This is a genomic window from Lentzea sp. NPDC055074, assembly GCF_053608005.1.
Genome location: NZ_JBSGUQ010000021.1, coordinates 1 through 55,967 on the forward strand (window position 1 = coordinate 1; position 55,967 = coordinate 55,967).

A 55,967-nucleotide genomic window follows, 5' to 3' on the forward strand; every position below is an offset into this window, starting at 1 on the left:
GTCCTTTTCTTTTTTCTACTCCCCCCTGGCCCCCCCCGCCCCGGCGGGGTGGGGGGGGCGGGGCGCGGCTGCGGGGGGGGGGGGGGCCCCCCCCCCGGCCCCCCCCCCCCACGTCCCGGTCAGCAGGTGGTGACCACCACGCAGACGGCCAACCTGGCCTCGATGCGGCTCGCGGCGAAGCTGGGCTTCACCGAGGTGGGGCGCTTCGAGGGATGGGGCGCCGAACAGTGGTCGGGTGTGTGGAGGCCCCAGCGCTGACCGGCGTTCCGCTTCAGGGGATCACTGGCGCCAGTAGGTGATGTTGCGGAAGCGGGCCTCCGCGCGGCCGCTGCCGTGGTGGTAGACGCCGTTCTTGAAGTACCGCGTCGCCGGTCCTTCGTCCTGGTGGGTCAATTTCAGGGCGCCGTTGTAATAGGTCTTCACGGTGCCCCGGCCGCCCGCGACGGCGGTGTGCTCGACACGAATCTTGAACCACTTGTTGTAAATGCCCGTCGCGACGACCTGGTTGCTGTCCTTGCGCAGGGTGCCGCCGTTGATGTTGGCGACGTTGAGCATCACGTCGGTGGCGCGGGTGCCGTCCGGGCGGCTGCCGCGCAGGATCTGCACGACGGTCGGGCCACTGACGCCGGCGGGGATGTAGATCTCGCCTTCCCAGGCGCGTGAGCCGCTCGAGTACTCCTGGTTGAAGCGGAGCTCGGTGCGCGGATCGGTCGGGCTGCCCTGGGTGTGGGGCTGGTCGTAGTCGTACACCCACATGGTGTGGACGCCGCCCTCGAACTTGTACCGCGCGCTGGTGGCGAGGTTGTAGGGCTTCTGGACGGTGTAGGTGTACGGCGCCGACACCCACTGCGCGGACGGCGGCTGAGCGAGGGCCTGAGCCGCCGGTGCCACGAGCAGGGGTGCGGTCAACGCGAGGGCGAGCATGGAGCGTCGCGTGTGGAGTGCAGGGGTTTCCACGGTGAATCCCTCCGACCTCGATAAGTGGTCTGTACCACTTTGGGGGTCGGAGGGACTCGGGATCAATAGTTGTTTCGAGTTCCGGAACAATGTTCAGATAGGCGAACTTTTCACATTCTTGAACTCACCGCTTCGTTTCGTACCTGGCCAGCAGAACGCCGCCGGGAAACGTGCGGGTCTCCGCCAGGTCGAGGTTCACCCAGCTGTCCAGAGCCGTGAAGAACGGCTTGCCGCCGCCCACGAGCACCGGGTGGGTGACGACCAGGTACTCGTCGATGAGTCCCGCCCGCATGGCCGCGGCGGCGAGCGTGGCGCCGGCGACGTCCATCGGGCCGCCGTCCTCCGCCTTGAGCCGGGTGATCTCGGTGACCGCGTCACCGGCGACCAGGCGGGCGTTCCAGTCGACCTCCTGGAGCGTCGAGGAGAACACGACCTTCGGCATGGCCCGCCAGCGTGCGGCGTACTCGACCGCCGCCGGGGTGGCGCCGGGCTGCTGGTCGGCGGTCGGCCAGTGGGAGCTCATCCCGTCCCACAGCCTGCGCCCGTACAGCGCGAGGCCCGTCGCCGCCACTCGGTCCGACCAGAACTGGAACAGCTCGTCGCTCGGCGTGCCCCAGCTCAGGTCGTCACCGGGCGCGGCGACGTAGCCGTCGAGGGACACGCTCATGCCGAAGGTCAGTTTTCGCACTGCGTCAGTGTGCCCGCAGTTCGTCGAAGGTCGGGAACTTCTGGGCGATGTCGCTGCCGGTGAAGTTGCCGATCCAGCCGTCGTCGTCGTGGAAGAACCGGACCGACACGTAGTCGGGCTCGGTGCCCATGTCGAACCAGTGCGTGGTGTTCGCGGGGACGCTCAGCAGGTCGCCCGCCGTGCAGAACACCGCGTACACCTTGTCGCCGATGTGCAGGTAGAAAACCCCTGCGCCACGGGCGAAGTAGCGGTCCTCGTCATCATCGTGCGTGTGCTCGGCGAGGAACCTGTTGCGGAACTCGACGGCCTTCGCGCGGTACTCGTCAGTGTCGGCCGGGGTCATCTCCATCGCGTCGACGTAGCCGTAGCTCTCCGTCTCGCTGACGCGGGCGATCTCCTTCTCGTACACCTGCAGCGCGTTCTCGGCCGTCACACCGTCCACAACGGACCAGCGGCTGAAGCGCACGCCGTGCTCCTTGAGCGCGGTGGCGATCTCCTCGGCGTCGGTGGTGCGGAGCAACGTCTCCTCGGGGCCGGTTTCCGGCCACACCGTCAACAGCGTCATGAGTGCCTCCCCGTAAAGATGTCTCGCGTCTCCACCTTGAAGCGCAGCAACCACTCCAGGCATTCCAGGCGGTGCCGGGCCTGCATCAGGTCGTCGCCCCACACGTACACGCCGTGCCGTGCGACGAGCAGCGCCGGGACCGACGGGTCAAAGCCCTTCTCGAAGGCGTCGCCCAGTTCGAGCATGTCCTGCGAGTTGCGGACGACCGGGATCACGACCTCTTCGTGGTCGTACCGGCCGAAGCCCTTGAGCATCTCCAGGTCCTTGAGGACCACGCCGTCGGGCCAGTGCTCCGCCGCCACGACGGTCGCCAGCGCGTGGACGTGCACGACGGCGCCCGCTCCGGCGACGTTCGCGATCCTGGCGTGCAGGGCCGCTTCGGCCGACGGGACCTTGTCGCTGTCCACGGCCTTGCCGTCGACGTCGATGACCACGCTGTCCCCGGCCGTGATCTCGCCCTTGTCGACGCCGCTGACCGTGACGGCGAGGCGGAGCGGATCACGTTGCAGGACAACGGAGAGGTTGCCACTCGTGCCGCGCATCCAGCCCATCTGCGCGTAGCGGACGCACTCCCTCGCGAGCTCTGCCGTCACGAAAGCTCCCAGACCGTCGGGTGGGGCGAGAAGTCGGCGTTGCCGTACGGCTCACCGGCGCGCGCGACGCCGACCGTCTTCCAGCCCGCCTCCTGCGCGGCGTGCAGCTCGGCCGGAACGTCGCTGTAGAAGGTGATGTCGTCGCTCTTCAGCGTCTCGGCGATCTTGTGGTACGACGCCGCTTCACGCTTCGGGCCGGCGTTGACCGTGTCGAAGTGGTGCTCCAGCAACGGGGTCAGGTCGCCGTCCGTCGTGTGCTGGAAGAACGCGACCTGGCCCGCGACCGAGCCGCTGGAGAAGATCGCGAGCTTCACGCCGTCGCCGTGCCACTTGCGGATCGCGGGGACGACGTCCGGGAAGAACTCCGCCACCAGGTCTCCCTGCGCGTAGCCCTGCTGCCAGATCAGGCCCTGCAACGTCTTGAGGGGCGTGACCTTCTGGTCTGCGTCCATCCAGTCGTGCAGCGCCTTGACAACGTCGTCGTGGCCCGCGAGCTCCTTGATCTGCTTCACGGCGTCGGCGACCACCGGGTCGTCACCGTGCTGCTCGATCCACGGACCGAGCCTGGGGCGGGCGTAGTCGTAGAGGACGACCAGCACCTGGTCCGTCGCGCTCAGCGTGCCCTCGATGTCGAGCACGACCCACTTGCTCACCGCTGTTCTCCCTCGTAGTACTTGTCGAGCTCGCCGGCGTTGTAGACGCCCCGGTCGGTCACCACCGTCGTGACGAAGCGCGGCGGCGTCACGTCGAACGCCGGGTAGTGCCCCTTCACCCTCGGCGTGGCACTCGGCCTGCCCAGCACCTGCAGCACTTCGGCACCGTCGCGGAACTCGATCTCCACGTGGTCCGTCGTGGGCGCTTGCAGATCGGGTGCCTGCACTTGGGCGTGGAACGGTACTCCGAACGCGTGCGCGGCCACGGCCAGACCCAGTGTGCCGATCTTGTTCACGACGTGCCCGTCCATGGTGACGCGATCGGCCGCCGTGACCAATGCGTCGACCTGACCGCTTTGCAGCACCGCGGCGCCCATGCCGTCCGTGATGAGCGTGGTGTCGACGCCCATCTCGATCAGCGTCTCCGCGGTGAGCCTGGCTCCCTGCAGGTACGGCCTGGTCTCGGTGCAGAAGAAGCGCAGCGTCTTGTTCTGGTTCTGGGCGGCCCTGACCGTCTCCGTCAGGTACAGGTCGGCCCAGCAGTGCGTCATCACCGTGGCGTTGTCCTGCAACAGGTTCGCCGTGTGCTCGCCCAGGGCCCGGCTCTTGGCGCGGTACCTGCGGTCGCCCTCGATCGCGCCGTCAAGGGCCCGCGTGATGTCCCGCGCGGCGTCCACGTGCTCCAGGACGACCTCGGTGGCCTTGCGCAGGGCGTTGTTGGTGCGCCTGGTGTTCTCGAGCATGTGGGCGGTCTGTTGCAGCTGTGCGCGGGCCTGCTCGAACGGGAGCGCTTCGAGGGTGCGGGCCTCGAGCACCATCGCCTGGAGAACCGCGAAGTACGGGCCCGAGGACTGGGTGACCATGTCCTCGATGGCCCGTCCGACGTCCTCGGCCGTGCGGCACAGCACCCAGTTCCGTTCGAACGGGAACTGCCGGCGGTCGAGGATCAGCACGCCTTCGTCGGTGAGCTTCACCGAGTCGGCGAGGACCGGCTGCATCAGCTGTACCCGGTGTAGGCGGGGCGCGCGCCGGTCAGGAAGTGCTCGCCGACCTCGCGGGCCTTGTAGACGACCGGGTCGTGCAGCGTGAGCGTGCGGGCGTTGCGCCAGAAGCGGTCGACGCCGTACTTGGCCGCCGTACCGCGTGCGCCGACCTGCTCGAAGATGCGGCTGGTGACCTCGTTGACGAGCTTGGTGCTGACGACCTTGGCCTCGGAGATCGTGACGGCGACCTCGCCGCGCTTGGCGGGCGTGAGGTGGCGGCCGAGCTCGGTGGCCTCGTGCAGCTGGCGGGCCGCCTCGTCCGCGAGCAGCCCGGCGGCCCTCGTCTGGGACACCATCTCGCCGTACGCCGCGACGATGTACGGGTCGTCGGTCGCGGTCTCGACGCCGCTGACGAACCACGGGCGGGTCTTCGTGCGGGTGTAGTCGGCGGCCTCGGCGAGCGCGCCCTCGGCGAGGGCGACGTAGAGCTGGGCGAGCACGAGCTGGAAGCCGATCGCGGCGAGGCTGATGCGCGGGTCCTCGTTGACCGGCTGGACGCCGAGGATCTCGGTCACCCGGACGTTCTCGAAGTTCACGCCACCGGACGCAGTGAGACGCTGACCGATGTTGTCCCAATCGTCCAAGTAGGTGATTCCGGTCGCTTTCCCGTCGAGCAGGAACGTGAGTTTCTCGCCGTTGTCGGTGCGGGTCGCGCTGACCACGAGGCGGTCGGCGACGGCGGCTCCGGTGGCGAACGTCTTGCGCCCGTTGAGCGTGTAGCCGGTCTCGGCGGGGGTGAGCTCGAGGGCCGCGTCGAGCGGGTTGCTGACGCCCGCCCAGAACTCGTCGGGGTGGACGCTGAACGGCGAGTCGAAGAGCCCGCTGCGCCAGATCTGCAGGTAGTGGTACCCGAGGAGGTGTCCGGTGTTGGCGTCGGCGGCACCGATGATCCGCCCGATCCGCTGCTGCTGAGTCCAGTCCCGGACGTTCAGCAGGCCGCTCTGGCGGAGCAGTTCCACCTCTTTGGTGGGTGGCTGGTTGGCCCGGTCCCTGTCCGCCGCGTCGGACCTGAGCGTCGCCGCCACCTCGTGCGCGACGTCCAGCCAGTTCGACATTCCTGCTCCTCTCGGTGGTACCCGCTCCAACCTACTTCTTCACACCACCGGGCTAACCACGATGTGAGAGAGACCAAGGCCTGGCAGACTGCGCGCGAACCTCGCTCTGGCGGGGGTCCAACATCTAGGGAGCATTCGGTATGGCGCAGGGCACCGTGAAGTGGTTCAACGGCGAGAAGGGCTTCGGATTCATCGCGCAGGACGGCGGCGGTCCGGACGTGTTCGTCCACTACTCGCAGATCTCCGGCTCGGGCTTCAAGTCGCTTGAGGAGCAGCAGCGCGTGGAGTTCGAGATCGGGCAGGGTCAGAAGGGGCCGCAGGCGCAGGACGTCCGCGCCATCTGATTTCAGCTCTTCCAGGAGCCCGTCCGGCCTTCGGGCCGGGCGGGCTTCTTTGTGCCCTGAACCGGCCTTGAACTGCGGTTCCCGAAATTGTCAGACCTGCCTGTCATCGTGGTCCCACCAGCTCGTTCGGAACCTCACGACGATCGGAAGGTCTCGCCCGCCATGCCTCGCCGCGCCTCGCTCCCCACCCGCCCGCCGCACCGACCGGCTTCGACGCTGCGCACCCGTCCGCCGGGGCGCAAGGGTGGCCGGTGATGGGGCGGCAGTGCGTCCGGCCGCGGGAGGACGGCCGCCGGTGCGCTGCTCGCGCCGCCGCGTGGGGCTCGCCTGATCCTGCCGCTCCCGTGGTGGACCCGGTGGCGTGCTGGGCGCACCTGACGGAGGGCGAGCGCGAGGTTCGCGTCGTGAACCTCGCTCGTGAGCTAGCTGCTGAGCTCGCTGGCGACGTGCGTGGAGGACGCCGGCGCACTCGCGCCGCCGTGTCCTCGCCGCGGAGGGGCCGGACGGGCCGGGACTCCAGTCCTTCGGCCGGAGACTCTCCGCCTCGGCTGCGCGCGGTTCCTTCGCTGCCCCGAGGCGGGGCAGCCACGCCCACTGCCCAAGACCGAGCCGCCGCACCACCAGCGAGTCCCACAGTCGACAACCAGAAGCCGTGCGCGCCACCCGTCACACCGCCCACCGCTCTCCCGGCCGAAGCTGCGCCCTCGTGGCCGCCCCAGCGCCCCGCCCTCCCCGGTCCCACCTCCCACAGCCTCCGCAAGTCCCTCAACAAGGCCGCCTTCCTCCTGGCGGCCAACACCGGCCGCCGTCCAGGCGCGGTCAACACCGAACTGAACGGCGTGATGGGCGTCGACAAGCGCGCCGAAGCCGGCAAGCGGCAGCTGCGTGAGGGCCTGCGATACGTGGGCGACCAACTACGAGCGGCACGCGGCGTGAACCTCGACAGCGATCCGCCGTTCTGAAGCCCGGCAGGAACGGGAAAGGCGCCGCAGCCCGTCGGCCACGACGCCCGTACTTCCCGCCGCGGGAACGGACGGGGAACACCCGCGGAGACCCCGCGAGCGAAGTGGCAACCGAGGGAGTCGAACCCTGCGCGGCTTGTGAAGGCGGCGCCCGAGTACCGGCCCTAACCCTTCGGCTGGGCGACGGCTGCCGTGGAGTTGTCCTGTTCAGGTAGAGCGACTTGCGGCCTGTGGGATACCCACTGTGTTAAACGTCCACGCGGCTGAAACGGTTTCATGTTTCACTCGGATGGGTGACTCTGGTCACCATGCGGTACCTCCCTGCCATCGCAGCCCTGCTGCTCCTTCCCCTGGTGCCCGCCACCGCGCAAGCGGCTCCGGCAGGCACGTTCTACGTCACCAGTGTCCGGACCGGCCTCAACGTCGCCCAGAGCGGCAGTGGACTGGCACTGCACCGCCCCAAGGGCAACGAGGACCGCCAGCAGTGGCGGCTGAGCGACGGGAGGTTCGAGAACACCGACTCGCCGGGTCAGTGCATCACCCGCCAGCTCACCATGGGTTCGTGCTCACTGGGGGATGCGGTTCACGAGCCCCGTCAGTTCGGTGATCAATGGGAGATCTTCTCCCTGAACGGCGAGACGCGGTGGTACCTGACGCCGGTCGTCTCCCCGACGGCGCCGATGCCGGCGGATCCGCGGCTCGACGAGATGACGTTCCTGACCGCGCACAACGCCTATGCGAACGGGGTCGACGGCGGGTTCGCGCCGCCGTTCATCAATCTCGCCAAGAACCAGACGCGCGGCATCGTGCAGCAGCTGAACGACGGCGTGCGGGGATTCATGCTCGACATCCACCAGACGCCCGACGGCGCGATCCTGTGCCACAACAGCTGCACTCTCGTGAGCAAGCCGGTGGCGCTCAACGTCGACGTGCAGCGCATCGTGGACTTCCTGCGCAACAACCGCAGCGAGATCATCACGGTCTTCCTGGAGGACTACGTCGACGCGAACACGTTGCGCGCCGAACTGCGCAAGGTGCAGGGGCTGGGCGACGTGCTGTACCGAGCGGAGGGCGTGCAGCAGAACGGGTGGCCGAAGCGCAGCGAGCTGGTGAGCGCCAACAAGCGGCTGCTCATCTTCACCGATCACGGCAAGGACGGGCGCGAGGACTCGGGCGTGCTCTACCAACGGGACTGGACCGTCGAGAACTACTGGTCGATGGGTTCGGGGCTCGGCAGTTCCGACTGGTCCTGCTACAGCCGATGGGATGAAAAACCTCTCACCGCGACCGGCAACTTCCAGCCTTTGTTCGTCATGAACCACTTCCGCGACGTTCCGTTCACCGGCACGGCGACGACGGACAACGGCAAGCTCGTGAACCGGGCGCAGCAGTTCTGCCAGCCCGCGGCCAGGAAGAAGCCGAACTTCCTGGCTGTCGATCTCTACCACCTCGGAAACGCGGCGCAGGCCGTGCAGCAGCTGAACGCATACGTATATAGGCCGTAGCCCAAATCGTGGGAGTTGTACGCTCCGCGCATGGCCTCGATCCTGTTCACGCGCGGAGCGCCCTCTCTCGACATCATCGACCAGGAAGGCCTGCGCGACGCCGCGCAGAAAGCCTTCACGGACGACCCCGGCGGCACCTTCGCGTACGGCACGAGCGTCGGCTACGTGCCCCTGCGCACCTGGCTCGCGGAGCAGCACGGCGTCGAGCCGGAGCAGGTGCTCGTCACCAACGGCTCGATGCAGGCCGACGCGTTCCTGTTCGAGCTGCTCGTCCAGGCGGGCGACGACGTGGTGGTCGAGGCTCCGACCTACGACCGCACGCTGCTGAACCTGCGTCAGCGCGGCGCCAAGATCCACGCCATCGAGCTGGAGACCGACGGCATCAACGTCGACGCGCTCGAGAAGCTGCTGGAGAGCGGTGTGCGCCCGAAGCTCGCGCACATCATCCCGAACTTCCACAACCCGGCCGGCTACACGCTGTCCGAGGCGAAGCGCGCGCGTCTGCTGGACCTCGCGGCCAAGTACGACTTCGTGCTGTTCGAGGACGACCCGTACGTCAAGGTGCGGTTCGAGGGCGAACCGCTGCCGACGATGCTCTCGCAGGACAAGAACGAGAAGGTCGTCTACGCGTCGTCGTTCTCGAAGACGATGGCGCCCGGCATCCGCTGCGGTTACCTGGTGGGCCCGAAGTCCGTCATCAAGTCCGTGCAGGACATCGCCACCACCACGTACATCTCGCCGAACATGGTGGCGCAGTCGATCGTGAACTCGTACTGCCGCTCCGGCCGTCTCGACGAGTCGGTCGTGAACGTCCGCACGGCGCTGCGTGCGCGCAGGGACGCCCTCGTGGCGGCACTGCAGCGTGAGCTGCCGGAGGCGGTCTTCACCGCGCCGCAGGGCGGCTACTTCATGTGGGTCGAGCTGCCGGGCGTGTCGATCGACAAGCTCGTGCCGGTCGCGAAGGAGCACGGCGTCGAGTTCGTGAAGGGCTCCGACTTCCTGCTGGAGGGCGGCGACAACGCCCTGCGCCTCGCGTTCTCGGGCGTCACGCCGGAGCAGATCGACGAGGGCATCACGCGTCTCGGCGCGGCGGTCCGCGCACTCTGATCGCCCCGAAAAGCGTCAGTTACTGCCAGAACTTCTGGCAGTAACTGACTTTTCGCGCTACCGTGGCGCCGTGGACACCTTGACCACGCGCGCCGCGAAGGACCTGCGCACCCGCCTCGCGATCCAGGAGGCGGCCATCGCCCTGTGTCTCGACCAGGGCCTCGCCGCCACGTCGACCAAGGCCATCGCCGATCGCGCGGGCGTCTCCGAACGCACTCTGTTCCGCACGTTCGGCACCAAGGCCGCGATCTTCTGGTACGACGCGTTCCTCAGCCGGGTCGTCCGAGCCCTCGTCCCGGATCCCGATCCCGTTGCGGCGCTGGGGAAAGCCGTCCGCACGGCCATCGACACGATCACGCCCGGGCAGTGGGCCCTGGAGCTCGGCCGGCGCGCGGTGATCGTCAGCGAACCCGACCTGATCGCGACCGGCACGCAGGAGCTGAACACCGGCGCCGCGCAGATCGCCACGATCCTGACGCCCCCGCTCGCCTCTCCCGAGCAGGCCTTCGACCTGCTGCTCTTCGCCCGTTTCGCGGTCGCGGGGATGGGCGCGGTCCCGATCCACGCGGACACGACACCCCTGGCCTGGGGCGCGGAACTGGAGCGGGTCGTGCACAAGGCCGCGCACGGCGCGTTGGAGCGGTCATGAAGCTGATCACGGACCCGAACACGCTGGCCGGCCTCAGCCACGACGAGGCCGAGTGGGCACCGGCGGGCACGCCGTACGCGGCGTTCCGTCCCGAGTCCACAGAGGACGTTCAGGAGGCCGTGAGGCACTGCGCCGCCAACAACATCCCGATCGTGCCGCGCGGTGCGGGCACGGGGTTGTCCGGTGGCGCCAACGCGGTCGACGGCTGCCTGGTCCTCGACCTCAGCCGCATGGACGAGGTCCTGGAGATCGACCGGGACAACCTGCTCGCCGTCGTGCGGCCGGGCGTCGTGAACGACGACCTGAAGAAAGCCGTTGCCGCGCAAGGGCTCTGGTACCCGCCGGACCCGGCCAGCTCGCCGTGGTCGACTATCGGCGGCAACGTCGCCACGAACGCCGGCGGTCTCTGCTGCCTCAAGTACGGCGTGACGCGCGACTACGTCCTCGGGCTGGAGGCCGTGATGGGCGGCCCGGTCGAGTACGGCACGGCGGTGCGGCTCGGCCGGCGCACCACCAAGGGCGTCGCGGGCTACGACCTGACCAGCCTGCTCGTCGGGTCCGAGGGCACGCTCGGTGTCGTCACCGAGGTCACCGTGCGCCTGCGGCCTTCCCCGCGCCCGTCCGGCACCGTCGTCGGCGCGTTCTCCAGCCTCGTCGCCGCAGGTCAGGCCGTCGCGCTGACCACCGCGCGCGGGTTGCAGCCCGCTGCTCTGGAGCTGATCGACCGGGCGTGCCTGCAGGCCGTCGAGGACTGGAAGCACCTCGGCATCGAGCCCGACACCGAGGCCATGCTCCTGGCCCGCGCCGAGACCCCGGACGACGCCGACGGCCTGGTCACGGCGTTCACCGAGGCGGGTGCCGTCTGGACGGAGCGGTCCACGGACTCGACCGAGGCCGAAGCCCTCTTCGCCGCCCGCCGCCTCACCTACCCCGCCCTGGAACGCCTGGGCCCGCTGCTCACCGAGGACGTGTGCGTGCCGCGGTCCGCGGTGCCCGCCATGCTCGCGCACATCGAGCGGATCGGCGTACGTCACGGCGTCCGGATCGCCACCATCGCGCACGCGGGCGACGGCAACCTGCACCCGTTGCTGATCACCCCTCCCGGTGACGACAACGCGCGGATCGCCGCGCAGAAGGCGTTCGAGGACATCATCGACCAGGCTCTGGGACTGGGCGGCACCGTCACCGGCGAACACGGCGTCGGCCTGCTCAAGCGCGACGGCATGATCCGCGAGCTCGGCCCGGACGCCCACGCCCTCCACCAGGCCGTCAAGCACACGTTCGACCCGTTGGACATCTTCAACCCGGGCAAGGCCTAAGGAGTCCGCATGCTGGTTCCCGTAGACGGTGGCACCCTGTTCGTCGAAGTCCACCACGGCGACACCGCGCCGGTCCTCGCGATCCACGGCGTCAGTGGCAGCCGCAAGCTCTGGAACTGGGTGGCCGCGCACAACCTCACGCTCGTCACCCCGGACCTGCGCGGCCGAGGTGACAGCTCGGGCCTGGAGGGCGGCACGATCCGGCAGCACGCCGACGACATGCTGCGCGTGCTCGACGCCCTGGAACTCTCCTCGGTGACCGTGAGCGGCATGTCGATGGGCGGTTACGTCGCCGTCGACCTGGCGGTGCGCCACCCGGACCGAGTGCGCGCGCTAGTGCTCGTGGACGGCGGCTTCCCCATGCCCGCCCACGCGCAGATGACCGAAGAGGTCCTCACGGCCGCCATGGCCCCTCAACTGACCGCACGCGAACGCACGTGGACCGTCGACGAGTACCTCGCCGTCCAGGCCGTGGTGAACTCGGCGATCGACCCCACCGACCCGCTGGTCCGCGAGTACTTCGCCCACGACCTCACCGAGGACGGCCACCTCAGACTGTCCGCCGGCACCCTTCTCGCCGACACCCGTAACGTCGTCTTCGGCTCGTCGCGCTGGCAGGAGCTGACGATGCCGACCTGGTTCGTGCACGCCGAGTGGAGCACCGGCCCCGGCTCCCCGCCCGCCTACACCGTCGAGCAGGCCGCCGGGTTCCGCGCCGCCCTGCCCGTGCTGCACGAGCCGGTGCTGATCAACGAGGTCGACCACGGCGGGACCGTGATGACCAGGGCGGGAGCCGCCGTCGTCGCCGAGGTCCTCGCCGAGGCGTTGAAGTAGCTGAGCCTCGCACCACACCTTCTTGGACCCGAGCCTGCCCGCGAGTTAGTGTGTACACCAATGATTAGTACACCAAGCATCCCGGAGAACCCGCTCGAACTGGAGCGGCAGGTCTGCTTCGCGCTGGCGGTGGCCAGCCGGACGGTGATCGCGGTCTACCGGCCGATCCTGGAGCCGCTGAACCTCACGCATCCCCAGTACCTGGTGATGCTGGCGCTCTGGGAGCGGTCGCCGCGCACCGTCAAGGACCTGAGCAACGCCCTGCAGCTCGACCCCGGCACCCTCAGTCCGCTGCTCAAGCGGCTGGAGGCGATCGGGTACGTCGAGCGGCAGCGGGACAAGGCCGACGAACGCGCGCTCGCCCTCACCCTGACCGAGACGGGTCAGGAGCTGAGGAAGGAGGCGCTCAAGATTCCCTTCAAGGTCGTGGAGCAGCTCGACATGACGTTCGAAGAGCTCGCGCAGCTGAACCAGGTGCTGCACAAGGTGATCGCCAAGGCGACGCGATGAACCCCGCGCTGAAGGTCTGGTACTACGCGGGCGGCCGGCTGCCGCAGAAATATCGCGAGTTCGTCTACGACGACGTGACCGGCCCGAAGTGGTTGCTGCGCTTCACCGTGCGCAGTCTCGTGCAGGTCACACCGCTGACGACGGCCATCACGCTGGCGCTCGTTTTCGGCCTCGACTCGCCGTGGCCGCTGGCAATTGCGTGCGGTGCGCTCGGTTTCGTTGTAGGACTGTACTTCGCGCTGTCCTATGCACCTGAAAGTGTGGACTACCGGCTCACGAAGTACGGGTACCCGAGAGGTTCGGCGACTCAGGGGCGCCGTGACCGAAACGCTGTGAAGGATCGCGAACGACAGGCGAAGTACGACGCGGTCTGGCGGCGATCCGAAGGGTAGAGACCCATGGCCTTGTTGAGTGATCAGTTGGAGTTCACGAGGCCACAGGTGCTCACGCTGACAGCCGGGGTGCTGCAGCTCGCGTTCGGGTGGTTCGACCTGTTCAGTTTGGACCCCAACTACCACGTGATCCAGATCGGCGTCGGGGCACTGGGCATCGCGATGGCGTGGCGGCACGACCTCGCGCGGATGTACGGACTCCTGCTGCTGCTCGGGTTCGGGATGCTCGCGTTCTCGCTCGACGACGTGACGACCGAGAGCTTCCTCGAGGTCCGCACGGCGTTGATCGGGCTCGTGATCACGCTGGCCAGGCCGGCAAAGCGCGTTCCGAACTGACGTCGCGTCCCACCGAGCGCAGCGCCGTCAGGGTCGCGTACCCCTCCGCCAGCAACGCCGTGTCCGTGCCCGGCGCGAGCGACTCCTCGGCGTAGACGTGCACGAGCTCGACCTCGTCGTCGCCCACGTCGTCCACGCGGCTCTGCACCGCGCCGAACCGCGCCAGCTCCGCCCAGCGAAGTCCTTGCACCTCAACGACGTTCGGCACGTTCAGCGACAGCACCGAGGCCTCGGGCATCTCCGCCAGCACAGGCAGCACGACGCGTACGACCTCGCCCGCCTTGTCCCACAACGGTTCGGGCCCGTCCAATCCGACGTCGAGCGACACCGCCAGCGACGAGACGTCGTTGAGGTGCGCGGTCAGCGCCGCGCCGACGGTGCCGGAGTGCAGGATCGCGCGGCCCACGTTCGCGCCGAGGTTGATCCCCGACAGGACCACGTCCGGTTTGCCGCCGAAGCCGCCCCGGCACGCGATCAGAGAGATCAGGCCGGGATGCGCCGCGACCGCGTACGCCTCGACGTCGAGGCCCGGCAGGGTGCGGCGTTCGCTCGCGACCCTGCCGTTCTCGCCGGACGCCGCGACCGACGCGCTGGTGCCGCTGGCCTGGGTGGCCGGCGCGGCCACCACCACGTCGTACCCCGACGCGACCGCGGCCGAGGCCAGCGTCCACAGGCCGGGTGAGTCGATTCCGTCGTCGTTCGTGATCAGCGCGCGCATCCGCTCATTCCTCGATCGGCTCCAGTTCCACGCGTTTGCTCAGCTCGCGCACGGCTTCTCCGCCTCCGCTGCCGAGGCCGTGCCTCGTCACGTTGACCGCGCCGGCGGCCGCGCCGAGCTTCACCGCGTCCGTCAACGACATACCCAGCGCGAGGCCCGCTGAAATCCCCGCGGTCATCGAGTCACCCGCGCCCCGCGTGTCGACGGGCTCCAGCCGAGGCATCCGCACCAGGTAGAGCTGGTCTTCGAGCAGCGCCAGCGCCGGTTCGTCGGCACGGGACACCACCACGCCGTGCACGCACGAGGAAGCGATCTCGCGCGCCTTCTCGATCAGCTTGGTCAGGTCCTCCTCGCCGAGTTCCTCGTGCGAGACCTTGACGACGTGCGGACCTCCGCGCACCGCTTCGGCGAGCCGGTCGCCGGCCAGGTCGACGATCACGCGGCAGCCGTTGCTCGTGAGGTCGGAGGTGAGGCGGAAGTACGTGTCGTGTGGCAGCACCCGGTCGTCGGACGGCCCGCTCAGCACGGCCGTGCCCGCGCGGATGCCCTCCACCAGTGCTGACTCGTACACGTCGTCCAGCTCGTGGCGGGACAACGCGTCGGGGAGCATCTCGACCATCTCGTCGCGGCTTCCGTCGCGGCGATCGTGCACGTAGGCGCCGTTGCGTGCGGCGACCTCGCGTGCTTTGAGGTCGACGTGCTCGCCTTCTAACAACGCGCGCAGGACTCGGCCTGTCTCACCGCCGAACGTCGCGCACACCACGGCTTCGACGCCGAGCGCGGCGATCATCCTGGACTGCCAGAAACCCTGGCCGCCGGCGTGCAGGTGCACGTCCGGCTCGCCATCGAGGTCCTCGACGGTGACGGTCAACTGGGGGGACGGGGCAAATACGGCAACTCGGGCATCCACGACATCCTGGTACCCGGTGTGAGCGAAGGCTATTCGCCCACACCGGGTGAATCAGACATCAGCAGGCGCCGCCGTCACGCCAGACGCCCCACTGACCGGTGGTGCCGGGCTCCTCGCCCCGCGTCCACCACTGCGCGGTCCACTTCCTGCTGTTGTGCGACACGACGTTGCCGCCGGTGTAGACCTTGTCGCGCTCCCACGCGGGCTGCGTGCACGGGCCGGGGCCAGGGCCGCCGCCGGTGTCCCACGGAACCTGCGTCGACTTGTAGAAGTTGATGCCCATGGTCGTCCAGCGCGGGCCCTGGTTGCCCAGGCGCACCTTGAACTGGTCCCAGTTGTGCGTCGACCACGGCGACCACGCCAGTTCGGCGATCGCGCCGAGCCTCGGGAAGGCCATGAACTCGATGTCCTGCGCCGTCACCAGCGTCTCGCTCCACAGTGGAGCCTCGACGCCGTGGACCGCCGACTCCGGCACCCCGCTCAGGTGTGTGCCGGGGTTCCAGTCGTAGGCCGTCTGGACCTCGATCAGACCCGCCCACGACAGGCCGAGAGGCGTGCTGGAGTTGTACTTCATGTCCAGGTACGCCTTGTTCGCGGGCGACATGATGACCTTGTGGCCGCGTGCCGCCGCTGCCTGCACCACGGCGTTGGACGTCGAGGTGCCCCAGTACTGCGGCATCGTGGCGGTGTCGGTCGTGGTCTTCACGAACTCGTGCCAGCCGAGCGCGGTCTTGCCGTACTTCTTGACGATCGGCAGCGTGCGGTCCATGAACGTCTGGTAGTCGGCGTCCGGCGTCGAGTGCGCCTCGTCGCCGCCGATGTGGAGGTACGGGCCGGGCGTGAGCGCCGCGATCTCCCGGATCACGTCGTCCACGAACTGGTAGGTGAGCTCCTTGCCGACGCACAGCGAGGAGTAGCCGACCTCGATGTCCGTGCGCAGCGGCGGGGCCTGGCCGTTGCAGTTGAGCTCCGCGTACGAGGCCAGCGCCGCGTTGGTGTGGCCGGGCAGGTCGATCTCGGGGATCACCGTGATCTTGCGTGACGCCGCGTACTGCACGATCTCGCTGTACTGCGCCTTGGTGTAGTAGCCGCCGGGACCGCCGCCGACCTGCGTGCTGCCGCCGTACGTGGCGAGCCGCGGCCAGCTGTCGATCACGATCCGCCAGCCCTGGTCGTCGCTCAGGTGGAGGTGGAAATAGTTGATCTTGTAGAGCGCGAGCTGGTCGATGTAGCGCTTGACCGTCGAGACCGGGTGGAAGTGACGGGCCACGTCGAGCATCGCGCCGCGGTAGGAGAACCGCGGGTGGTCGACGATCAGCGTGCCCGGCACGGTCCACGGACCGGCCTGCGCGGTCGTGCTCTCCACCTTGGCGGGCAACAGCTGCCGCAGCGTCTGCACGCCGGCGAACAGGCCCTCGGGAGTGTTGGCGCGCACGACGATCGAGCCGGCCGCGACGTCGAGCTGGTAGCCCTGCTGGCCGACGGTGCCCGGCGCGCCCGTGAGCAGCAGCGAGATGCCGTCGGACGGCGTCCCGGTCGTGTCGGACACCGGGAACGCGTACCCGGTCGAGGGCCTCAGGACCCCGGCCAGGAAGGTGCCGACGTCCCTCGCGGCGGGGGCGGTGTAGATCTTCGTGGCGGCCGTCAGCGTGTGCGTGACACCTGCCCTGGCCTGCACCGAGACAGGGACCGGCACGAGGCTCTGCAGTGGTTCCGCGGCTTGCGACTGCGCGCTCACGGACAGCGCCGCTGTGACAGCGATGACCGCGGCGAGAACGCGAGTTCTCACGACTCCTCCTCACGAGTCGGGGGCGGCGACCCTGTCTCCAGCGTGCTCAAACATCCCTTTTGTCGTCAATGGTCTGGGCCAATTCTTTCTTCGAGACCGGCTCGAAAGCGGCCTTCCGCGCGGCTCGGCGCAGCGTCCGGAGCAGCACAGGTCCTGTCACCGCAACGAGAACGGCGGTGGTGACGGCCCGCATGAGGTCCCAGCCGAGCGACGTGGCGAGCGTGAACGCCGCGAGCCGCACGAGGTTCGTGCCGGGTGAGGAGCCCGGGTCGAAGCTGACGGACGTGCCCTCACCGACCGCGAACGGCCAGAACGACAGGTTGAGCAGGAAGCCGTAGACGAGCGAACTGACGACGCCGTAGACGGCCAGCAGTGCGATCTCGGCCTTGCCGCGCCACTGCGGGAGAAGTCCGGCGCCCAGTGCGACCCAGGCGGCGCCGAGCATCTGGTACGGCAGCCACGGCCCGACGCCACCGGTCAGCAGCGCCGACGCGAACAGCGTGGTGTTGCCCAGCACGAACCCGAAACCCGGCCCGAACACCCGGCCGCCGAGCACCATCAGGAAGAAGACCGTCTCGATGCCGGCGGTGCCCGGTCCGAGCGGCCGGATCGCGGCGCCGAGCGCGGACAGCACGCCGAGCATCGCGATCGCCTTGGAGTCCATGCCCTTGTCGCTCAGTTCGGCGAGCACGACCGCGAGCACCAGCGGCAGCAGGAGCGCGAACGTCCAGGGCGCGTCACCGCCGTGCGCGATGTCGCTGGACGGCTTCACGACGAGCGGCCAGGTGAACGCGGCCAGCCCGATCACGCCCGAGACGACGAGCGCGATCACCGAGCGCCGTCCGATGGCGATCACAGGGCGGCCTCGACGTCGGCGACCGTGAGCCACGGCCCGAGGATCTTGCTGACCTGCGGGGCGAAGATCGGCGACGACGTCACGACCTCGCGTGCCGGGCCGTCCGCGACGACCTCGCCCTCCGCCATGACGATCACGCGGGTGGCGTACTCGGCGACGAACTCGACGTCGTGCGTGGCCAGGACCGTCGTGGTGGGCAGGTTCTCGAGAACCTCGGCGAGGGCTGCCTTCGCGGGGTAGTCGAGGCCGCGCGTCGGTTCGTCGAGGAGCAGGACCTGCGGGGCGCCGGTCAGCATCACCGCGAGCACGAGTGCGAGCCGCTGGCCCTCGGACAGGTCGCGCGGGTGGGCTTCGGGTGGCACCCGCGCGAGGCTGTCGAGGAGGGTCCGGCACGTTCCGGCGGGCTTGCCGGTCTCGGTGTCGGCCTGGACGCACTCCTGCTCGACGGTTTCCAGGTAGAGCAGGTCGGACGGCTGTTGCGGCACCAGGGCCACGGTCTGGCGGCGTTCGGCGGGCTTGAGGGTCCTGGGGTCGGTGTCACCGATCTTGACACTGCCGGACGCGCGCTTACCGCTGCCCTGCACCGCCCAGAGCAGCGACGACTTGCCGGAACCGTTGCGGCCCATGAGCGCGACCCGTTCGCCTTCGCCGATCTCCAGCGTCACTCCGCGCACGGCCTGGACATCTCCGTACCGGACGACGACATCGTTCGCTTCGAGGACCGGGCTGGTCTTCTTGGTGGGTTCGGGCTCCGGCTCGGGGAGGCGGGCGCGCAGGGGTGCGGCCTGGCGGCGTGCGTCGCGGACCGAGACCGGGATCGGCTCCCAGCCGGCGAGCTGGGCGAGCCGGACGACGGGCGGGGCGACCGGTGCGGTCCCGAGGATCTCGCCGACGCCGCCGATCGCGCCCTGGGGCAGGAGGAGGGCTCGGTCCGCGTACTGCGCGACGCGTTCGAGGCGGTGTTCGGCGATCACGACCGTCATGCCCAGGTCGTGCACAAGTCGTTGCACGGCAGCGAGAACGTCCTCGGCGGCGCCGGGGTCGAGGGCCGAGGTGGGTTCGTCGAGGACGAGGACCTTCGGGTGCGCGGTCAGGGCGGCACCGATCGCGACGCGCTGCTGCTGGCCACCGCTCAGTGTCGCGAGTGGACGGTCCCGGAGCGTCGCGAGACCCAGCAGGTCAAGGGTTTCCTCGACGCGTTTGCGCATGACGTCGTTCGAGAGGCCCAGCGACTCCATCGAGTAGGCGAGCTCGTCCTCGACGTTGTCCGCGACGAAGCCCGCCACCGGGTCCTGGCCGACGAACCCGACGACGTCCGCCAGTTCGCGCGGCGGGTGCGTGGCGGTGTCGCGGCCGTCGACCAGCACGCGTCCGGCCAGGGTGCCGCCGCTGAAGTGCGGGACGAGGCCGTTGACCGCGCGCAGGAACGTCGACTTGCCGGAGCCGGTGCGGCCGACGACGAGGCACAGCTCGCCCTCGGGGATGTCCAGGGAGAGGCCCGCGAGCACGGGCCGCTCGGTGTAGGTGATGGTGACGTCCTCGAACCTGATCATGCTTCCCTCGCGAAGGCCAGAGGTGCCAGTGCCACGAGCACTCCCAGCGCCGGAACCAGCGGGAGTTCGGGTGCCTGCAGGGGAACCGTCGACGGCGACAGCGCCGGATCCGCCGAGAACACCAGCACCACCGCCCCCGCCACCCCGCTCAACGCGACCCCGATCGCCGTCGGCGTCCACCGGTCGGGCCGGTACCGCGTGCGCGGCACCCTGCGCGCCCCGACCCGCAGGCCCGCGATCGCCAGCACACCACCGAGAACGAGCAGCGGCCAGCCGGTGTAGGCCCCGGCGAGCAGCCCGTACGTGCCGATGCAGAGCCCGAAGAGCCCGGCCAGCACCAACGTGCCGGTGAGCACCCGGTCCCTGCGCGAGATGCCGGCCGTGCGCCCGTACCCGCGCGAGTCCATCGAGGCGGCCAGCACCAGCGACCGGTCGAGCGCGTCCTCCAGCACCGGCACCAGCATCGTGCGGATCGCCTTCGCTCCTCTGGCCGTGTCACCCCGCAGCTGCCGCGCCCTGCGCACCGACCGCGCGGACGCGACCAGTTGCGGTGCCACGGTCAGCGCCACCACGACGGCCACGCTCACCTCGTACAGCGCGGCGGGCAACGACCGCAGGAGCCGCCGCGGGTTGGCGAGGGCGTTGGCGGCACCGACGCAGCTGAGGATCGTCGCGAGCAACAACCCCTGGTACAGAGCGAAGATCAGGCCCTCCGCGCTCACCGGGCCGCCGACGCGGATGCCCTGCGCCCAGTCGGGCAACGGGACCTGCGGCAGCGTGAACAGGATGGTCGGACCGGTGACGCCGCCCAGGAACGCGTGCACGAGGACGCGCAGGCCGATGACGAGCAGGCCGAACTTGAGGAACACGCCGTAGGTGCCGGCCCAGGGCGTGTTCGCGCGGCAGGTCACGACGACCACGCCCGCCACCGCCAGGATCAGGCCCAGCAGCAGCGGGTTGGTGGTGCGGCTGGCGGCGGTGGCGAGGCCCAGGGCCCACAGCCACCACGCGCCGGAGTGCAGCCTCACGCCCCGATCACCGCGCCCACCGCAGGGCAGGGCCTCGGTCCACCGAGCCACCGGACGCAGTCCTCACGCGTCTTCCGCAGCGCGGCGGCGTCGTGCCACCAACACCCCCATCACAGCGAGCGCGGCGATCACCAACACGCCCAGCAGTGTCCACAACCAGCCGGAGCCGGACTTCTCCTCCACCTGCTGCGACTTCTCCGCCACAGCCGGAGCCGACGTCTCCCCCGCCACCACCGACGACGACGCCGTCGACGAAGGCGCGGTCGACTCCACCGAGGACGGCGCAGCGGCCGAGGACGAAGCCGTCGGAGCGGTCGTGGTCGTCACCGCGGGCGGTTGCTGGGCCGGCGGCTGCTGGACCGGCGGTGCGGGAGGTTTCGGTTGCTGCGGCGGCGGAGGCGGTGCGGGAGCCGCGGGCGGTGCGATGCCGGGCTGTTCGCCGGCGCCGAACGCCCACCCCTCCACGGTGCCGCGTCCCGGCACGAACGTCGCCGCGCCCTGGCTGCTGTACGACCACGCGCCACCGGCCGGGGCGTGCCAGTACGACCAGTACGCGGTGGCGGGCGAGGCGTTGACGCACTTGTCCGCGTCCGTGCCCGGCCTTCCGTTGATGCGGCAGACGAAACCGGCCTGCCGGGAGGCGTAGGTGTAGCCGAAGCCCGCAGCGGTCAGGGCCGCGATGCCGGAGGCCGGGCTGCCGGGTGCGCAGCCCTGCTGGACTCCTCCGCCGAGGCCGCGGTAGTCGACGACGACGGTCACGCCGTCGCATCCCGCGGCCTGCGCCGGCACCGGTGCGAAGGCCGCTACCAGTGCCAGCGCGAGGACCAGCCTTGTCACGGGGTGGCTGCCGGGGCCACGCCCGCGCCGAACGCCCAGCCCTCGACGGTGCCGGGTGCCGGGTCGTAGCCGAGCGCACCGGAGGTGCTGTAGGCCCAGGTGCCGCCGGGGGTGGCGTGCCAGTAGGACCAGTACGCGCTGGTCGTGGGCACCCTGCACGGGTTCGGCAGGCCCTTGATCGTGCAGACGAAGCCGGTCTGGCGCGGCACGAACGTGGTCGCGAAACCCGCGTTGTTCAGCGCTTGGATTCCGGTGGCCGGGTCGATCGAGGTGCAGCCGGTCTGGACGCCGCCACCCAGTGCGGCGAAGTCCACGACGACCTTCACGCCCGCACAGGGCACGGCGGAGGCGGGGGACGTGACGACGAACGAGCTCGCGACGAGGGCGAGAACAGCAAGCACGCGGCGCATCACGCACCAACCTTCCGACGACGGGAGACGAACAGCAGGACGGCACCGGCGAGCACCGCGAACGATCCGAACAGGCTCAGCGGCACGACCTGGTCCGGTCCGGTGACGGCGAGCGGCGGGTCGGCCGGGGCCTCGGGCCCTGCCGGGGCGGGCGCGGTCGGCACGGTCGGTTCGGGAGTCGAGGTGACCGGTGGCGTGGTGGTGCAGTCGATCGCGGGCACGCCGGGAACAGCGGCCGACGCCGTCACCTCCGCGAGGCTCACGCGAGCCAGGCCGAGCATCGCCTGCGTGGTGGCGCGGATCGCCGGGTACGGCTCGAAACCCGCGCTGTCGTAGGCGACCGCACCGCGTTGCGCCTCCGGTCCGGCACAGCCGACCTGCAACGACTTCAGGTACTCCACGGCCTTGTCCGCGGCCGGGACGAGGCCTCCCTCGACGAGCGCGCCGACGGCGAGGCCGGTGCTGTTGGCATTGGCCCCGGCCGTCGCGGACGGGAAACCACCGTCCGCCTTCTGCTGCGCGGCGAGCCACGTCAAAGCCTTGGGCGACGCGGTCTTCTCCCCCACCGCCAGCAGCGCCTGCAGCACCATCGCCGTACCGTCCACATCGGACTTGCACGACGCCTGCTCGAACGCGATCGGGAAACCGCCGTCCGGGCACTGCGTGGAGACCTGGTACGCCACCGCCTTGTCGGACGGCAGTGCGGCACGCTTCAGCACGATGATCGCCAACGCCTGCGTGAACGCGTTGGTCTGGTCGAAGCCGGGACCGGTCGCGTCGAGATAGCGCCCCGACTCCTGCTGCAACGGCGCGAGCCGCTCCAGCAGGTCGACGCCGCCGAACGCGCGCGGGTCGGTGCCGAGCGTCTGCGCGACCAGCGCGAGCTTCACCAGGCCGCCGACGTACGACTCGTCCCCTTCCCCGATCAGGAAGTTCAGCTGCTCGGGCTGGGCGAGCCAGGCCGCGGCCTTGACCGCCGCCGACCTGCCGACACCCGCCGCCGCCAGCGCGTAGACGCCGTCCGCGGTCAGCCCGGCGTCGACGAGGCCGGGACCCTGGAGCAGGTGGTCACCGCCCTCGAACTGGCTGACCAGCCACGTCCCCGCGGACGGGGCGGCCTGCGCCGCCTGTGCCTGCGGTGTCACCACCAGCGCGGTGGCCACCAAGGCCACCAACGCGGATCTCCTGATCACTACGCCTCCCATGCCCGCGGTCCTCGACGGGTCGGTGGAGCTACCGCACGCCACGGGCAGTCGGACTATCACCGTTGCGGGTCAGTGCCGGAGTTCCACCGGCTTCCCCCGCGGCATGCGGATGCTGTTGTCAGTCAACGATCGTGCGGGAGGGATCTAGTTGAGTCAAATGGCTGTGAGCTGGGCCATTCACCGGCAGAATCGGCGGGATGGGGGATTTCACGAAGCAGGTCGAGGATGTCGCGCCGACGATCGAGGCGCTGATCCCGGACGAACCGGCGGCGACGCTGGGCACGCACACCGCGCAGCGCAGGCGCGACCGGCACCGCGGCGGCTCCGCGGCCCAGCAGGCGTTGCGCGAGTTCTCGGCCCTCTCGGCGGAACGGCTGCTCGGCGCGCTGGAGCGGGCGGTCGCCGGTCTCGGCCTGACCGCGCCGGCCGACATGATCTCCGGACTGGTGCCACCGCCGCCGAACGCCACGTTCGGCTTCATGTCGATGAGCGAGCGGAGCGCGATGGCGCTGCCGATGGCGTTCGTCGACGGCGCCCACCCCGGCGCGAGCGACCTGATCCTCGAGCAGGTGCGCGCGCTGCTGCCGGACATCAGCGACGTCAAGGGTGACGAGCACGCCATCGCCGTCAAACGCGGGGCCTCGCACCTCGCCGTCGCCGTCGTGGTGTCGAGGGCGGTCCTGAACACGATCGGCACCCCGGCGGCGACGAACCCGGCGGCGGCCATCGGCATCGCGATCGGCACGTGCGCCGAGATCCTGCCGGGTCTGCCCATGCCGCCCGCGTACGAGCGGGCGATGCAGGAGAAGCGGCGCCGCGAGTTCCAGCCCACGTCCTGGGAGACGGAGGCGATGGTGTCCGGCCACCAGTTCGTGGTGGTGGAGGAACCGAGCCTGACGGAACCGGACTTCTCGGCGACGGGTCTCGTCGCCGCGATCGACACCGGGTTCGCGGTGCGCACGGGCGTCGAGGCCGGCAAGGTGCCCGTGTCCGTCCGCGTCGTGCTGGACGAACCGCGCCTGCCCGACCTGGAGCAGTGGGACGAGGTGTCCGAGATCAGCTATCTCGCGGTGACCGGGGCGGCGCGGTTCGGCCACGGCAGCACCGCTCCGTGGTCCGGTGAGTTCCGGGTCCGCGTCTGCGCGACCGGGCGGGACGAGGGCGAGGAGCGCTACGACCTGACGCTGTGGCCCGCGCCCGCGACGGATCCGGTGGTGCACAGGGCGACCGACCGCGTCGGGCACCTGCTGCGCGGGGAGGAGGCGCCGTCGCCGATCTCCCGTCCCGAGCAGCCGTACCAGTGGCTGGAGGAGGACCTAGGGCCTTCGGCGACGGTCACGGTCGTCACGAACGCCACCATCAGCGACGTGGCCGGCGAGTTCGAGCAGGACGCGGTCGCCGTCGACGTCGGCGGCGGAGTGCTCGTCGTCGAGGTCAACGACTACCAGGGCAGCCGTGCCGCGGTCCTGCAACGCCTGTCCCGCAACGGGAAGGCGGCCAGCTACCACTGGAACGCCAACCGGGTGACGAGGCTGTCGTTCGCCCGCGACGGGCAGCTGACCGACGACGTGGAGACCCGGAAGGCGGTGGAGGGACTCAGCTTCACGGATCTGCGCCACCTCGACGCCAAGGGGATCACGGCGGTGGTGAGGTACACCGGTGCCGTGATCCCCGAGTCGGTCCGGGAACGGATCAGTAGTTCGGCAGGATGAGGCTGTTCACGACCTCGGCGAACTCCTCGGTGGGCGCGCCGCCGTTGGCCTGGTTCTTCAGCGCCATGTCCTGGTTCGCGACGACGTACGGCCGCAGGATCTCCTCGTAGCGCCGGAAAGCGCTCGACGGGTCCTTCGCGAGCTCACCGGCGAGCACGTACGCGCCGACCAGCGCCATGCTGGTGCCCTGCCCGGACAACGGCGAACCGCAGTACCCGGCGTCCCCGAGCAGCACGACGGTGCCGCGCGACCAGGAGTCCATCCTGATCTGGCTCATCGAGTCGAAGTGGAAGTCGGGCGCCTCCCACATGTGCTTCAGCGCGGTCGGCCACACCCAGCCCGCGTCCGCGAACTTCTCGGCGAGCAACCGGCGCTGGGCGTCGACGTCGCGGTGGTCGAAGTCGACTTCGCCGTAGAAACCCATGTACACGCGGCATTCCGCGTTCGACCGGGCGCTCATGACGCCGCCACCGACGACCTCGCCCTGCTGGAACGTCTGCCAGTGGTCGAGGCCGAGGAAGTTCGGCGCGGTGAAGACGGCGAGGTTCATGCCGAGGTGGGAGATGAAGTCCGACTCGGGCCCGAAGACGAGGCGGCGGACGGTGGAGTGCAGGCCGTCCGCGCCGACGACGAAGTCGAAGTCGCGCGGGGCCGCCTTCTCGAACGTGACGCGGGTGCCGTCGATCGAGGTGATGGTGTCGTCGAACAGGTACTCCACGCCGTCCACCGCGTCGAACAGCATCCTGGCGAGGTCGTCGCGCAGCAGCTCGACGTCGGGGCTCGCGAGGTCGCCGCCGCTCAGGGTGTGCGTGGTGGAGCGGAACAGCTCGTTGCCGTCGGCGTCGACCATGTTCATGCCGCGCATGTTCGTGCTGGACGACCGCAGCCGGTCGCCGAGTCCCATGCGCTCGACGACCTCCAGGGCGGGACCGCGCACGTCGATGGCCTGGCCGCCGGGCCGCATGCCGCGGAACCGCTCCACCACCGTGACCTCGAAGCCGTGGTGGCGCAGCCAGTAGGCGAGGGCGGGCCCGGCGATGCTGGCGCCGGAGATCAGGACGTTCTTCATGGTGTTGCCCCCTGTGGCTCGGTGTTGCCCACAAGGTGCGCGCCGGCGCTGACCGTCGGCTGACCATCGGCGGTCAGGGTTTGACAGCGACCCCGCGAACGGGACCTCGTTGATCTCCGGGTTGGCCGCGAAGTCGCCCTCGCCGTCGGGCCGCCACGACGGGCAGCCGACCAGACCGGGTTCCACCAGGTCGAACCCGGCGAAGAACGCCAGCAGCTCGTCGTGCGTGCGCGGGAAGGCCTGGTTCGCCGAGCTCTTGACGTTGTAGGTCTGCACGGCCTCGTCCATCCCGGCGGGCTTCGCCTCGGCCGACGCGTGCGACAACGCGAGGAAGCTGCCGGGCGCGATCCCGTTGCGGTAGTGCCCGACGATCGCCGCCGGGTCCCACTCGTCGGGGACGAAGTGCAGCACCAGCAACATGAACAGGCCGACGGGCTGGTCGAAGTCGATGAGCCCGCGTACCGTACCGGCGTTGAAGATCGCGTCCAGGTCGCGCAGGTCGGCCTGCACCACGGCGGTGTCCGGGTCGCCCGCGAGGATCAGCTCGCTGTGCGCGACCGCGACCGGGTCCCGGTCGACGTAGACGACCTTGCAGTCCGGTGCCTCCGCCCGCACGATCTCGTGCAGGTTGCCGACGGTCGGGATGCCGGAGCCGATGTCGAGGAACTGCCGCACGCCCCGCCCGACCATGTGCAGCGCGGCCCGGCGCAGGAACGACCTGTTCAGCCGTGCCGCGTCGCGGACGCCGGGCATGATCTGCTGGATCTTCTCGGCCAGCGCCCGGTCCGGGGCGAAGTTGTGGCCACCACCGAGCCAGTAGTCGTACACCCGAGCCGGTGACGGCACTGTCGTGTCCACCCCTGGTGGGACCCAGCCGAGGTCGTTGCTCACCGACTGAGCGTATCCGTGTGCACCAGTACGGACGACTGGATGAGCATCCGATCGTGTGTATCTGCTCGCCCCCACTGGCGCGATGGCCCTAGTTTGTCCGGGGTCGTCTGAGAGGGATGGTGTGATGCCGAGCGTCACGACGGTGCCGGGCCGCTGGCCTCTCGCCGGGCACTCCCTCGCGCTGCTCCGATCGCCGGTCGGGTTCCTGTCCTCGTTGGCCGCCAAGGGGGACGTGGTCAGGGTCTTCCTCGGCCCCCTGCCGGTGCACCTGGTCACGACACCGGAACTGGCACAGCAGCTGCTCACGTCCGACAAGTTCGACAAGGGCATCGTGTTCGACAAGATGCGGCCGTTGTTCGGCAACGGGCTCGCGACGTCGAACGGCGCGTTCAACCAGCGGCAGCGCCGGATGATGCTGCCCGCGTTCAGCCGCGCGCGGGTCTCGACCTACGCGGAGAACGTGATCACGTCGCTCGCCACCGAGCTGCGCGACTCGTGGCACGACGGTCAGCCGCTCGAGTTCGACGCGCTGATGCAGGACTTCGTGATGACGGTCGCAGGGCGCACGCTGTTCTCCGCCGAGCTCGGCCAGGACGTGCTGGCCGAGATCAGGCGGTCCATCCCGATCATGCTCAGGCACGTGCTGGTGCGCGCGTTCTCCCCGTCGTTCGTGGAACGGTTGCCGCTCAAGGCGAACCGCGAGTTCGACGCGGCCGCGGCCCGGTTGCGCGAGATCATCCCCGCGGTCGTCGTGGGCGCGCGCGAGGCCGGCACGGACCACGGCGACCTGCTGTCGGCGTTGCTCGCCGCGCGCGACGAGGACACCGGCGAGGCCATGACCGACGAGCAGGTCCACGACGAGGTCGTCACGATCCTCACCACCGGCGCGGAGACGACGGCGGTGGCGCTGGCCTGGTTCTTCCACGAGGTCGGTACACGACCCGTTGTGCGGCAACGGTTCCACGCCGAGGTCGACGCCGTGCTGAGTGGCAGGCCGGCGACGTTCGCGGACGTGTCGAAGCTCGAGTACACCGGCCGGATCATCAACGAGGTGCTCCGCCGCACCCCGCCGATCATCCTGATGCGCCGGGCCCGCGAGGACGTCGAGATCGGCGGAGTGCTGGTGCGCAAGGGTTCCGAGATCGCCGTCTCGCAGCACACCCTGCACCGCGACCCGCGCTGGTTCCCGGACCCCGACGGGTTCGACCCGGACCGGTGGGAGCCCGCGAGAGCCGCCGCGCTGCCCAAGGGCGCGTTCATCCCGTTCGGTGGTGGCGCCCGGTTCTGCCCAGGACACTTCCTCGCCCACACGGAGATCACGATCGCCGCCGCGACGATCGCGACCCGGTGGGACCTCGTCCCCGTTGCGGGACACCGCGTCCACGCCCAGGTGAAGGCGACCATGCAGCCGAACCGGCTGCCCATGACCGCCGTGAGCAGAAAGCCCTCCGCGTGAAACTGCTTCCCGTCCTCGCCGCCGTGCTGGCACTGACGTCGCTGACGCCCGCCGCGCACGCCTCCGGTGCCGACTGTTCGATCACGACGCTCCCGGTCTCCGGGCCGACCGGCACGGCGACGGTCTCCGGCCAGCTCTGCACGCCGGCGGGCGCGAACCCGGACTCGATCCAGCTGCTGGTGCACGGCGGCACGTACAACCGCGCGTACTGGGACCTGCCGGGAGTGCCGGAGTCCTATTCGTACCAGCGGAACATGGCCCGCGAGGGCCGTGCGACGTTCGCCGTCGACCGGCTCGGCACGGGCGCCTCGTCGCGTCCGCCCAGCCTGCCGTTGCTGATCTCCGTGGAAGCGCGGACGATGCACGAGGTCGTGCAGCACCTGCGCGCCGGACGCGTCGGCGGCACGGCGTACCGCAAGGTCGTCATCGTCGGGCACTCCGTGGGCTCGGGCATCGTGGCGCTGGAGGCCGCGACGTACCACGACGTCGACGGCGTGGTCCTGTCCGGCATGACGCACATGCCCGCCGTCCCGGTGCTCGCTCTCGGTGCGGCGCTGGGACTTCAGCCGGTGTTCCTCGACAACGTGCTCGCGAAGCTCGGCAGCGACCCGCTGTACTTCACGACGCGGCCGGGTGCGCGGTCCGGGCTCTTCTACGCGATGGACGACGCCGAGCAGGCCGTGGTGAACGCGGACGAGGCCACGAAGGACCAGGTCTCCGTGCCGGGCATGGGAACCGTGGCCGTGTTCGGCATCGTGCTGCCCACGACGTACGGCATCGACGTGCCGGTGTTCCAGGCGGTCGGCAGCGACGACGTGCTGTTCTGCGGCCTGCTGGCGTTGCGCGACTGCTCGAACGCCGACACCCTGCGGGCCCAGGAGGCCCCGTACTACCGGCCCGAGGCCCGGCTGCAGACGTACGTGCTGCCGGGCGCGGGCCACTCCCTCGGTCTGCACCGCAACGCGGAGGACTACCGGGACGCGACCCGCGCCTGGCTGAGCTCTAGGTTCGGGATGTGAGGCGGTAGGCCGAGGTGCCGAGCCCCGATGGCCCCCGGTTGAACACTCCCGCGTTCACCGGGGTCCGGATCTCGTCCTCGCCGTAACGGCTGGTCTCCCTGTGCCAGTTGACGATCGCGACGATCCAGTCCTTCAGCTCGTCGGCGTAGCGGGTCAGCGACGCCCTCGTGGCCGCGTCCAGCGAGAAGTCCTCGAACATCTTCGGCAGGTGCGTCTCCACCGAGGAGATGAACTGGCCGAGACGGGCGTCCATCAACGCGAAGGTCAGCTCGAACGCGCGGGGCTGCGCGACGCCGAGGAAGTTCTCGATCACCCTGACCATGTTGTGCACCTCGCCCTCGTACTGGATCTCCTTGAGGTACGAGAACACGTCGTTGAGCAGGCAGGCGTAGTCCATGGCCGACCGCTCCATGGTCTGGACGACCCTGGTCCCCCAGATCTCCGGCGGCACCGTCGTCGAATGCGAGAAGCGCGAGAGGGACGTCGTCAGTTCGGAACCGAAGGTCGACCGCCGCATCTCCAGGTAGTCGATCGGGTCCGGAATGCGGTTCTGCTGGATGTTGACCACTTCCCACACCCACGCGTCGACCATGTCGTCCACGGTCTGCCGGAACGTCGCGCGGAACTCACCGGACATGGGACCGGCGGTCTTCTGCCAGAGGTCGGCGAGGCTGCGTTCCGTCGCGTTCGCGGGCACCAGGGTCAGCACCATGTCCAGCGGCATGCACTGCTTGAGCCGTGCGGTCTGGACCTTCAGGCCGGCCAGGTCGCGCAGGCGCCCGAACACCCACGGGTAGACGTCGTCGGCGTAGGTGCCCCAGGTCAGCCAGCACGCCGAGAGGAACAGCTCGGCCGGGGTCGCGTCCGGGTCGAGACCCGACGAGCACAGCGCGAGGTCGAACCCGCGGTGCTTGGCCTCGTCCCAGATGCCCTCGCCGTGGATGCCCATCTCCCGGCCCCACACGATGATCTCCTCGCGCACCTGGTCGAGGTGCGGGGACAGCGTCAGGGTGAACGGGACGTCGAAGTCCGGCAGCGTGTACGGCTCGACGACCTTCGGCGTGCTGCTGAACTGCCGGAGCCGTTGCGGCATCGTCTTGGCGTACGACCCGAGGATGCCCAGCTGCGGCTTCGGGGACTTGTTCATGTACCGCGACGACCGCAGGTGCCACTCGTGGCCGCCCGCCTGCCAGTCCTGCAGGCCCTTCACGTAGCCCAGGACGGCCGCGCGCCCGATCGGGTCGACGGCGTGCTCGTCGAGCAGGATCGGCACCTCGGTGAGCGCCGTGTGCTCGAACTGGTGCAGCCGCGACGTCAGCAGGTCGTTGACGGCCTCCGCGGCCTGCTGGGTCGGCACGTCGAGGAACTTCTCGAACACCAGCACGCCGTTGGAGAGCTCACCCTCGTCGAGCACCTCGCGTTCGTAGGAGAACAGGTCGTTGCGCAGGTGCACGGCGTCGCTGAACGTGTCCCTCAGGACCCCGATGGGCCTGCTGAGGGCGATGCTCGCCGGTACCTCGAGGCCGACGGCGTGCTCGACGAGGTTCGCGCTCCACGGTGCGCCACCGACCTTGCGGCGCATCTCGACGTACTCGATCGGGTTGGACAGCCGGTTCGAGCTGATGTTGTGCAGCTCCCACATCGACTCGTCCAGCAGGTGCTTCGTGTTCGCGGCGAACCGTTCGCGCCAGTCTCGTGAGTGCGTCGGGACCGTGCGGCGCCAGAGGTCGGCGAGGCCCTTCTCGACCGGGTTCTCCGGCGTGGCGGTGATGGTGCCGTTGACCGGCATGAACAGCGGCAGCCGGTCGAGGTACGCCTGCGCGCCCTTGAGGTCCGGGTTCCGCTTGTAGAGCTCGACGAAGTGGTCGTCGAAGTAGAAGACCCAGACGTACCAGTCGGTGATGAGGTCGAGCGCCTCACCGTCGCAGTCGGGGTGGGTGTACGCGCAGAGCAACGCGTAGTCGTGCGCCTCCAGGTCGGCGGCGGTCCAGATCACGGTGCCGTGCTGCGGCACGTCGACCATGTCCATCTCGCGGGCCCAGGCGCGTGTGTGGACACGGGCGCGTTCGAGGTTCGGGTTCAGCCGAGCCGGATGGGGCGTGTAGAACTCCGGCAGCTGGAACGGCTGCATGTGCGTTGGACCTCCGCGCGTTGGACGTGTCGCGATGAACGCAACCAGCCCGGCGCGCGGAAACGCCAGATGGTGAAACCTTGATCCACACGTGCGTGGACGGGTGTCGCCCGTTCAGCCCAGCTCGTCCCGGCCGACGAACACTCAGCGCACCAGTGACTGGGCGCTCAGCTTCACCGCGAAAGGGAATTGCAGCTCGATGATTTCCTCGCCGTCGGAACGGGCCTGCTCGACGTACACGCCGTTTTCGAGGTGCAGGCACCGCAGCCACGGACTGTCGTAGTCGATCATCCAGTAGTTCTCGCAGCCGACTTCCTGGAACTTCGCGCGCTTGAGCTCGAGATCCACGTGCCGGGTGCGCGGCGAGAGCACCTCGACCGCCAGCACCGGCGGCCCGATGAGCGCCTGCCTCGAGAACTGCTCGCGCCGGCCGACCACCAGGTCCGGGATGAAGACCGTGTCGTCGGCGAGCACCACGTCGACCGGGGCCGGGAGGACCTCCAGCTCCGGTGGGCAGACAGCCGTGAGCGCCACCAGCAGTCGTGCCACGACGCGCTGGTGCACGGGGCGGGGTGAGGGGCTCATGACCAGCACCCCGTCGACGAGTTCGAAACGGTGCCCGTCATCAGGCATCGCCTCCAGGTCCGCCCACGTCAGCGGTCTGCCGTGGGGAAACGTCGGGACACCACCCATGGTGCGTTCCACCCCCGTGTCGAGGCCACTGTCCGCCGGACGGGTCCCGGCGATGCCATTAGACAAGACTGGTCCGATTCTCACGACTCGCAAGCCCCTTTTGGCCGACCCCGCACCACTGCACGCACACGTCTTCGTCACCACCATCCCGCAGGGTGAGCGATCACTGGTCCTGCCGTGGAAGGCACCACCCGGACGGAGCAGCGAGATGGTTTCAATCGAACAAGTGGCTAATTTTCGATCAATTTTCGGGCGATTTTTGATAACGCGCCGCGCCCTGCCAATTGCTCGCGAATGCGACCCTAACGGAATCTTACGAGCGAGCCAAGCACTCCATTGGAGCAATACCTCACGAGTACCTCACACTCCGATGATCAAAACACCTCCCACTCGATTCCCGGTAATCCGTGTGATCGCGGTGGGGACGGCGTGGGGACGGGTTTCTCCACCCTCGGTGGCACCACCACCGAGGGGAGCAGGGAATGCGCAGGACCGGGGACAGGGTGCGGCAGTGGGTGGCCTTCGCCGTGCTGGCGGCAGCTGTGATCACAGTGGTGGCGCTGGGGCTTTCGCTCTAGCGAGGGTCTCCCTGGCGAAGGCGAGGGGCCGGGGCTGGTGGCCGCGCTCCGCGGCCTCCACCGCCTGCTCCGCGTACCGGATCGCCGCCTCCCGGTCGCCGAGTTCCAAGTACGCGGCGGCGAACTGCTGGAACACGCGTTCGTCGCTCCACCACCGACGCACCTTCCCGAGCCGCTGGAACCGCTCCAGGTAACCGATCGACTCGGCCGGCCGCCCACCCGTCAACGCGTCGAGCGAGAGGCAGACGTACAGCGTCATCTGTCCTACGTGGTCGCGGATCTCCTTCATCGCCGCCAGAACCGCTTCGTCGTCGGGCAGGTTCGTGTACTCCCGGCAGAGTCGCGCGACGTCGCGCGCGAGCGCACCCGCGACATCGGGGTGCCCCATCTCGTAGCGCCAGCGGGCGAAGTCGGCCAGCGCCAGCGCCTCGCCCCGGCGGTCGCCGCACTCCCGGTAGGCGGCGAGCGACCGTTCCATGCAGGCCAGGCACTCCTCGTCCTGGAAGGAGTCGAAGTGCACGTGGGCGATGTTGTGCAGCGTCACCCCCACCTCGCGGACGTCGCGCCGTTCCTCCATCAGCGCGGCGGCTTCCTTCATGTGCGCGAGCGCCTGCTCGGTCCGCCCCAGCTCCGCGTGGTTGATGCCGATGTTGTGCAACGCGTGGGCGACCCCGGACGGCGCGCCCGCCTGACGCATGAGCACGAGACCGCGTTGGAGGTGCTCCATCGACTTGTCGTACTCGCGCCGTTCGCGCGCGATCATGCCGAGCAACCCCGTCGCCGACGCCTCGCCTCGCAGGTCACCGATCTGCCGCGTGAGGGCAATCGCCTCGCGCAGGTGCTCCTCGGCCTTCGGGTTGCCGTCGTCCATGTAGGCCGAACCCAAGCCCCGCAACGCTTCCGCGCGCGCCTTCAGGTCACCGAGCGCGTGCGCCGCCGCGAGCGCGACGCTCTGCACCTCGACGCGTTCCCGCCCTGATCCGCTCAACCACAGGTAGTGCGCGAAATGTGACGGCAGCTGCCACGCGTGCCGGAAGTGTCCCTCGTACGCCGCCAGGTACACGGCGGCCTTGAGGTTCAGCCGCTCCGCGCCCAGCCACTCGAGAGCCTCGACCGGGGTGACGAACACGGGCGGGTCGACCGGCTCGGAGGTGACGGCGGAGTGGAACCTCGGACGACTGGGCGCGATCTTGCCGGCGGAGTCCTCCACACCGCGCAGGTAGTGGTCGAGGATCCGGACGACCGCCTCGGCCCTCTCCCCCGGCTCGACGCAGGCCTTCGCGTGGTCCGCCAACAGGTCGTGGAAGCGGTAGCGGCCGTTCTCCTTCTGCTGCACCAGATGGGCGTCCACGAGCTCGTCGAGCAGCCGTTCGGCCTCCGCGCGGGTCGTGCCGATCACCGCCGCGGCCAGGTGCGCGTCCCAGTCCTCTCCGGTGTGCAGGCCCAGACACCGGAACAGGCGTTGCTGGCCGGCCGTGAGTTGCTGGTAGGACAGGGAGAACGCGCCCGCGACACTGCGTTCCCCCGCACTCAGCTCCGTCAGCCGGTGCTCGGTGAGGCGGCGGACGAGGTCCTGCGCGGACCACGCCGGACGGGTGCGCCAGCGTGCGCCGACGATCCGCACGGCCAGCGGGAGGTACCCGCAGAGCCGCACGACCTCCCGACAGTCCTCGTCGTTCCTGCGGGCGATGCTCGTGAGCAGCTTCAGCGAGTCCACTTCGGACAGCACGTCCAGCGAGACCGTGTGCGCCGCGTCGAGGTCGACGAGCCTGCGCCTGCTGGTGACGAGCACCAGACCGGTGCCGGGCAGCAGCGGACGGACCTGGGAGGCGCTGCCCGCGTTGTCGAGCACCACGAGTGCCTTGCGGTGCGCCATTTCCGCGCGCCACCGGGCGGCACGGGCGTCCAGGCCGTCCGGGATGTCCTGCGCGGGCACGCCCAGCGCGGTCAGCAGCTCCAGCAACGCGTCCGACGGCGTTCTCGGCTCGACGCCCGCGGTGTAGGAGTGCAGGTCCACGAACAGCTGTGCGTCGGGGAACCGGGAAGCCAGCCGGTGGGCGGCGCGGACCGCGATCGTGGTCTTGCCGATGCCCGCCATGCCGTCGATCGCGGTGATCGCGACACACCCGGACGGCACGGCGGCGAGGATCTCGTCCAGGTCGGAGTCACGGCCCGCGAAGTCGGCGATGTCGCCGGGCAGGTCGTTGCGGGCGCGCGGGCGGTTGTCCGCCGTGAGCACCTGCTGGTGCGCCTTCTGCAGGTCCTTGCCGGGGTCGAGGCCCAGCTCGTCGGCGAGCCTGCCGCGGATGTCGTCGTACACCTGCAACGCCTCGGTCTGCCGGTCGCAGCGGTGCAACGCCACGATCAGCTGCGCCCACATCCGTTCCCTGGTCGGGTGCTGACGGGTGAGCGAACGCAGTTCGGGCACCAGCCGCTCGTGCCCGCCCGCGTGCAGGTCCGCCTCGATCCGCGCTTCCAGCGTCGCGAGGTACCTCTCGGTCAACGCGGGCACGTGGTCGCGTTCGAGCGCGTCGCTGCCGATGTCCGCGAACGGGCGCCCGCGCCAGAGCGCCAACGCCTCCTTCGGCTCCAGCCGGCCGAACCGGTGGACGTCGACCTCGTCGGGCCGCACGTCCAGCAGGTATCCGCCCGGCCTGGTCAGCACCAGCCCCGGCAGCGCCTCGCGCAGACGCCCGACCGTGGTCTGCAGGGCGTTGCGCGACCCGCCGGCGAGCTCGACCAGTTCGTCGACCCCGACCACCTGGCCCGCGCGCAGCAGCAACGCGGCGAGCACCACGCGCCGCTTGCCCGGCGGGACGTGGACGTGGCGCCCGTCGAGCACCACGTCCAGCGGCCCGAGCAGGCCGAACGATCTCACCGCCACCGGCCCCAGTGCACGACCTCGTCGAACGCCTTCCGCTTGCGCCGCAGCGGCGAGGCCCCCTCGGAGATGCCCTCCTCCGCCGAGTGCCCGATCGCGATCATGCCGACCGGCACGTACATGTCCGGCACGCCGAACGCCGCGCGCAGCTCCGGCCACGTGTCCTTGTCCGTGCCGAAGAACACCGCGCCGAGGCCCTCGTCGACGGCCGTCTGCAGGATCAGCAACGCGGCCATGCCGGTGTCGATGTCCCAGTAGGGCACGGGCCAGCGGTCCTCGGTGAGGCCGGTCTCGATCTTGTCGGGCTGCGCGTACCGGTCGAGGTAGACCTGCTTGGACGAGAACGGGATGACGACGACCGGCGCCGTCTTCGCCTCTTCCCCGCACCACCACTCGAACATCCCTCTGAGCCGCTCGAGCTGCTCGCCCTGCAGCACCAGAAAGCCCTGGCCCTGCGAGAACCCGGCCGACGGACCGCGCACGGCGTTGCGCATGATCCGCTGGAGGCTCTCGTCGCTGACCGGCTCGTCGGTGAACCTGCGCACCATGCGCCGGCGGCGAACGACGTCCTGGAACTCCACCCCGTACCTCCCCAGATAGGTCACCCGACCGTAGCAGCGTCCGGGGAGACCCACGTCAGAGGCGGCGGAGCCCTGCCAGCACGCGTTCCAGCAGCATCCCGTCCGGCCTGTCGCCACCGAAGGACGAGGCCGTGCGGTGCACGTCGATCAGCCCGTGCCCGGCCATGTCGCCGAGCAGCACCTTCGTGACACCCAGCGGCAACCCGCGCAGGGCGGCGATCTCCGCCACCGAGCGGGGCTGCATGCACAGGGCCAGCACGTCCTGGTGCTCCGGCCGCACGGCGGTCGACGAGAACTCGTTGACCGAGACCAGTGTCTCGATCTCCAGATGCACGTCGGACGTGGTGCGGCCGCCGGTCCACGCGTACGCGCGCACGATCGACGACGAGGCGTCGATGCCCGTCTCTATGGGCGGCAGCGGCGGGACGGGCGCGAACGCCTGGGTCGCGTACGGGTCCGGTTCCCGAATGGGCTCCGGGGAACGCTCGGCCTTGGTCTTCTTGCCGCGCTTGCGGATCCGTTCGCTGTCGAAGCTGAAACCGCTGATCAGGTCACCGAAGTTGACCTGATCGTCAGGCTCTCTGCTCATGCCAGCTCTGCCCGAAGCTCGGGCGTGAGCAGCTGGCCCACCTGCCGCACGACGACCGTCATCTCGTAGGCGATCTGCGCGACGTCGGCCGAGGACGACGCCAGCACGGCGAGAACGGAGCCGTCGCTGATGGCGGACAGCAACATCACGCCTCTGTCCATCTGCACGACCGTGCGGACGACCGACTCACCCGCGAAGTACTGCGACACCGAGTCGGCGAGGGAGACCACGCCGGCCACGATCGCCGCGAACTGCGGTGCGACGTGCGCAGGCAGCTTCGAGGACGAGATCAACACCAGACCGTCCGCGGAGATCACCACGGCGTGTTCGATGCCCGGTGTGCGTTCGGCGAAGTTGGTGACCAGCCAGCCGAACTGGTCCACCTGCGTGCTCATCGACTCTCCTGGTTTTCGGGAAGGCCGCGCTGCACACCGCGCTGGAAGGCGTCGAGGAAGCCTCGGGCCGACTCCGGCGTCTGGCGTGCGGGTGCGGGGGGAGGCGGCGGCGCGGTGGCCGGCCTCGTCTGCTGGAACCACGAAGCCTGCTGCCGTTCGATCGCCTCCCCTCGGAAAGACTCCCAGGACTCCGCCCGTCGTGGTGCCAGTTCCGCCGGAACCAACACGATCGCGCGAGTCCCTCGACCCTGTTCGGCATCCAGACGTACCACGATCTGGTGGCGTGCGGCGAGCCTGCCCACGACGAAAAGTCCCATTTCGCGGGAGACCTGGACGTCCACGCCCTCCCCCGCTGCTTCGAGGCGGTGGTTCGCCGCGGCGAGCGCCTCGGGGTCGATGCCGATGCCCCGGTCGACCACGTCGATCTGGACGATGTCGCCGGCCTCGATCGACGCGCTGATCGCGACCTGCGAGTTCGGCGGCGAGAACGCCGTCGCGTTGTCGAGCAGCTCGGCGAGCAGGCGGACCAGGTCGCTGGCCACGTAGCCGACCACCTCGGCGTTGGGCGCGGTGTGCACCATCACCCGCTGGTACTGCTCGATCTCCGCCGCCGCCGCGCGCAGCACGTCGGTGAGCGGGATCGCCTGGTGGAACCGCCGGGCCACGTCGCCGCCGGAGAGCACCATCAGGTTCTCGTTGTTGCGGCGCATGCGGGTGGCGAGGTGGTCGAGCTTGAAGAGGTTCGCCAGCTGGTCCGGGTCCTCCTCGTACTTCTCCAGCTCCTCCATCAGCTTGAGCTGGCGTTCGACGAGGCTCTGGCTGCGGCGGGAGAGGTTGACGAAGATGTTGCGCATGTTGGCGCGCATGCTCGCCTGCTCGATGACCGACTTCACGGCCTGCTGGTGCACCTCGTCGAAGGCGCGGGCCACCTGGCCGAACTCCTCGGTCGTGTCGACCGGGACGGCCTCGATCTCGGTGCTGCCGCGGCCGGTCGCGACCATCTCGGGCAGCTTGGCCCACGCCACGTCGAGAGCGGAGCGGCGCAGCGCGTTCAGCGAGCGCAGCAGGTAGCGGCCGACGACGAACCCGACCGTGGCCGCCAGGATCAGGCTGGCGAACAGGATCGCGGACGCGGTGCCGGCGGCGTCGCTGGACTCGTCGCGCAGGCGGTTCGCGGTGTTGCGCAGGTCGTCCTGCAGACCCGTGACCACGCTGTCCATCGCCGAGACGACGGCACCGGTGGCGTTGGTCCAGTCCTGCTTCGCGATCGGCAACGGCTTGGGCCGGTTGGGCCCGGTGGGAGGCACGTCCGAGGTCGGGTGCAGCACGGCGGCGGCCAGCATCGTGCGCTGGGCCTCGGTGTCCGGGCCGCTGAAGTTCTTGCCGTAGACCTTCATCTGGTCGGGCGTCGCGAGGGCCGCGAACTCGTCCGCGATGTAGCCGAGCTTGACGTTCGACTCGACCAGCCCGCGGACCTCGGCGTTGGTGAGCTGGCCGCGGGTGAGCCCGGACAGCACGACGGCCTGCTGGTAGAGCACCTGGTCGCGGACGTGCACCACGTGGTGCAGGCCCATCGCGGTGCGCAGCAGGGCGGCGTCGCCGAACTCGCTGGCCATCACCTCGTCGACGTCGAGCAGCGAGTCGGTGAGCTCGGTGTAGATCTTGATCACCGCGGGGATGTCGTTGCTGCTGCGGTCGCGCAACACCGTCAGGTCGCCGATGCGGTTCTGGACGTCGCTGAGGCGGGCGGTCACGACCTCGCTGAGAGAGGTCCTGCCGATCTGGTCGCGCAGCACCGCGCGGGCGTCGTCGGTGCGCTTGCTCTGGTCGGAGAGGAGCTCCGGGCCGACGCCCTCGGCGACGATCCGCCGTTCCGCCTGCACGCCCTCGATCACGGGGATGAGAGCCGCGCGGACCTTCACGAGCCGTTGCAGCGCCGCGTAGGACTCGGCACGCTCGATCTGGGAGTTGATGAGCACGACGCCGGCGCCCACCGCGATGGTGACCGGAACGATCAGCACCGCGGCGAGCTTCACCGGCAGGCGCCAGTTGCGCCAGTTGGCGAGCGACTTGAGCATCAGACGAAGAGCTTGGCCGCGTTCAGGAAGAGCCGGTACAGGCCGTAGGCGAGGGGCAGCCCCACCCACAGCCAGGCACCGATGAGCAACAAACGTTGCTGGGAGCTCACTTCTTCACCACGCCTTCCGCGTCGTCCTTCTCAGCCGACTCTGCGACGTCCGCCGCCTCGGCCTCGTTCCACTTGGCGACGGTGGCCTCGTCATCGCCCTTCGGCGAGGGCACGTCCGTCTCGTTCGCGGCCTGGGGCTCGTGGAACTTCGGGTCGACCGGGCGGATCAACTCGTTCGCGACGAAACCGACGACCAGCAGCGCGATCATGATGTAGAACGACGTGGCGTACAAGTCGGGTCCGGTGTGACCCGCCTTCTTGCCCGCGTCCGCGATGGCGTTGACGATCAGCGGCCCGAGCACGCCCGCCACCGACCACGCGGTCAGCAGGCGGCCGTGGATCGCGCCGACCTGGAAGGTGCCGAAGAGGTCGCGCAGGTACGCCGGGACGGTCGCGAAGCCCGCGCCGTAGAACGACAGGATCACCATCGCCGCGATCACGAACAGCGGGGTGCTGGTCGAGCCGACGGTCAGCAGCACCAGGTAGAGCAGGGCGCCGACGCCGAGGTAGAGGCGGTAGATGTTCTTGCGGCCCACGATGTCCGAAGTGGACGACCAGACGAACCGGCCGGCCATGTTCGCGGCGCTCAGCAGCGCGACGAAACCGGTGGCGGCGGTGGCGGCCACGGGCGTGGAGGACTCCTTGAAGAAGTCGACCAGCATCGGGGCGGCCTTCTCGAGGATGCCGATGCCCGCGGTGACGTTGAAGCACAGCACGACCCACAGCAGCCAGAACTGCGGCGTCTTGATCGCGTTGTTCGCGGAGACGTTGTGGGTGACCGTGACCTTGTTCGGCTTGGCCTTGAGCAAGGCCTCCTTCTCCGCCGTGAACTCCTTGGAGGGCAGGCGGATCAGCAGCACGCCGAGGCTCATGAAGACCGCGTAGGCGATGCCGTGCACGAGGAAGGCCTTGCCGATGCCCGACGTCGAGGTGGCGCCGAACGCCGTCAGCATCGAGGTCGACCACGGGGACGCGATCAGCGCACCGCCGCCGAAACCCATGATCGCGATGCCGGTCGCCATGCCGGGACGGTCGGGGAACCACTTGATCAGCGTGGAGACCGGCGAGATGTAGCCGATGCCGAGACCGATGCCGCCGACCAGGCCGTACCCGAGGACCACGACCCAGTACTGACCCGCCCACACGCCCACGGCCGAGATCAGCAGGCCGGAGCAGAAGGCGATCGTGGACATCAACATGGCCCAGCGCGGACCCCGGCGCTCGACGGTCGTGCCGAGCACCGCCGCCGACAGCCCGAGCATCACGATGCCGAGCTGGAAGGGCAGTGCGGACTGCGTTCCCGTGATGCCCAGGGATTTCTCCAGCGGCGTCTTGAAGACGCTCCAGGCGTAGGCCTGACCAATGGAGAGATGAATCGCCAGAGCTGCGGGCGGAACGAGCCAGCGGTTCCATCCGGGAGGCGCGACTTGACGTTCGCGCGCTAAGAACCCCACTTTATCCCCAACCGTCACCACTTAATGCGGACCGATCGATCCTAGGCCAGGTGCACACGTGCGACAACGGTCTTGACCAAGGCTTCAGGTGTTGCACACGACGCAACTCACGACCGTCCACTTGATACAACGCCTGGTTCGAACCATTTGAGACGAATGAGAACCCGGCTTTCAGTCCGGTTTCTGTCCGACCGAGTCGCACATTGGTCCCGTTTCGTCCGGTTCAGGGGTGCTCCGCGTCGTTGACTGCACACGTGAGAGCGCTACAGTGGGCGCCGCACACGAGGGGCAGGAGCACATGACCAAGGCGATGAGGTCGCCTGGCGAAGCGCAGCACGAGTACCGGGAAATCCGGGGTTTCGCGTCGTTCGACGACCCCGAGACTTTGTCGTACGTCGATTCCGACGGCACCCCGAAGTTCGAGCTCATTCGGCAGACCGACGAATTCCGCACTCTCCGTCGCCGGCTCACGACGTTCATCTTCCCGATGACCGCGCTTTTCCTGTCGTCCTACCTGACCTTCGTACTGCTGTCCGCGTACGCGAAAGACTTCGTCAGCACCAAGGTGATCGGTGTGATCAACTTGGGCATCCTGCTGGGCCTCGGACAGTTTGTGACTTCGATCATCATCACGCTCGGTTATGCCCGTTACGCAAAGCGACGGCTGGACCCGCAGCGGAAATTGCTCGCCGAGAAGACGGGCGTCGAGGAGTAAGTCATGCCCACCACCGGCAACCCGGTGCTGAACCTCAGCGTCTTCGCGGTGTTCGTCCTGATCACCCTGTACATCGTCTACCGGTTCAGCAGCCGGAACGTGACGGCGTCGGACTACTACGCCGCCGGCAGCTCGTTCACCGGCGCCCAGAACGGCGTGGCGCTGTCCGGTGACTTCCTGTCCGCCGCGTCGTTCCTCGGCATCTCCGGCGGCATCGCGGCGCACGGCTACGACGGGTTCCTCTACTCCGTCGGCTGGGTCGTCGCGTGGCTCGTCGGGCTGCTGCTGATCGCGGAGGGCCTGCGCAACACGGGCCGCTTCACCGTCGGCGACGTGCTGGCGTTCCGGATGAAGCAACGCCCGGTGCGCGCCGCCGCCGCGAACGCGACGCTGGTGATCTCGTTCTTCTACATGATCGCGCAGATGGCGGGCGCCGGCGGCCTGATCGCGTTGCTGCTCAACGTGACCTCGAAGTGGGGCCAGGCGGTCCTGATCGCGCTCGTCGGCATGATCATGGTGCTCTACGTGCTGCTCGGCGGCATGAAGGGCACGACCTGGGTGCAGATCATCAAGGCCGTCCTGCTGCTGCTCTGCGTGACGCTGATGAGCGTCTTCCTGCTGGGCAAGTTCGGGTTCAGCCTGTCGGCGATCATGCAGCAGGCCACCGAGAACAACAAGCTCGGCGAAGCGGTGCTGGACCCCGGCGCGAAGTACGGCTTCAGCGCGATGTCCAAACTGGACTTCGTCTCGCTGGCTCTGTCGCTGGTGCTGGGCATCGCGTCCCTGCCGCACGTGCTGATGCGCTTCTACACCGTGCCGAACGCGTCCGAAGCGCGTCGCTCGGTCGTGTGGGCGACGTGGACGATGGTCATCTTCTACCTGTGCACGCTGGTGATCGGCTTCGGCGCGATGGCGCTGGTGGGCACGGACAAGATCGCCGCGGCACCGGGTGGCGAGAACTCCGCCGCGCCGCTGCTCGCGTTCGAGATCGGTGGCGCGGTGCTGCTCGGCGTCGTCTCCGCGGTCGCGTTCGCCACGATCCTCGCGGTCGTCGCGGGCCTGACGCTGGCGGCCTCCGCCTCGTTCGCCCACGACGTCTACGCGAACGTGATCAAGCGCGGCAACGCCGAACCCCGCCGGGAGATCCGGGTCGCCCGGCTCACCGCCGTCGTCGTCGGCATCCTGTCGATCATCGGCGGCATCGCGGCGAACGGGCAGAACGTCGCGTTCCTCGTGTCGCTCGCGCTCGCGCTGGCCGCCTCGGCGAACCTGTCGACGATCCTCTACACGATCTTCTGGCGGCGCTTCAACACCACCGGCACGCTGTGGAGCATCTACGGCGGCCTGGGCTCCTGCCTGGTGCTGATCATCTTCTCGCCGGTGATGTCGGGCGCGAAGACGTCGATCTTCCCGGACATCGACTTCGCGTGGTTCCCGCTCGGCAACCCCGGGCTGGTGTCGATCCCGTTCTCGTTCCTGTGCGGGTTCCTCGCCACGATCTTCTCGAAGCGCGAGCCGGAGATGGACGGCAAGGCCGCCGAGATGGAGGTCCGCGCGATCTCGGGCATCGGCGCCCGCACGTAGCGGCGCGGCCTGCTGGTTCACGCCCAGCGGGCAACGTTCCAGGCCACGCCGCTATCCCGGGATGATCCCGGACTCGTGGGCGATGATGGCCGCCTGGACGCGGTTCCTGACGCCCAGCTGCCGGAAGATCGTGCTGACGTAGACCTTCACGGTGCCCTCGACGACGTAGAGGCGTGCCGCGATCTCCGCGTTCGACAGACCGGCGCCGACCAGGCCGAGCACCTCGCGTTCGCGGGCGGTCAGCACCTCGATCCGTTGTGTCGCAAGCGGTCGCGGATGAGCGCGGGACATCTGGTCCACGACCCTCTTCGCCACCATCGGCGACAGGAACGCGCCGCCGTTCGCCACCGCGCGCACCCCGGAGATGATCTCCTGCGGGTCGCCGGTCTTCAGCACGAACCCGGCCGCGCCCTCCCCCAGCGCCCGGCTGATGTACGCGTCGTCCGCGAACGTGGTCAGCACCAGCGTCTTCGTGCCCGGATGGCACTCCCGGACCACCTTTGCCGCGTCCAGGCCGTCGAACACGGGCATGCGGATGTCGAGCACGGCGACGTCCGGCCGGTGCCGGGCGACGAGGTCGATCGCCGCGCTGCCGTTCTCCGCCTCGGCGACGACCTCGATGTCCCCGGCGGTGCCGAGGACGGCCTTCACGCCGAACCTGACCACCGGCTCGTCGTCCGCGAGCACGACCCTGATCACCCGGTCCTCCTCGCGAGCCACTGCTTGTGCACGAGCCGATCATCCCGGAAGCACAGCTGGTGCAGGTCGTGGCGGTCACCGTCGAACGGGTTGGGGTGCGTGCTGTAGTAGCGGCACTCGGTGCCGGGCGGCGCGATGACTCCGAGCGGGTTGTCGACGCGGGTGCGCCACGGCAAGTCGAGGGCGTCCTCGTCTTGCCCGAACTGTGCCCGTTCGAACTGCTGCGGCGTGAGAACGGACGTCACGGCGTCGAACACCATGTAGCCCGGCACGCCGACCGCGATCCCCGCGCACACGACCGAGGTGATCAGGACCGTGCGCTTGGCGCTGCGGCGAAGCTCCTTCTCCGTGCGTTCGCGGCGCACGTGCGTCGGTGTCGTCCGGGCCCGCGGGCGTTCCGGCAGCTTCGCCCTGACCTCGAACCCGCCGTCGTCACTCGGCGCCGCCTCGAACCAGCCGCCGACGAGCGCGACGCGCTCGGCGAGGCCCACCAGGCCCTTGCCGCTGCCGACGGCCTCCGTCCTCGGCGCCGGGCCGTTGGTGACGCGGAGCTCGAGGTTCGCGGACAGGCTCACGGTGACCTTCGCGCCGGGCGCGTGCTTGATCACGTTCGTCAGCGCTTCGGCGGCGACCCGGTGCACGGTGCGCGCGATGATGCCGTCGACCGCGGTCTTGCGGTTGTTCGTGAGCTCGACGTCGAGTCCGCTCCGGGCAACGACCTCCTCGATCGTCGCGACGGGTTCGTCCTCGTCCGCCCTGAGCACCTGCATGACGTCGGCGAGCCGTTCCGCCGCGGCCGTGACGCTGGCACGGGCGGTCTTGGCTGCCTCGCGTTGCTGTGCGGTGAGCGTCGGTTCCAGCTCCAGCGCACCGGTGAGGAGCGCGGCCCGCGCGAGCTCGTGGCCGACGAGGTCGTGCATCTCGCCCGCGAGCCGGGCGCGTTCGGCGTTGCGGGCGTTCTCGACACTGCGTTCCAGCAGTGCCGCGTGGTCCCAGCCGACCTCGCGCAGCTCCGCGAGCCGCCGCCGGAACCGCCCGAAGGCCCAGGGCACCACCCCGAGCACGCCGATGCCGGAGGTGACGGCGAGCGCGGTGTCGGAGCCGCCGCGTTCGGTCAGCGCCACGACGACGCCGGCGATCTCCGCGAGGGTCAGGGCGATGGCGGTGGGCCGCGGGTCCTCGGCGTTGCGTCCGGCGAGAAAGCTGACCAGTGCCAGTGCGGGAGCGAGCGCCACCACCCTCACGTCGAACTCGACGGTGACGAGGTAGCAGACGAGCCAGGCCCCCAGCGCGGTGCCCAGAGCGACCGCGGGCCGCTTGCGCACGACGGCGAAAGCCGCGCCGAACAGGACCAGGTAGAGCAGGACCTCCCACACGGCGACCATCATCGCAGTCGCTGCATCACCACGGTCGGCGCGTCCGTCTCCACCGGCTTCGCGGGCAGCTTCTTCTTCAGCAGCACCGCGATCCCCCACGACACCAACGCTCCGAGCGCGAGCCCGGCCATGACGTCGTGTACATAGTGGACACCCACGACGACTCGCGACGACGCCGCGGCGACCGCGCACACCATCGCGATCCAGCCGTAGGTCCTGTGCAGCGCCCAGATCGCCATCGCGGACGCACCGGCGATCACCGAGTGGTTGCTGGGGAACGACCAGTCGCCCACCTCCGGGCACTCCGCCATCGACGGCCGCGTCCGGCAGGGCCGTTCCTCCCGCACGACCAGCTTGACGACCTCGCTGACCGCGTAAGCCACCACGACACCGGCACCGGCGAGGAACGCCCGCAGCCTGTGCTGGAACCACAACAACAGGAACATCAGCGCGAACACACCGAGCACCGCGTCGGTGCCCACAGTCAGCCAGGTCACCCAGCCGAAACTACGAAGGTCCCGGCCAGCGCACCCCTGCCGTTCGGAACCGATCGACCCTAACTTTCGACAAGGGGCGCGTCAGCGGGTCGCGCTCGCGTTGCTCAGGACCAGGTCGTAGTAGCCCTTGGGGTTGTCCGCGCCGGACCGGCCGTCGATCAGCTCGCGCACGATGTCGCAGTGCCCGGCGTGCTGCGCGGTCTCCGCCGTGACGCGGACGAGCAGGTGCCCGAAGGTGGTCCGCCGCTTGTGCTCCGGCCACCACTCGACCTCCGCGGGCGCGTCCAGCGGCAGCTCCGCGATCGACTCGTCCGAGTGCTGCCAGGCCGCGCGGTACAGGTCGACGAGGTACTCGCGGGACTCGGTGGGCTTGGCCCACATGTCGGCGTTCTCCCAGATCGACCTGTCCTCGACCCACGGCAGCGTGAACGACGCCGGACGGCCCGCGCTCGCGCCGAGGTAGCCGAGCTCGATGCCGATCAGGTGCTTCACCAGGCCGAGCAGGTTGGTGCCGCTCGGCACGAGCGGGCGGCGGACGTCGTACTCGCCCAGTCCATCCAAAGAGGACACGACCGACTCGCGGGAGGCCTGGAGGTAGCGCTGGAGGTCCTGGGCGATCATCTGCCTGCCTTCACTTCCTTCGGGTGCGCGACGGTCTGCCGGGGCGGAAGCAGGACGTCGGGCGCGGTGCCCCACTGGCTGTAGACGGCCGTGCGCCGCTCCAGCTGCTTGCCGAACGACGGTGCGGTCTGTTCCAGCCGGACCACCCGGTTCTCGTCGTCCACCTCGACGACCAGCCGCACGTCGCCCCGGGTGTACCCACCGGAGTAGGGCACACCTCCCGCGCTGAACACGTACCGGTCGTCCTCGTGTTCGACGAGGCGGAGCGTGTCGCGGTCGAGATCGCCGAACAGGTTGCCGGGGTGGTAGTCCTGGGTCGCCATCGACAGGTCCCTCGCGTACGGCCCCACCCAGGGAGCGTCGTTGAGACCCATGCTGGTGAACTCCTTGCCGGGCGGCAGGGTGAGCTTGCTGTGCCGCAGGTAGTCGTCGTCGCCCACCACCAGCCAGCGGTAGTCGGTGGTGCCCTCCCTGGCCTCGCGGTGCGCGGTCACGTCCTCCTGCGTGGTCGCACCGCCGCTGCCCACGTGGAGCACGCCCGCGTACGTCTGGCTTCGAGGGTCCTCGCCCTCGATCTGGATCCGCACGTCGAACCGCACCGACTCGTAGCGCTGGGAGGCCCACGCCTTGACCAGCGCCACCGGGTCCGCCTGCGCCGTCGAGCACGCGGTCAGCACCAGCAGCAGAGACAGGGCGAGACGCATGCCACGAGTCTGGCAAAACCTGGTGACCTCGGCGCACGGAATGAGAAGGTCGGGTACGTGCAGAAACTGATCATCGCCGCCCTGCTCGGTGCCTCCCTGGTGACCACCGCCGTGCCCGCCTCCGCCGGCACCGCCCATCGCGTCGACGCCGCGGCCGGGTGGCTCGCGAGACAGATGGCCGACGGCGAGCGCCTGGAGACCGAGTTCGGGGGCGTCAAGTACCCGGACCAGGGCCTGACGATCGACGCGATCTTCGCCTTCGCGGCCGCGAAGAACGCCGACGACTACGCGGACCGTGCCCTCGCGTGGCTCGCGAAGCCCGAGATCTCCAGCGGTTACCTGGGCTCGGACGGTGAGTCGTACGCCGGCGCGCACGCCAAGCTGGCCGTGGCCGCGCGGGTGAAGGGCAAGAACCCGCGCGCGTTCGCCGGCACCGACCTGATCGCCGGCCTCAAGGCGCTGCAGGCACCGTCCGGCCGCTTCTCCGACCGGTCGGCGTTCGGTGACTTCTCCAACGCCTTCACCCAGTCCTACGCGCTGATCGCGCTGGGCCGTGACTCGTCGGGCGCGGGCTACCTGGCCGCGACGCAGTGCGCGGACGGCGGCTTCCCCGTGACGTTCGAGGCCTCGCCGTGCGTCAGCGACGTGGACGCCACCGCCATCGTCGTGCAGGCGCTGCGCTCGCAGGGCAGGCCCGTCGGCCGCGCGGTCACGTGGCTCGAGTCGAAGCAGCAGGCCGACGGGGGGTTCCCGAGCGCGCAGGGCGGGTCGAACGCCAACAGCACGGGCCTCGTGGCGCAGGTCGTGAAGGGCTCTTCGGCCGTCAAGGCGCGCAAGTACCTGAAGTCGCTGCAGGTCGGCTGTTCCGGCGTCGAGAAGGGCGCGATCGCGTTCGACGCGTCCGGCTTCGACAAGGGCACGGCGCCGCGGGCGACCACTCAGGCCGTGCTCGGGCTGACGGGCGCGAACCTCGTGACGCTGCGCAGCGGTGGTCCGGACGGAGCGCCTCAGCTGCACTGCTGAGTGACTCACGGACAGTGAGCACAGGTCAGACGGGAATCGCTTGAACGCCGCTTGAGTTTCCCTCAAGCGGCGGTTCGTCTAGGACACAAGCTGACCTCAAGTGGTCCTAGAGTCCTTCATGTCGGGACAAACGAGCGAAGGACAGAAGCGATGACCACCACCGAGATCCTCACCGGCGAGCGCGCGGACCTCCTCGAGACCCTGAAGCAGCACCGCTGGTTCCTGACGTTCACCGCGCAGGGCCTGACCGACGAGCAGGCGGCGTCGACCCCGACGGCCAGCGCGCTGTGCATCGGCGGGCTCATCAAGCACGTCGGCACGGTCGAGCAGAGCTGGGTGAGGTTCATCGAGCAGGGCACCTCGGCGATGGAGACCGACCCGGAGTCCGAGGACTACGAGAACCACGCGCGCACGTTCCGGATGGAGCCGGGCGAGACGCTGGAGAGCATCATCGCGCAGTACAACGAGATCGCGGCCTACACCGACAAGCTCGTCGAGACGGTCGACCTGGACCTCTCGCACCCGCTGCCGGCCGCGCCGTGGTTCCCCGAGGGCAAGACGTGGTCGGCTCGGCGGGTGCTCGTGCACATCGTCGCCGAGACCTCGCAGCACGCGGGCCACGCGGACATCCTCCGCGAGACGATCGACGGCCAGAAGACGATGGGCTGAGGCCCGCGGTCAGGCGTTCGGCGGCGAGAAGGTCGAGAGGAACTGGTCCCGGAAGTCGCTCATCCGCGACACCGGGGCCGACCCTCCCGGCTTGATCCCGTCATCCCACTTCCAGGACGCGGCCTTCTCCATCACGGCCGGGTCCTTGGCGACGATGGTGATCGGCACGTCCCGGGAGGCTCCCTCGCCGGTCACCATCTGCGCCGGCTGGTGGTCGCCGAGGAACACCATCACGAGGTTCTCGTCGCCGTACTTCTCCAGGTACGAGACCACGGACTCGAGCGAGTACGAGATCGAGTGCGCGTAGTCGGCGCGCACGGCCGCCGGGTCGCGGCCGAAGATCGACTCCGGCGGGTCGTTCGAGGCGGGCATGGTCGAGTAGATCGAGCCGTCGCCCAGCTTCTCCCAGTCCACCGAGTCCGGCGTCGGTGACCACGGCGCGTGCGAGGACACCATCGGGATGGCCGCCATCACCGGGCCGTGCTGCTTCGAGCGTTCGTTGCGCTGGAACGATTCCAGCGTGAACTGGTCGGGAGTCGTCGCGTAACCGAAGCGCGGGCCCTTGTAGCCGAGGTCCTGGGCGGCGTAGATCTTGTCGTAGTGGAAGAAGTCGCCTTCCGGCCACGCCTGCGTGATGCCGGGGACGACACCGACCGAGCGCCAGGAAGACTCGCGGAACGCACGCGGCAGCGTCAGCCGGTCGGACGCCACGAGGTTGCGGTAGCGCTGCTGGTTGTCGATCCACAGGCCCGACAGCAACGTCGCCTGCGCCATCCAGCTGCCACCGCCCGCGGTCGGCGAGGTCAGGTAGGCGGACTTCGCGCTGTACCCGGCCGCCTTCAGCCGGTCGTCGCCCTGAGCGAGCTTCGCCGCCACGTCCGGCATGTCGAGCGCCGACTTGCCGTAGCTCTCGACGAACGTGAAGACGACGTCCTTGCCCTGCAACGAGGACAGCAGCCCGGGGTGGTCGCGGAACGCGTCGACCGAGGCCTCCGCCGCGAACACCTCCTTGTCGTTCAGACCGGCCTGCACGCGCCGCGCGTGGTCGACCAGCGACGTGGTGGCGGCGTCGGAGTAGACCGGAACACCCGGAACGGCAAGGGAAACGCACACCACGACCGCCGCGGCCACCGCGCGGATCGCGACGGGACGGCGTCCGGCGGCGACAGAACCGAGGCGCTGCACGGAGATCGCCGCGAGAAACACGATCCCGGCGACCAGCGCGACGGCCAGTGCCACGGCGAGCACGGAGGCGAACCGGCCGAACGTCACGTCCACGAAGTCGATGGCGGGCACCAGCAACGGCCAGTCCAGCACGAGGTCGAACGGCCGGTACAGCACCATGTCGAAGCCGATGTCCATGATCTTCACGACCGTGAACAGCCCCAGCGCGACACCGCCGGCGATCGCGGCGGGCCTGCGGAACCGGTCCGGCAGCAGCATCAGCACGAGAACGCCGACGAGGCCTTCGAGCGGCACCCGCAGGAACGCCTCGAAGCTGAACTTCTCCAGGTCGTTCGGTGCGATGAGCACGAACAACACGAACAGCCCCGCCAGGACCGTGGCCGTCCGCCGCAACAACATCCTCACCGAGATTCCCCTTTCCGGACCCCATGAGGTAAACGCGGCGCGGCCCGCGACCGGTTCAACTGCTCTACCATCGGATCCCGTGACCCGCCCGCACGTTCTGCTCAGCGTCGCCGTCAGCCTCGACGGTCACATCGACGATCGCGGCACCGAGAGGTTCCCGCTTTCGAACGCCGAGGACTTCGACCACGTCGACCGGATGCGCGCGGAGTCGGACGCCATTCTGGCGGGGGCCGAGACGTTGCGCCGTGACAACGCGCGACTGCTCGTCTACAGCGAAGAGCGGCGCGCGCGCAGAACAGCCGAGGGCAAACCGGAGTTCCCGCTGCGCGCGACCGTGACGAGGAGCGGTGATCTGGACCCTGAGCTGCGGTTCTGGCACTGCGGCGGTGAGCGGATCGTCTACTCCAGGAGCGCCACGACCACGGTCGGGCACCTCGCCGAAACGAAAACCTTCAGCGAGTTCTCGGAGATTCTGGACGATCTCGGCGCACGCGGGGTGAGAAAGCTCATGGTCGAAGGCGGCACGAGCATTCACACGGCGTTCCTCCAGGCCGGACTGGCCGACGAGATCCGGGTGGCGGTGGCACCGATGCTGATCGGACAGGCGACGGCCCCACGTTTCGTGAATCCCGCCGAGTTCCCCGGTGGACCGGCACGCCGATTCCACCTGGAGGACGTCACGAAAGTCGGGGACGTCGCGGTGCTCCGCTACTTCCCGAAAGTCACTTCCTCCGCACGAGACTGAGCGCGCGGAAGATCTGCTCGCGGCGGTAGACCGCGATCACGAGCGCCCACACCATGAAGATCAGCGGCATCATCGCGTCGTCGAAGCCGCCGTTGGTGACGAGCGTGAGCTCGGTCAGGGCCGCGCCCGCCATGATGCCCGCGAGCCCCAGTGCGGCGAGGCCGCAGATGGGCGGGATGAGCAGGCCGATCGCGGTGCCGGTCTCCAGCACCCCCGTGAAGTAGCGGAACCACTGACCGAAGCCGATGTCGTCGAACTTGGCGACGAACGAGTCGGTGAACAGCGCGTAGCCGTTCATCACGAACTGCACGGCGAGCACGATCTGCAGGATCCAGACGACGATGTTGCCGACCTTCGCCGCGGTAGAGGTCTGCTCAGACATGGCGGGATTCTCCCACCGAAACGGCCGCGTTGTTCCACAGCCACAGCACATCGCGACCGAACGACCACACCAACGATGCCAGCGCGAGACCAACGAGCACGGCCGCGAACGGCAGCAGGCCCGACGCCGCCACGACGAGGAAGATCCCCTGGACCGCGGCCACGACCTTGCGGGCGTAGCTGGCGGGCAGCGGCGCGTTCATCCAGCGGAGACGCCAGGACGCGGCGACGAACACGTACCGCATGAGCCCGATCGCGAGCACCCACGGCCCCATGTGCACGGCCACGTACGCGCTCAGCACCAGGATCAGGAACGCGTCGACCTCCATGTCGAACCGGGCGCCCAGCGCCGACGAGGTGCCCGTGCGGCGGGCGACCTGCCCGTCCACCCAGTCGAGCGACAACGCGACAGCGGCGAGGGTCACGACCAGCGCGACCGGCACGTCCTGACCGGCGCGGTCGGCCACGAGCGCGGTCACCGCGCCGACCATCAGGCCGCGGGCGAGCGTGACGCGGTCGGCCGGGCCCAGTGACCTGGTGCGATGGCGCTGCATGCCGTAGCCGAGGAACGCCCACGTCGCGAACCCGTAGGCGAGGCCGGCGGCCCAGCCGAGCAGCCCTAGGCCGGTCGTGGCGCCCACCACACCCAGCAGGAGCACCTGGGCGACGGCCCAGGCGGCAGGCTCCCGGACGACGACAGGTGTCCTGGTGTGCTGAAGTGTGATCATCAGGTGCCCCTAACGAACTTCGTGCGGCGGAGGTGTTGTGAGTGACACGTACGGCGAGTGCCTTTTGGCTCAATGAATCCGGAAACGGGGAGGTTCGGCAGGTCACACTGGCCGAGCCCGGTCCGGGTGAGGTCGAGGTGCGCACGCTGCACTCGGGGGTGAGCCGAGGCACGGAGACCCTCGTGTTCCGCGGTGGCGTGCCGGAGAACCAGCACGCGGTGATGCGCGCGCCGTTCCAGGAGGGCGACTTCCCGTGGCCGGTGAAGTACGGCTATCTCAACGTGGGTGTCGTGGAGACCGGAGACCTGCGCGGGCGCACGGTGTTCTGCCTCTATCCACATCAGACTCGGTACGTCGTCCCGGAAACCTCGGTGACGCTCGTGCCGGAGGCGGTTCCGGCGGCGAGGGCCGTGCTGGCGGGCACCGTCGAGACCGCGGTCAACGCCGTGTGGGACGCGCGCCCGTTGATCGGCGACCGGATCGCGGTGGTCGGCGGGGGCATGGTCGGGTCGAGCATCGCGGCGGTGCTGGCCACGTTCCCCGGTGCGCGCGTCGAGCTCGTGGACGCCGATCCCGCCCGTGAGGAGACCGCCCGCGAGCTCGGTGTCGGCTTCGCCCTGCCGGGCAACGCCCTCGACGGCTGCGACCTGGTCTTCCACGCGAGTGCGACCGAACCTGGCCTCACCACGGCGCTGAACCTGCTCGCGCCGGAGGGCCGCGTGATCGAGCTGAGCTGGTACGGCGACAGGAAGATCTCCGTGCCGCTGGGCGAGTTCTTCCACTCGAAGCGGCTCACGATCCGCAGCAGCCAGGTCGGTGTGGTCGGCCGTCCGGACCGCACCTACGCCGAACGCATGGCCGTCGCGCTCGACCTGCTGGCCGACGACAGGTTCGACGCGCTGATCACGGGCCACAGCGCGTTCGAGGAGCTCCCCGACGTGATGCCGAGGCTCGCGGACGGCGAGATTCCGGCGCTGTGCCACCGGATTGACTACGGTCAGGCCCATGTTTCCCAGTGACACCACGGTCGACGTCCGGGGTAAGAGCGTGGCGGTGCTCCCGGTCGGCAGCACCGAGCAGCACGGTCCGCACCTGCCGCTGGCCACGGACTCGGTGATCGCGTGGACCATCGCGTCGGAGATCGCGGCGCGGTACCCGGTGCGGTTGCTGCCGCCGATCCAGTTCTCGTGCTCGCAGGAGCACGCCGACTGGCCGGGCACCGTCAGCATCTCCGCGAGCACGCTGGTCTCAGTGGTCAACGACATCGCGGAGTCCTTGCGGCGCAACGGTGTCACGCACGTCGTGCTGGTCAACGGCCACGGCGGCAACTACGTGCTGTCGAACGTCGTGCAGGAGGGCGAGGGGCTGGTGCTGTTCCCCGGCCGCGACGACTGGGCGTTCGCGCGGGAGAAGGCCGGCATCGAGACCTCGGCGTACAGCGACATGCACGCGGGTGAGCTGGAGACCTCGATCCTGCTGCACGCCCACCCCGATCTGATCCGTCCCGGCTACGAGACCGCTGACCACCTGGCGGAGGACAGGCGGCACATGCTCACCCTGGGTCTGGCGCCGTACACGGAGTCCGGCGTCATCGGGCGTCCCTCGCTCGCGTCAGCGGGCAAGGGCCAGCTCCTGCTCGCGGGGCTGACCGAGTCCTTCGGCCACTACCTGGAGCTTTTCGGTCTTCCGGCGTGACAGGAACAGCACGACCGCGCCGGGCAGAGCCGCGATGAGCGCCAGCACGCCGTAGACGATGCCGGTGGTGAAGCCCTGCGCGGCGCCCAGACCGGCGGCGCCGAACGCCACCGCGAGGAACGCCTCGCGCGGGCCGAACCCGCCGATGTTGACCGGGATCGCCATGATCAGCAGCGCCAGCACGACGACCGGCGCGAGCTGGGTGACCGTGGCGTCCGACCCGGCGGCGCGGGCGGCCACCAGGAACAGCGCGACGTACCCGGCGACCGTGGCGGCCGAGAGCCCGATGACGGCGGGCCAGGTCTTGAACGACAGCAGCCTGATGCCGTCGGCGAGGGTGTTGACCAGCGCCCTGCGCACCGGCCTGATGTTCCAGCCGACCGCGGTCAGGACGGCCAGACCGCCGAGCACCACCGCGACGGTGACACCGTTCGGCGCGAGGTCGAGGCCGGGCGCGGGATGCGTGAGCAGCACCGCGAGCCCGATCCCGATGAGCACGACCTGGCCGGCCATGCGCTCGAAGAACACGGCGCGCACGCCCCGTCCGACGTCGCCGGACTCGCGGCCGTGGTTGACCGCGCGGTGCACGTCACCGAGCACGCCCGCGGGCAGCACGGCGTTGACGAGCTGGGCGCGGTAGTAGTCGCTGACCGCGGTCCGCAGGGTCAGCGGCAGGCCGAGGCGGCGCGCGATGATCACCCAGCGGCCCGCGCTGAGCACCGTCGTCACGAGCCCGATCGCCAGTGCGGCGGCGACGGAGAACGCGTCGATGGCGCGCAGTCCGTCGACGAACGCCCCCGTGCCCAGACGCAGGCCCAGAGCCACGAGGATGCCCAACGCCAGCAACAGGCGGAGCCACGGCCAGAACTTCTTCATCTCACACAGCTCCCGGTAGTGCCAGCAGGTCGACGTGGTGGACCACGACAGAGGCCTCTGACCTGCGGCGCAGGTACTCGGAGACCTCCGACATCAATGCGGGTTCCTGCTCCACCGCGGCGTCGACCCAGCCCTTCAGCCATTCCCGCTGCAGGGCGTCGCCATTCATGCGCCAGGCGCTCTGGGCCGTCCGAACCGAAGCGCCCGCCGCCGCGAACGCCTCTTCGGCGGCGGCCGGAGCGTCCGGTCCGAGGAGACGGCGCCCGTCCACGACGCGGCGCTGGTGGGCGTTGAACGCGTCCTGGAAGGCGGCGTCGAGCGGCTCGGCCGGATCGATGTCGATCCGGCCCGCCACCGAGAGCGTGAACAGTGCGGGCACATGTGCTTCTACGCAGGCCATGGCCAGTTCGTTCATCTCTCCGGCCGTGAGCAGGTCGAGCAACGCGGAGCACGTGACGAGGTCGGCGCCCGCGATGTCGGCGGCTTTCAGGGACGTGAGGTCGCCCTCACGCGTCTCGGCGGTGACGTCCGGCAGCGCGTTCATGCTCGCCTCAGCCAGCCCGAGCAGCCGGGGGTCGCGGTCGTGCAGCACCCAGTGCTGCACGCCGCCGAGCCTGCCGGCGAGCCATCGTCCCATCGATCCCGTTCCACAACCGAGGTCACGGATCGTCAGGGGGTTTCGGTTCACCAGAGTTTCGCGGACCACGTCGGCGAGCTCGGTCGAGCGTGCCTGTGCGTCGGCGTTTTCCCGCAGTGCCAGCCATTCCGGGGCGAAGGTCATGGCCGGAGCGTAGCCAGCACCCTCCGCAGGTCCTCTGTGGATTCGTCCCAAGTGGACAGATGACCCCTCCGGACGAGCGCCCTGGAACGCAGTTCCGCCCGGAAATCTTGATCTTCGAACCAGTGCGTTAGCGCAGCTACGAATGCATTTTCGTCCCCGACTGGAATGAGCAGGCCGCCGTCGCCCAGGGCGTCCGGAACGGCGCTCGCGATGACCGGCAGACCGTGTGCGAGGGCCTCGGTGACGACCATGCCGTAGGTCTCGGCGCGGGAGGCCAGCACGAAGAGGTCCGCACTGGCATACGCGCTGGTCAGAGCCTCGCCGGCGAGTGGGCCGGGGAAGCTCACCCGGTCGTCTCGCGGGAGCTCGCGCAGGAACGGCCGGTGCGGGCCCACACACGTCAGCCGCCAATCGCGTTCGATCCTCCGCAACGCCCTGACCAGCAGGTCGTGGCCCTTGCGGGGTGTGATGGACGCGACGCAGAGCAGGTGGTGGACGCCGTCCGTGCCCGCGGCGAGCGGCGCCGGATCGGTGCCGGGGACGACGACGTGGACGTGGCCGAGCCCGTGCCTCGCCCTGATGTCGCGGGCGGCGGTGGGACTGGTCGCGACGACCGCGCTCGCGGCCCGCAGGACCTGGCCTTCCTTCTCGTTCAGGAACGCGGCCACGGCCGGGTCGAGGCCGGTCTCGTCGGCCAGCGGCAGGTGGACGAGCACGGCGATCTTCAGACGTCGTGTGTGAGGCACGACGATTTCGGGTAGCCCGCAACTCACCAGGCCGTCGAGGAGCACGACGGCACCGTCCGGGATGGACGCAAGCGTTTGCTCC

The 55,967-nt window shown here is 69.5% G+C and carries 56 protein-coding genes, 2 pseudogenes and 1 riboswitch (1 of these 59 running past the window's edge); of the genes and pseudogenes, 20 read left to right on the top strand and 38 right to left on the bottom strand.

Going from position 1 to position 55,967, the window contains the following annotated elements:
* Nucleotides 1-129 precede the first annotated feature (129 nt).
* A complete protein-coding gene (locus ACWF7A_RS35510) occupies nt 130-258 on the top strand; it encodes a hypothetical protein (protein WP_452254887.1) in 129 nt (42 codons plus the stop codon).
* A gap of 21 nt (nt 259-279) precedes the next feature.
* Here the strand turns inward: ACWF7A_RS35510 and ACWF7A_RS35515 are convergent, their stop codons facing one another.
* The 7 genes from ACWF7A_RS35515 to ACWF7A_RS35545 form a co-directional block, all read right to left on the bottom strand.
* Nucleotides 280-957 carry a polysaccharide lyase family 7 protein gene (locus ACWF7A_RS35515; protein WP_452254888.1) on the bottom strand — a complete coding sequence of 226 codons (678 nt, stop codon included), beginning with the start codon at nt 955-957 and terminating at the stop codon, nt 280-282.
* A gap of 124 nt (nt 958-1,081) precedes the next feature.
* Nucleotides 1,082-1,645 (bottom strand): dihydrofolate reductase family protein, encoded by a 564-nt coding sequence (locus ACWF7A_RS35520; protein WP_452254889.1) that lies wholly within the window; start codon nt 1,643-1,645, stop codon nt 1,082-1,084.
* Between the two features lie 4 nt (nt 1,646-1,649).
* On the bottom strand, nt 1,650-2,210 hold the full coding sequence (locus ACWF7A_RS35525) for a 1,2-dihydroxy-3-keto-5-methylthiopentene dioxygenase (RefSeq protein ID WP_452254890.1): 561 nt from the start codon (nt 2,208-2,210) through the stop codon (nt 1,650-1,652).
* A complete protein-coding gene (gene mtnB, locus ACWF7A_RS35530; RefSeq protein WP_452254891.1) occupies nt 2,207-2,803 on the bottom strand; it encodes a methylthioribulose 1-phosphate dehydratase in 597 nt (198 codons plus the stop codon). The genes ACWF7A_RS35525 and mtnB overlap by 4 nt, the downstream gene beginning before the upstream one ends.
* On the bottom strand, nt 2,800-3,456 hold the full coding sequence (gene mtnC, locus ACWF7A_RS35535) for an acireductone synthase (protein ID WP_452254892.1): 657 nt from the start codon (nt 3,454-3,456) through the stop codon (nt 2,800-2,802). The genes mtnB and mtnC overlap by 4 nt, the downstream gene beginning before the upstream one ends.
* A complete protein-coding gene (locus ACWF7A_RS35540) occupies nt 3,453-4,454 on the bottom strand; it encodes a s-methyl-5-thioribose-1-phosphate isomerase (RefSeq protein WP_452254893.1) in 1,002 nt (333 codons plus the stop codon). Before ACWF7A_RS35540 ends, mtnC begins: the two co-directional genes overlap by 4 nt.
* Nucleotides 4,454-5,554 carry an acyl-CoA dehydrogenase family protein gene (locus ACWF7A_RS35545; protein WP_452254894.1) on the bottom strand — a complete coding sequence of 367 codons (1,101 nt, stop codon included), beginning with the start codon at nt 5,552-5,554 and terminating at the stop codon, nt 4,454-4,456. Before ACWF7A_RS35545 ends, ACWF7A_RS35540 begins: the two co-directional genes overlap by 1 nt.
* Nucleotides 5,555-5,694: 140 nt before the next feature.
* Here ACWF7A_RS35545 and ACWF7A_RS35550 point away from each other — a divergent pair, with 140 nt between their 5' ends.
* The 9 genes from ACWF7A_RS35550 to ACWF7A_RS35590 all read left to right on the top strand — a co-directional run bounded on the left by ACWF7A_RS35550 (nt 5,695) and on the right by ACWF7A_RS35590 (nt 13,512).
* Nucleotides 5,695-5,898: a cold-shock protein gene (locus tag ACWF7A_RS35550; RefSeq protein WP_030479286.1), complete on the top strand. Its 204-nt coding sequence runs from the start codon at nt 5,695-5,697 to the stop codon at nt 5,896-5,898.
* A 1,270-nt stretch (nt 5,899-7,168) separates the two neighbouring features.
* Entirely contained in the window at nt 7,169-8,365 is a 1,197-nt protein-coding gene (locus ACWF7A_RS35555) for a PI-PLC domain-containing protein (RefSeq protein WP_452254895.1), read from the top strand.
* Nucleotides 8,366-8,395: 30 nt separating this feature from the next.
* A complete protein-coding gene (locus tag ACWF7A_RS35560) occupies nt 8,396-9,472 on the top strand; it encodes an aminotransferase-like domain-containing protein (protein ID WP_452254896.1) in 1,077 nt (358 codons plus the stop codon).
* Nucleotides 9,473-9,542: 70 nt separating this feature from the next.
* Complete coding sequence (locus ACWF7A_RS35565) at nt 9,543-10,121, top strand: TetR/AcrR family transcriptional regulator (protein WP_452254897.1); 579 nt, start codon at nt 9,543-9,545, stop codon at nt 10,119-10,121.
* The gene (locus ACWF7A_RS35570; protein WP_452254898.1) at nt 10,118-11,440 is read left to right on the top strand and encodes an FAD-binding oxidoreductase; all 1,323 of its coding nucleotides are present in this window, start codon (nt 10,118-10,120) and stop codon (nt 11,438-11,440) included. The genes ACWF7A_RS35565 and ACWF7A_RS35570 overlap by 4 nt, the downstream gene beginning before the upstream one ends.
* A 9-nt stretch (nt 11,441-11,449) precedes the next feature.
* Nucleotides 11,450-12,274, top strand: a complete 825-nt coding sequence (locus tag ACWF7A_RS35575) for an alpha/beta hydrolase (RefSeq protein WP_452254899.1) — start codon at nt 11,450-11,452, stop codon at nt 12,272-12,274.
* A gap of 60 nt (nt 12,275-12,334) precedes the next feature.
* On the top strand, nt 12,335-12,784 hold the full coding sequence (locus ACWF7A_RS35580) for a MarR family winged helix-turn-helix transcriptional regulator (protein ID WP_452254900.1): 450 nt from the start codon (nt 12,335-12,337) through the stop codon (nt 12,782-12,784).
* Nucleotides 12,781-13,176, top strand: coding sequence for a DUF5313 family protein (locus ACWF7A_RS35585; protein ID WP_452254901.1), 396 nt, complete (start codon nt 12,781-12,783; stop codon nt 13,174-13,176). Before ACWF7A_RS35580 ends, ACWF7A_RS35585 begins: the two co-directional genes overlap by 4 nt.
* A gap of 48 nt (nt 13,177-13,224) precedes the next feature.
* Nucleotides 13,225-13,512: a hypothetical protein gene (locus ACWF7A_RS35590; RefSeq protein WP_452254902.1), complete on the top strand. Its 288-nt coding sequence runs from the start codon at nt 13,225-13,227 to the stop codon at nt 13,510-13,512.
* Here the strand turns inward: ACWF7A_RS35590 and surE are convergent.
* From surE to ACWF7A_RS35635, 9 genes are all read right to left on the bottom strand, one after another.
* Nucleotides 13,475-14,230 (bottom strand): 5'/3'-nucleotidase SurE, encoded by a 756-nt coding sequence (gene surE / locus ACWF7A_RS35595; RefSeq protein WP_452254903.1) that lies wholly within the window; start codon nt 14,228-14,230, stop codon nt 13,475-13,477. The two genes, ACWF7A_RS35590 and surE, sit on opposite strands and share 38 nt — an antisense overlap.
* A 4-nt stretch (nt 14,231-14,234) precedes the next feature.
* The gene (locus tag ACWF7A_RS35600; protein ID WP_452254904.1) at nt 14,235-15,101 is read right to left on the bottom strand and encodes a 1-phosphofructokinase family hexose kinase; all 867 of its coding nucleotides are present in this window, start codon (nt 15,099-15,101) and stop codon (nt 14,235-14,237) included.
* Between the two features lie 97 nt (nt 15,102-15,198).
* On the bottom strand, nt 15,199-16,902 hold the full coding sequence (locus ACWF7A_RS35605) for a family 20 glycosylhydrolase (RefSeq protein WP_452255039.1): 1,704 nt from the start codon (nt 16,900-16,902) through the stop codon (nt 15,199-15,201).
* 73 nt (nt 16,903-16,975) lie between these two features.
* Nucleotides 16,976-17,785, bottom strand: a complete 810-nt coding sequence (locus ACWF7A_RS35610) for an ECF transporter S component (RefSeq protein WP_452254905.1) — start codon at nt 17,783-17,785, stop codon at nt 16,976-16,978.
* Nucleotides 17,782-19,338, bottom strand: a complete 1,557-nt coding sequence (locus tag ACWF7A_RS35615; protein ID WP_452254906.1) for an ABC transporter ATP-binding protein — start codon at nt 19,336-19,338, stop codon at nt 17,782-17,784. The genes ACWF7A_RS35610 and ACWF7A_RS35615 overlap by 4 nt, the downstream gene beginning before the upstream one ends.
* The gene (locus tag ACWF7A_RS35620) at nt 19,335-20,366 is read right to left on the bottom strand and encodes a CbiQ family ECF transporter T component (protein WP_452254907.1); all 1,032 of its coding nucleotides are present in this window, start codon (nt 20,364-20,366) and stop codon (nt 19,335-19,337) included. The genes ACWF7A_RS35615 and ACWF7A_RS35620 overlap by 4 nt, the downstream gene beginning before the upstream one ends.
* A 63-nt stretch (nt 20,367-20,429) precedes the next feature.
* Complete coding sequence (locus ACWF7A_RS35625; protein WP_452254908.1) at nt 20,430-21,203, bottom strand: hypothetical protein; 774 nt, start codon at nt 21,201-21,203, stop codon at nt 20,430-20,432.
* A complete protein-coding gene (locus ACWF7A_RS35630; RefSeq protein ID WP_452254909.1) occupies nt 21,200-21,613 on the bottom strand; it encodes a hypothetical protein in 414 nt (137 codons plus the stop codon). Before ACWF7A_RS35630 ends, ACWF7A_RS35625 begins: the two co-directional genes overlap by 4 nt.
* Nucleotides 21,613-22,818 (bottom strand): prenyltransferase/squalene oxidase repeat-containing protein, encoded by a 1,206-nt coding sequence (locus ACWF7A_RS35635; protein ID WP_452254910.1) that lies wholly within the window; start codon nt 22,816-22,818, stop codon nt 21,613-21,615. The genes ACWF7A_RS35630 and ACWF7A_RS35635 overlap by 1 nt, the downstream gene beginning before the upstream one ends.
* 34 nt (nt 22,819-22,852) lie before the next feature.
* Nucleotides 22,853-22,924, bottom strand: a riboswitch (adenosylcobalamin-variant (AdoCbl-variant) riboswitch).
* A gap of 91 nt (nt 22,925-23,015) precedes the next feature.
* Between ACWF7A_RS35635 and ACWF7A_RS35640 the strand changes: the two genes are divergently transcribed.
* The gene (locus tag ACWF7A_RS35640) at nt 23,016-24,530 is read left to right on the top strand and encodes a DUF6461 domain-containing protein (RefSeq protein WP_452254911.1); all 1,515 of its coding nucleotides are present in this window, start codon (nt 23,016-23,018) and stop codon (nt 24,528-24,530) included.
* Here the strand turns inward: ACWF7A_RS35640 and ACWF7A_RS35645 are convergent.
* Both ACWF7A_RS35645 and ACWF7A_RS35650 read right to left on the bottom strand, forming a co-directional pair.
* Nucleotides 24,511-25,599, bottom strand: coding sequence for an FAD-dependent monooxygenase (locus tag ACWF7A_RS35645; protein WP_452255040.1), 1,089 nt, complete (start codon nt 25,597-25,599; stop codon nt 24,511-24,513). The two genes, ACWF7A_RS35640 and ACWF7A_RS35645, sit on opposite strands and share 20 nt — an antisense overlap.
* Nucleotides 25,600-25,689: 90 nt before the next feature.
* Nucleotides 25,690-26,490 (bottom strand): annotated as a pseudogene (locus ACWF7A_RS35650) (SAM-dependent methyltransferase); the annotation flags it as partial.
* Between the two features lie 124 nt (nt 26,491-26,614).
* Between ACWF7A_RS35650 and ACWF7A_RS35655 the strand changes: the two are divergent.
* Together ACWF7A_RS35655 and ACWF7A_RS35660 are read left to right on the top strand one after the other, a co-directional pair.
* Nucleotides 26,615-27,946, top strand: coding sequence for a cytochrome P450 (locus ACWF7A_RS35655; protein WP_452254912.1), 1,332 nt, complete (start codon nt 26,615-26,617; stop codon nt 27,944-27,946).
* Between the two features lie 23 nt (nt 27,947-27,969).
* Entirely contained in the window at nt 27,970-28,965 is a 996-nt protein-coding gene (locus ACWF7A_RS35660; RefSeq protein WP_452255041.1) for an alpha/beta hydrolase, read from the top strand.
* On the opposite strand, the gene ACWF7A_RS35665 is transcribed toward ACWF7A_RS35660, so the two are convergent.
* The 9 genes and pseudogenes from ACWF7A_RS35665 to ACWF7A_RS35705 all read right to left on the bottom strand — a co-directional run.
* Nucleotides 28,949-31,096, bottom strand: a complete 2,148-nt coding sequence (locus ACWF7A_RS35665) for a terpene synthase family protein (protein ID WP_452254913.1) — start codon at nt 31,094-31,096, stop codon at nt 28,949-28,951. The genes ACWF7A_RS35660 and ACWF7A_RS35665 overlap by 17 nt on opposite strands.
* Before the next feature lie 144 nt (nt 31,097-31,240).
* Nucleotides 31,241-31,789, bottom strand: coding sequence for a Uma2 family endonuclease (locus ACWF7A_RS35670; protein WP_452254914.1), 549 nt, complete (start codon nt 31,787-31,789; stop codon nt 31,241-31,243).
* 546 nt (nt 31,790-32,335) lie between these two features.
* Nucleotides 32,336-35,251 carry a BTAD domain-containing putative transcriptional regulator gene (locus ACWF7A_RS35675; RefSeq protein WP_452254915.1) on the bottom strand — a complete coding sequence of 972 codons (2,916 nt, stop codon included), beginning with the start codon at nt 35,249-35,251 and terminating at the stop codon, nt 32,336-32,338.
* Complete coding sequence (locus ACWF7A_RS35680) at nt 35,242-35,829, bottom strand: nitroreductase family protein (protein ID WP_452254916.1); 588 nt, start codon at nt 35,827-35,829, stop codon at nt 35,242-35,244. Before ACWF7A_RS35680 ends, ACWF7A_RS35675 begins: the two co-directional genes overlap by 10 nt.
* A 55-nt stretch (nt 35,830-35,884) precedes the next feature.
* Complete coding sequence (locus tag ACWF7A_RS35685) at nt 35,885-36,418, bottom strand: DUF742 domain-containing protein (RefSeq protein ID WP_452254917.1); 534 nt, start codon at nt 36,416-36,418, stop codon at nt 35,885-35,887.
* The gene (locus ACWF7A_RS35690; protein ID WP_452254918.1) at nt 36,415-36,813 is read right to left on the bottom strand and encodes a roadblock/LC7 domain-containing protein; all 399 of its coding nucleotides are present in this window, start codon (nt 36,811-36,813) and stop codon (nt 36,415-36,417) included. Before ACWF7A_RS35690 ends, ACWF7A_RS35685 begins: the two co-directional genes overlap by 4 nt.
* Nucleotides 36,810-38,891 (bottom strand): sensor histidine kinase, encoded by a 2,082-nt coding sequence (locus tag ACWF7A_RS35695; protein ID WP_452254919.1) that lies wholly within the window; start codon nt 38,889-38,891, stop codon nt 36,810-36,812. The genes ACWF7A_RS35690 and ACWF7A_RS35695 overlap by 4 nt, the downstream gene beginning before the upstream one ends.
* Complete coding sequence (locus tag ACWF7A_RS35700) at nt 38,891-39,001, bottom strand: MFS transporter small subunit (RefSeq protein WP_433203837.1); 111 nt, start codon at nt 38,999-39,001, stop codon at nt 38,891-38,893. Before ACWF7A_RS35700 ends, ACWF7A_RS35695 begins: the two co-directional genes overlap by 1 nt.
* A 122-nt stretch (nt 39,002-39,123) precedes the next feature.
* A pseudogene (locus ACWF7A_RS35705) lies at nt 39,124-40,455 on the bottom strand (OFA family MFS transporter); the annotation flags it as partial.
* 298 nt (nt 40,456-40,753) lie between these two features.
* On the opposite strand from ACWF7A_RS35705, the gene ACWF7A_RS35710 reads away from it, so the two are divergent.
* Together ACWF7A_RS35710 and ACWF7A_RS35715 are read left to right on the top strand one after the other, a co-directional pair.
* Complete coding sequence (locus tag ACWF7A_RS35710; RefSeq protein ID WP_452254920.1) at nt 40,754-41,170, top strand: DUF485 domain-containing protein; 417 nt, start codon at nt 40,754-40,756, stop codon at nt 41,168-41,170.
* A gap of 3 nt (nt 41,171-41,173) precedes the next feature.
* Complete coding sequence (locus ACWF7A_RS35715) at nt 41,174-42,754, top strand: solute symporter family protein (RefSeq protein ID WP_452254921.1); 1,581 nt, start codon at nt 41,174-41,176, stop codon at nt 42,752-42,754.
* A 51-nt stretch (nt 42,755-42,805) separates the two neighbouring features.
* Here ACWF7A_RS35715 and ACWF7A_RS35720 read toward each other — a convergent pair whose 3' ends face one another.
* The 5 genes from ACWF7A_RS35720 to ACWF7A_RS35740 form a co-directional block, all read right to left on the bottom strand.
* Nucleotides 42,806-43,453, bottom strand: a complete 648-nt coding sequence (locus ACWF7A_RS35720) for a response regulator (protein WP_452254922.1) — start codon at nt 43,451-43,453, stop codon at nt 42,806-42,808.
* Complete coding sequence (locus ACWF7A_RS35725; protein WP_452254923.1) at nt 43,450-44,841, bottom strand: sensor histidine kinase; 1,392 nt, start codon at nt 44,839-44,841, stop codon at nt 43,450-43,452. The genes ACWF7A_RS35720 and ACWF7A_RS35725 overlap by 4 nt, the downstream gene beginning before the upstream one ends.
* Nucleotides 44,838-45,326, bottom strand: a complete 489-nt coding sequence (locus tag ACWF7A_RS35730; RefSeq protein ID WP_452254924.1) for a phosphatase PAP2 family protein — start codon at nt 45,324-45,326, stop codon at nt 44,838-44,840. Before ACWF7A_RS35730 ends, ACWF7A_RS35725 begins: the two co-directional genes overlap by 4 nt.
* Before the next feature lie 81 nt (nt 45,327-45,407).
* Entirely contained in the window at nt 45,408-45,947 is a 540-nt protein-coding gene (locus ACWF7A_RS35735) for a DinB family protein (protein WP_452254925.1), read from the bottom strand.
* A complete protein-coding gene (locus ACWF7A_RS35740) occupies nt 45,944-46,651 on the bottom strand; it encodes a hypothetical protein (RefSeq protein WP_452255046.1) in 708 nt (235 codons plus the stop codon). The genes ACWF7A_RS35735 and ACWF7A_RS35740 overlap by 4 nt, the downstream gene beginning before the upstream one ends.
* A gap of 57 nt (nt 46,652-46,708) precedes the next feature.
* Here ACWF7A_RS35740 and ACWF7A_RS35745 point away from each other — a divergent pair, with 57 nt between their 5' ends.
* Nucleotides 46,709-47,674, top strand: coding sequence for a peptidase (locus ACWF7A_RS35745; RefSeq protein WP_452255047.1), 966 nt, complete (start codon nt 46,709-46,711; stop codon nt 47,672-47,674).
* Nucleotides 47,675-47,824: 150 nt separating this feature from the next.
* Nucleotides 47,825-48,343, top strand: a complete 519-nt coding sequence (locus tag ACWF7A_RS35750; RefSeq protein ID WP_452254926.1) for a DinB family protein — start codon at nt 47,825-47,827, stop codon at nt 48,341-48,343.
* Between the two features lie 9 nt (nt 48,344-48,352).
* Here the strand turns inward: ACWF7A_RS35750 and ACWF7A_RS35755 are convergent, their stop codons facing one another.
* Nucleotides 48,353-49,927 carry a sulfatase-like hydrolase/transferase gene (locus ACWF7A_RS35755; RefSeq protein ID WP_452255042.1) on the bottom strand — a complete coding sequence of 525 codons (1,575 nt, stop codon included), beginning with the start codon at nt 49,925-49,927 and terminating at the stop codon, nt 48,353-48,355.
* An 85-nt stretch (nt 49,928-50,012) separates the two neighbouring features.
* Here ACWF7A_RS35755 and ACWF7A_RS35760 point away from each other — a divergent pair, with 85 nt between their 5' ends.
* A complete protein-coding gene (locus ACWF7A_RS35760; protein WP_452254927.1) occupies nt 50,013-50,678 on the top strand; it encodes a RibD family protein in 666 nt (221 codons plus the stop codon).
* Here the strand turns inward: ACWF7A_RS35760 and ACWF7A_RS35765 are convergent.
* Both ACWF7A_RS35765 and ACWF7A_RS35770 read right to left on the bottom strand, forming a co-directional pair.
* Nucleotides 50,656-51,060: a DoxX family protein gene (locus ACWF7A_RS35765; RefSeq protein ID WP_452254928.1), complete on the bottom strand. Its 405-nt coding sequence runs from the start codon at nt 51,058-51,060 to the stop codon at nt 50,656-50,658. The genes ACWF7A_RS35760 and ACWF7A_RS35765 overlap by 23 nt on opposite strands.
* Nucleotides 51,053-51,787, bottom strand: a complete 735-nt coding sequence (locus ACWF7A_RS35770; protein ID WP_452254929.1) for a CDP-alcohol phosphatidyltransferase family protein — start codon at nt 51,785-51,787, stop codon at nt 51,053-51,055. The genes ACWF7A_RS35765 and ACWF7A_RS35770 overlap by 8 nt, the downstream gene beginning before the upstream one ends.
* Nucleotides 51,788-51,828: 41 nt before the next feature.
* On the opposite strand from ACWF7A_RS35770, the gene ACWF7A_RS35775 reads away from it, so the two are divergent.
* Nucleotides 51,829-52,806: a zinc-dependent alcohol dehydrogenase gene (locus tag ACWF7A_RS35775; RefSeq protein WP_452254930.1), complete on the top strand. Its 978-nt coding sequence runs from the start codon at nt 51,829-51,831 to the stop codon at nt 52,804-52,806.
* Nucleotides 52,793-53,482, top strand: coding sequence for a creatininase family protein (locus ACWF7A_RS35780; protein WP_452254931.1), 690 nt, complete (start codon nt 52,793-52,795; stop codon nt 53,480-53,482). The genes ACWF7A_RS35775 and ACWF7A_RS35780 overlap by 14 nt, the downstream gene beginning before the upstream one ends.
* Here the strand turns inward: ACWF7A_RS35780 and ACWF7A_RS35785 are convergent.
* The 3 genes in view from ACWF7A_RS35785 to ACWF7A_RS35795 are tightly spaced (at most 1 nt apart) and all read right to left on the bottom strand, a layout consistent with a single transcriptional unit that may run on beyond the window.
* Complete coding sequence (locus ACWF7A_RS35785; protein WP_452254932.1) at nt 53,399-54,358, bottom strand: lysylphosphatidylglycerol synthase transmembrane domain-containing protein; 960 nt, start codon at nt 54,356-54,358, stop codon at nt 53,399-53,401. The two genes, ACWF7A_RS35780 and ACWF7A_RS35785, sit on opposite strands and share 84 nt — an antisense overlap.
* A gap of 1 nt (nt 54,359) precedes the next feature.
* Nucleotides 54,360-55,139: a methyltransferase domain-containing protein gene (locus ACWF7A_RS35790; RefSeq protein ID WP_452254933.1), complete on the bottom strand. Its 780-nt coding sequence runs from the start codon at nt 55,137-55,139 to the stop codon at nt 54,360-54,362.
* Nucleotides 55,136-55,967: the 3' portion of a glycosyltransferase family 4 protein gene (locus ACWF7A_RS35795; RefSeq protein WP_452254934.1), read on the bottom strand. It continues 140 nt past the right edge of the window; 832 of the gene's 972 nt are visible here — the last part of the coding sequence; its start codon lies off the right edge, out of view — the gene reads right to left on this strand; it ends in the stop codon at nt 55,136-55,138. Before ACWF7A_RS35795 ends, ACWF7A_RS35790 begins: the two co-directional genes overlap by 4 nt.

Bases quoted from the DNA above. Each gene is read 5' to 3' on its own strand.
- ACWF7A_RS35525 (WP_452254890.1), bottom strand. From the start codon at position 2,210: ATGACGCTGTTGACGGTGTGGCCGGAAACCGGCCCCGAGGAGACGTTG.
- ACWF7A_RS35540 (WP_452254893.1), bottom strand. From the start codon at position 4,454: ATGCAGCCGGTCCTCGCCGACTCGGTGAAGCTCACCGACGAAGGCGTG.
- ACWF7A_RS35545 (WP_452254894.1), bottom strand. From the start codon at position 5,554: ATGTCGAACTGGCTGGACGTCGCGCACGAGGTGGCGGCGACGCTCAGG.
- ACWF7A_RS35550 (WP_030479286.1), top strand. From the start codon at position 5,695: ATGGCGCAGGGCACCGTGAAGTGGTTCAACGGCGAGAAGGGCTTCGGA.
- ACWF7A_RS35555 (WP_452254895.1), top strand. From the start codon at position 7,169: ATGCGGTACCTCCCTGCCATCGCAGCCCTGCTGCTCCTTCCCCTGGTG.
- ACWF7A_RS35560 (WP_452254896.1), top strand. From the start codon at position 8,396: ATGGCCTCGATCCTGTTCACGCGCGGAGCGCCCTCTCTCGACATCATC.
- ACWF7A_RS35570 (WP_452254898.1), top strand. From the start codon at position 10,118: ATGAAGCTGATCACGGACCCGAACACGCTGGCCGGCCTCAGCCACGAC.
- ACWF7A_RS35575 (WP_452254899.1), top strand. From the start codon at position 11,450: ATGCTGGTTCCCGTAGACGGTGGCACCCTGTTCGTCGAAGTCCACCAC.
- ACWF7A_RS35580 (WP_452254900.1), top strand. From the start codon at position 12,335: ATGATTAGTACACCAAGCATCCCGGAGAACCCGCTCGAACTGGAGCGG.
- ACWF7A_RS35585 (WP_452254901.1), top strand. From the start codon at position 12,781: ATGAACCCCGCGCTGAAGGTCTGGTACTACGCGGGCGGCCGGCTGCCG.
- surE (WP_452254903.1), bottom strand. From the start codon at position 14,230: ATGCGCGCGCTGATCACGAACGACGACGGAATCGACTCACCCGGCCTG.
- ACWF7A_RS35615 (WP_452254906.1), bottom strand. From the start codon at position 19,338: ATGATCAGGTTCGAGGACGTCACCATCACCTACACCGAGCGGCCCGTG.
- ACWF7A_RS35630 (WP_452254909.1), bottom strand. From the start codon at position 21,613: ATGCGCCGCGTGCTTGCTGTTCTCGCCCTCGTCGCGAGCTCGTTCGTC.
- ACWF7A_RS35635 (WP_452254910.1), bottom strand. From the start codon at position 22,818: ATGGGAGGCGTAGTGATCAGGAGATCCGCGTTGGTGGCCTTGGTGGCC.
- ACWF7A_RS35640 (WP_452254911.1), top strand. From the start codon at position 23,016: ATGGGGGATTTCACGAAGCAGGTCGAGGATGTCGCGCCGACGATCGAG.
- ACWF7A_RS35645 (WP_452255040.1), bottom strand. From the start codon at position 25,599: ATGAAGAACGTCCTGATCTCCGGCGCCAGCATCGCCGGGCCCGCCCTC.
- ACWF7A_RS35655 (WP_452254912.1), top strand. From the start codon at position 26,615: ATGCCGAGCGTCACGACGGTGCCGGGCCGCTGGCCTCTCGCCGGGCAC.
- ACWF7A_RS35665 (WP_452254913.1), bottom strand. From the start codon at position 31,096: ATGCAGCCGTTCCAGCTGCCGGAGTTCTACACGCCCCATCCGGCTCGG.
- ACWF7A_RS35670 (WP_452254914.1), bottom strand. From the start codon at position 31,789: ATGGGTGGTGTCCCGACGTTTCCCCACGGCAGACCGCTGACGTGGGCG.
- ACWF7A_RS35685 (WP_452254917.1), bottom strand. From the start codon at position 36,418: ATGAGCAGAGAGCCTGACGATCAGGTCAACTTCGGTGACCTGATCAGC.
- ACWF7A_RS35690 (WP_452254918.1), bottom strand. From the start codon at position 36,813: ATGAGCACGCAGGTGGACCAGTTCGGCTGGCTGGTCACCAACTTCGCC.
- ACWF7A_RS35695 (WP_452254919.1), bottom strand. From the start codon at position 38,891: ATGCTCAAGTCGCTCGCCAACTGGCGCAACTGGCGCCTGCCGGTGAAG.
- ACWF7A_RS35710 (WP_452254920.1), top strand. From the start codon at position 40,754: ATGACCAAGGCGATGAGGTCGCCTGGCGAAGCGCAGCACGAGTACCGG.
- ACWF7A_RS35715 (WP_452254921.1), top strand. From the start codon at position 41,174: ATGCCCACCACCGGCAACCCGGTGCTGAACCTCAGCGTCTTCGCGGTG.
- ACWF7A_RS35725 (WP_452254923.1), bottom strand. From the start codon at position 44,841: ATGATGGTCGCCGTGTGGGAGGTCCTGCTCTACCTGGTCCTGTTCGGC.
- ACWF7A_RS35735 (WP_452254925.1), bottom strand. From the start codon at position 45,947: ATGATCGCCCAGGACCTCCAGCGCTACCTCCAGGCCTCCCGCGAGTCG.
- ACWF7A_RS35740 (WP_452255046.1), bottom strand. From the start codon at position 46,651: ATGCGTCTCGCCCTGTCTCTGCTGCTGGTGCTGACCGCGTGCTCGACG.
- ACWF7A_RS35750 (WP_452254926.1), top strand. From the start codon at position 47,825: ATGACCACCACCGAGATCCTCACCGGCGAGCGCGCGGACCTCCTCGAG.
- ACWF7A_RS35755 (WP_452255042.1), bottom strand. From the start codon at position 49,927: ATGTTGTTGCGGCGGACGGCCACGGTCCTGGCGGGGCTGTTCGTGTTG.
- ACWF7A_RS35765 (WP_452254928.1), bottom strand. From the start codon at position 51,060: ATGTCTGAGCAGACCTCTACCGCGGCGAAGGTCGGCAACATCGTCGTC.
- ACWF7A_RS35770 (WP_452254929.1), bottom strand. From the start codon at position 51,787: ATGATCACACTTCAGCACACCAGGACACCTGTCGTCGTCCGGGAGCCT.
- ACWF7A_RS35780 (WP_452254931.1), top strand. From the start codon at position 52,793: ATGTTTCCCAGTGACACCACGGTCGACGTCCGGGGTAAGAGCGTGGCG.
- ACWF7A_RS35785 (WP_452254932.1), bottom strand. From the start codon at position 54,358: ATGAAGAAGTTCTGGCCGTGGCTCCGCCTGTTGCTGGCGTTGGGCATC.
- ACWF7A_RS35790 (WP_452254933.1), bottom strand. From the start codon at position 55,139: ATGACCTTCGCCCCGGAATGGCTGGCACTGCGGGAAAACGCCGACGCA.